This is a genomic window from Citrobacter sp. Cm046, assembly GCF_030333065.1.
Taxonomy (GTDB): domain Bacteria; phylum Pseudomonadota; class Gammaproteobacteria; order Enterobacterales; family Enterobacteriaceae; genus Citrobacter; species Citrobacter murliniae.
Window position 1 is genome coordinate 28,946 of the sequence record NZ_JAOWGP010000045.1, and the last position, 57,671, is coordinate 86,616.

At 52.1% G+C, this 57,671-nt stretch carries 53 protein-coding genes and 4 tRNA genes (1 of these 57 cut by a window edge); 14 read left to right on the plus strand and 43 right to left on the minus strand.

Annotated features, from left to right (window positions below; all coding sequences use genetic code 11):
• Positions 1–112 precede the first annotated feature (112 nt).
• From hemG to pepQ, 4 genes are read right to left on the minus strand one after another with little or no spacing between them, the layout of a single operon-like run.
• On the minus strand, positions 113–658 hold the full coding sequence (gene hemG, locus OGX98_RS20795) for a menaquinone-dependent protoporphyrinogen IX dehydrogenase (protein ID WP_045449176.1): 546 nt from the start codon (positions 656–658) through the stop codon (positions 113–115).
• 11 nt (positions 659–669) lie between these two features.
• Positions 670–2,121: a Trk system potassium transporter TrkH gene (trkH, locus tag OGX98_RS20800; protein ID WP_045449175.1), complete on the minus strand. Its 1,452-nt coding sequence runs from the start codon at positions 2,119–2,121 to the stop codon at positions 670–672.
• A 38-nt stretch (positions 2,122–2,159) separates the two neighbouring features.
• A complete protein-coding gene (locus tag OGX98_RS20805; protein WP_286595895.1) occupies positions 2,160–2,774 on the minus strand; it encodes an IMPACT family protein in 615 nt (204 codons plus the stop codon).
• Positions 2,774–4,105, minus strand: a complete 1,332-nt coding sequence (gene pepQ / locus OGX98_RS20810) for a Xaa-Pro dipeptidase (RefSeq protein WP_048223315.1) — start codon at positions 4,103–4,105, stop codon at positions 2,774–2,776. The genes OGX98_RS20805 and pepQ overlap by 1 nt, the downstream gene beginning before the upstream one ends.
• Positions 4,106–4,294: 189 nt before the next feature.
• Between pepQ and fadB the strand changes: the two genes are divergently transcribed.
• Together fadB and fadA are read left to right on the plus strand one after the other, a co-directional pair.
• The gene (gene fadB / locus OGX98_RS20815) at positions 4,295–6,484 is read left to right on the plus strand and encodes a fatty acid oxidation complex subunit alpha FadB (protein WP_284097282.1); all 2,190 of its coding nucleotides are present in this window, start codon (positions 4,295–4,297) and stop codon (positions 6,482–6,484) included.
• Positions 6,485–6,493: 9 nt separating this feature from the next.
• On the plus strand, positions 6,494–7,657 hold the full coding sequence (fadA, locus tag OGX98_RS20820) for an acetyl-CoA C-acyltransferase FadA (protein WP_286595897.1): 1,164 nt from the start codon (positions 6,494–6,496) through the stop codon (positions 7,655–7,657).
• 152 nt (positions 7,658–7,809) lie between these two features.
• Here fadA and OGX98_RS20825 read toward each other — a convergent pair whose 3' ends face one another.
• The 4 genes from OGX98_RS20825 to ubiD all read right to left on the minus strand — a co-directional run bounded on the left by OGX98_RS20825 (position 7,810) and on the right by ubiD (position 12,264).
• Positions 7,810–8,790 (minus strand): LacI family DNA-binding transcriptional regulator, encoded by a 981-nt coding sequence (locus OGX98_RS20825; protein WP_048223308.1) that lies wholly within the window; start codon positions 8,788–8,790, stop codon positions 7,810–7,812.
• Positions 8,791–8,797: 7 nt separating this feature from the next.
• Positions 8,798–9,736, minus strand: a complete 939-nt coding sequence (locus OGX98_RS20830; RefSeq protein ID WP_045449165.1) for an ROK family protein — start codon at positions 9,734–9,736, stop codon at positions 8,798–8,800.
• A gap of 292 nt (positions 9,737–10,028) precedes the next feature.
• Positions 10,029–10,730 (minus strand): NAD(P)H-flavin reductase, encoded by a 702-nt coding sequence (gene fre, locus OGX98_RS20835; RefSeq protein ID WP_045449163.1) that lies wholly within the window; start codon positions 10,728–10,730, stop codon positions 10,029–10,031.
• A gap of 40 nt (positions 10,731–10,770) precedes the next feature.
• Entirely contained in the window at positions 10,771–12,264 is a 1,494-nt protein-coding gene (gene ubiD / locus OGX98_RS20840) for a 4-hydroxy-3-polyprenylbenzoate decarboxylase (RefSeq protein ID WP_045449162.1), read from the minus strand.
• A 204-nt stretch (positions 12,265–12,468) separates the two neighbouring features.
• Between ubiD and rfaH the strand changes: the two genes are divergently transcribed.
• The gene (rfaH, locus tag OGX98_RS20845; RefSeq protein ID WP_200013160.1) at positions 12,469–12,957 is read left to right on the plus strand and encodes a transcription/translation regulatory transformer protein RfaH; all 489 of its coding nucleotides are present in this window, start codon (positions 12,469–12,471) and stop codon (positions 12,955–12,957) included.
• 6 nt (positions 12,958–12,963) lie between these two features.
• Here rfaH and tatD read toward each other — a convergent pair whose 3' ends face one another.
• From tatD to udp, 9 genes are all read right to left on the minus strand, one after another.
• Entirely contained in the window at positions 12,964–13,746 is a 783-nt protein-coding gene (gene tatD, locus OGX98_RS20850) for a 3'-5' ssDNA/RNA exonuclease TatD (RefSeq protein ID WP_048223305.1), read from the minus strand.
• Positions 13,747–13,787: 41 nt separating this feature from the next.
• A complete protein-coding gene (gene tatC / locus OGX98_RS20855; protein WP_045449155.1) occupies positions 13,788–14,579 on the minus strand; it encodes a Sec-independent protein translocase subunit TatC in 792 nt (263 codons plus the stop codon).
• A gap of 2 nt (positions 14,580–14,581) precedes the next feature.
• On the minus strand, positions 14,582–15,130 hold the full coding sequence (gene tatB, locus OGX98_RS20860; RefSeq protein WP_045449154.1) for a Sec-independent protein translocase protein TatB: 549 nt from the start codon (positions 15,128–15,130) through the stop codon (positions 14,582–14,584).
• Positions 15,131–15,133: 3 nt separating this feature from the next.
• Positions 15,134–15,388, minus strand: coding sequence for a Sec-independent protein translocase subunit TatA (gene tatA, locus OGX98_RS20865; RefSeq protein WP_045449152.1), 255 nt, complete (start codon positions 15,386–15,388; stop codon positions 15,134–15,136).
• A gap of 78 nt (positions 15,389–15,466) precedes the next feature.
• Complete coding sequence (ubiB, locus tag OGX98_RS20870) at positions 15,467–17,107, minus strand: ubiquinone biosynthesis regulatory protein kinase UbiB (protein WP_045449149.1); 1,641 nt, start codon at positions 17,105–17,107, stop codon at positions 15,467–15,469.
• Positions 17,104–17,709, minus strand: a complete 606-nt coding sequence (gene ubiJ / locus OGX98_RS20875; protein ID WP_200013159.1) for a ubiquinone biosynthesis protein UbiJ — start codon at positions 17,707–17,709, stop codon at positions 17,104–17,106. The genes ubiB and ubiJ overlap by 4 nt, the downstream gene beginning before the upstream one ends.
• 13 nt (positions 17,710–17,722) lie before the next feature.
• Positions 17,723–18,478, minus strand: a complete 756-nt coding sequence (ubiE, locus tag OGX98_RS20880; RefSeq protein ID WP_045449144.1) for a bifunctional demethylmenaquinone methyltransferase/2-methoxy-6-polyprenyl-1,4-benzoquinol methylase UbiE — start codon at positions 18,476–18,478, stop codon at positions 17,723–17,725.
• A gap of 94 nt (positions 18,479–18,572) precedes the next feature.
• Positions 18,573–20,003 (minus strand): DNA recombination protein RmuC, encoded by a 1,431-nt coding sequence (gene rmuC, locus OGX98_RS20885; protein ID WP_284097285.1) that lies wholly within the window; start codon positions 20,001–20,003, stop codon positions 18,573–18,575.
• A 140-nt stretch (positions 20,004–20,143) separates the two neighbouring features.
• The gene (gene udp / locus OGX98_RS20890; RefSeq protein ID WP_006686084.1) at positions 20,144–20,905 is read right to left on the minus strand and encodes a uridine phosphorylase; all 762 of its coding nucleotides are present in this window, start codon (positions 20,903–20,905) and stop codon (positions 20,144–20,146) included.
• Positions 20,906–21,171: 266 nt separating this feature from the next.
• Between udp and OGX98_RS20895 the strand changes: the two genes are divergently transcribed.
• On the plus strand, positions 21,172–21,981 hold the full coding sequence (locus OGX98_RS20895) for a dienelactone hydrolase family protein (RefSeq protein ID WP_200013157.1): 810 nt from the start codon (positions 21,172–21,174) through the stop codon (positions 21,979–21,981).
• 84 nt (positions 21,982–22,065) lie between these two features.
• Here OGX98_RS20895 and metE read toward each other — a convergent pair whose 3' ends face one another.
• On the minus strand, positions 22,066–24,327 hold the full coding sequence (metE, locus tag OGX98_RS20900; protein WP_284097286.1) for a 5-methyltetrahydropteroyltriglutamate--homocysteine S-methyltransferase: 2,262 nt from the start codon (positions 24,325–24,327) through the stop codon (positions 22,066–22,068).
• 235 nt (positions 24,328–24,562) lie between these two features.
• Here metE and metR point away from each other — a divergent pair, with 235 nt between their 5' ends.
• On the plus strand, positions 24,563–25,516 hold the full coding sequence (metR, locus tag OGX98_RS20905; protein WP_200042395.1) for an HTH-type transcriptional regulator MetR: 954 nt from the start codon (positions 24,563–24,565) through the stop codon (positions 25,514–25,516).
• Here the strand turns inward: metR and OGX98_RS20910 are convergent.
• The 3 genes from OGX98_RS20910 to pldB all read right to left on the minus strand — a co-directional run bounded on the left by OGX98_RS20910 (position 25,404) and on the right by pldB (position 28,211).
• A complete protein-coding gene (locus OGX98_RS20910; protein WP_045449135.1) occupies positions 25,404–26,303 on the minus strand; it encodes a carboxylate/amino acid/amine transporter in 900 nt (299 codons plus the stop codon). The two genes, metR and OGX98_RS20910, sit on opposite strands and share 113 nt — an antisense overlap.
• A gap of 75 nt (positions 26,304–26,378) precedes the next feature.
• Positions 26,379–27,179, minus strand: coding sequence for a sugar/pyridoxal phosphate phosphatase YigL (gene yigL, locus OGX98_RS20915; protein WP_048223292.1), 801 nt, complete (start codon positions 27,177–27,179; stop codon positions 26,379–26,381).
• 15 nt (positions 27,180–27,194) lie between these two features.
• A complete protein-coding gene (gene pldB, locus OGX98_RS20920; protein ID WP_045449131.1) occupies positions 27,195–28,211 on the minus strand; it encodes a lysophospholipase L2 in 1,017 nt (338 codons plus the stop codon).
• A gap of 110 nt (positions 28,212–28,321) precedes the next feature.
• Here pldB and rhtB point away from each other — a divergent pair, with 110 nt between their 5' ends.
• Both rhtB and OGX98_RS20930 read left to right on the plus strand, forming a co-directional pair.
• Positions 28,322–28,942: a homoserine/homoserine lactone efflux protein gene (gene rhtB / locus OGX98_RS20925; RefSeq protein ID WP_045449129.1), complete on the plus strand. Its 621-nt coding sequence runs from the start codon at positions 28,322–28,324 to the stop codon at positions 28,940–28,942.
• A 163-nt stretch (positions 28,943–29,105) separates the two neighbouring features.
• Positions 29,106–29,990, plus strand: coding sequence for an Rpn family recombination-promoting nuclease/putative transposase (locus OGX98_RS20930; RefSeq protein ID WP_045449128.1), 885 nt, complete (start codon positions 29,106–29,108; stop codon positions 29,988–29,990).
• A gap of 39 nt (positions 29,991–30,029) precedes the next feature.
• Here OGX98_RS20930 and rhtC read toward each other — a convergent pair whose 3' ends face one another.
• From rhtC to pldA, 3 genes are all read right to left on the minus strand, one after another.
• Positions 30,030–30,650, minus strand: a complete 621-nt coding sequence (rhtC, locus tag OGX98_RS20935; protein WP_045449125.1) for a threonine export protein RhtC — start codon at positions 30,648–30,650, stop codon at positions 30,030–30,032.
• A gap of 63 nt (positions 30,651–30,713) precedes the next feature.
• Positions 30,714–32,543, minus strand: a complete 1,830-nt coding sequence (gene recQ / locus OGX98_RS20940; protein ID WP_048223290.1) for an ATP-dependent DNA helicase RecQ — start codon at positions 32,541–32,543, stop codon at positions 30,714–30,716.
• 90 nt (positions 32,544–32,633) lie between these two features.
• Entirely contained in the window at positions 32,634–33,503 is an 870-nt protein-coding gene (pldA, locus tag OGX98_RS20945) for a phospholipase A (protein WP_045449120.1), read from the minus strand.
• A gap of 163 nt (positions 33,504–33,666) precedes the next feature.
• On the opposite strand from pldA, the gene yigI reads away from it, so the two are divergent.
• Both yigI and rarD read left to right on the plus strand, forming a co-directional pair.
• A complete protein-coding gene (gene yigI, locus OGX98_RS20950) occupies positions 33,667–34,134 on the plus strand; it encodes an acyl-CoA thioesterase YigI (RefSeq protein ID WP_005133301.1) in 468 nt (155 codons plus the stop codon).
• Between the two features lie 51 nt (positions 34,135–34,185).
• Positions 34,186–35,082, plus strand: a complete 897-nt coding sequence (gene rarD, locus OGX98_RS20955) for an EamA family transporter RarD (protein WP_045449117.1) — start codon at positions 34,186–34,188, stop codon at positions 35,080–35,082.
• An 83-nt stretch (positions 35,083–35,165) separates the two neighbouring features.
• Here the strand turns inward: rarD and corA are convergent, their stop codons facing one another.
• The 8 genes from corA to lptM form a co-directional block, all read right to left on the minus strand.
• A complete protein-coding gene (gene corA / locus OGX98_RS20960) occupies positions 35,166–36,116 on the minus strand; it encodes a magnesium/cobalt transporter CorA (protein ID WP_045449116.1) in 951 nt (316 codons plus the stop codon).
• A gap of 154 nt (positions 36,117–36,270) precedes the next feature.
• Positions 36,271–36,327 (minus strand): YsgD/CorL family protein, encoded by a 57-nt coding sequence (ysgD, locus tag OGX98_RS20965; protein WP_212723238.1) that lies wholly within the window; start codon positions 36,325–36,327, stop codon positions 36,271–36,273.
• A gap of 213 nt (positions 36,328–36,540) precedes the next feature.
• On the minus strand, positions 36,541–38,703 hold the full coding sequence (uvrD, locus tag OGX98_RS20970; RefSeq protein WP_045449113.1) for a DNA helicase II: 2,163 nt from the start codon (positions 38,701–38,703) through the stop codon (positions 36,541–36,543).
• Positions 38,704–38,791: 88 nt separating this feature from the next.
• Complete coding sequence (gene yigB, locus OGX98_RS20975) at positions 38,792–39,508, minus strand: 5-amino-6-(5-phospho-D-ribitylamino)uracil phosphatase YigB (protein WP_045449112.1); 717 nt, start codon at positions 39,506–39,508, stop codon at positions 38,792–38,794.
• Positions 39,508–40,410 (minus strand): tyrosine recombinase XerC, encoded by a 903-nt coding sequence (xerC, locus tag OGX98_RS20980; protein ID WP_048223287.1) that lies wholly within the window; start codon positions 40,408–40,410, stop codon positions 39,508–39,510. Before xerC ends, yigB begins: the two co-directional genes overlap by 1 nt.
• Positions 40,407–41,114: a DUF484 domain-containing protein gene (locus OGX98_RS20985; protein WP_045449108.1), complete on the minus strand. Its 708-nt coding sequence runs from the start codon at positions 41,112–41,114 to the stop codon at positions 40,407–40,409. Before OGX98_RS20985 ends, xerC begins: the two co-directional genes overlap by 4 nt.
• Positions 41,111–41,935 carry a diaminopimelate epimerase gene (gene dapF, locus OGX98_RS20990; protein ID WP_045449106.1) on the minus strand — a complete coding sequence of 275 codons (825 nt, stop codon included), beginning with the start codon at positions 41,933–41,935 and terminating at the stop codon, positions 41,111–41,113. Before dapF ends, OGX98_RS20985 begins: the two co-directional genes overlap by 4 nt.
• Positions 41,936–41,971: 36 nt before the next feature.
• Positions 41,972–42,175: an LPS translocon maturation chaperone LptM gene (gene lptM / locus OGX98_RS20995; protein WP_045449105.1), complete on the minus strand. Its 204-nt coding sequence runs from the start codon at positions 42,173–42,175 to the stop codon at positions 41,972–41,974.
• Positions 42,176–42,312: 137 nt separating this feature from the next.
• Here lptM and cyaY point away from each other — a divergent pair, with 137 nt between their 5' ends.
• Complete coding sequence (cyaY, locus tag OGX98_RS21000; RefSeq protein ID WP_286595899.1) at positions 42,313–42,633, plus strand: iron donor protein CyaY; 321 nt, start codon at positions 42,313–42,315, stop codon at positions 42,631–42,633.
• Between the two features lie 95 nt (positions 42,634–42,728).
• Here the strand turns inward: cyaY and cyaA are convergent, their stop codons facing one another.
• Positions 42,729–45,275, minus strand: a complete 2,547-nt coding sequence (cyaA, locus tag OGX98_RS21005) for a class I adenylate cyclase (RefSeq protein ID WP_048223285.1) — start codon at positions 45,273–45,275, stop codon at positions 42,729–42,731.
• A gap of 396 nt (positions 45,276–45,671) precedes the next feature.
• On the opposite strand from cyaA, the gene hemC reads away from it, so the two are divergent.
• The 4 genes from hemC to hemY are packed head-to-tail and all read left to right on the plus strand — an operon-like array spanning position 45,672 to position 49,752.
• Entirely contained in the window at positions 45,672–46,613 is a 942-nt protein-coding gene (hemC, locus tag OGX98_RS21010) for a hydroxymethylbilane synthase (RefSeq protein WP_045449853.1), read from the plus strand.
• A complete protein-coding gene (gene hemD / locus OGX98_RS21015) occupies positions 46,610–47,350 on the plus strand; it encodes a uroporphyrinogen-III synthase (RefSeq protein WP_045449101.1) in 741 nt (246 codons plus the stop codon). Before hemC ends, hemD begins: the two co-directional genes overlap by 4 nt.
• A 21-nt stretch (positions 47,351–47,371) precedes the next feature.
• Entirely contained in the window at positions 47,372–48,553 is a 1,182-nt protein-coding gene (gene hemX / locus OGX98_RS21020) for a uroporphyrinogen-III C-methyltransferase (RefSeq protein WP_045449100.1), read from the plus strand.
• A 2-nt stretch (positions 48,554–48,555) separates the two neighbouring features.
• Positions 48,556–49,752 carry a protoheme IX biogenesis protein HemY gene (gene hemY / locus OGX98_RS21025; RefSeq protein ID WP_048223280.1) on the plus strand — a complete coding sequence of 399 codons (1,197 nt, stop codon included), beginning with the start codon at positions 48,556–48,558 and terminating at the stop codon, positions 49,750–49,752.
• A gap of 541 nt (positions 49,753–50,293) precedes the next feature.
• Here the strand turns inward: hemY and OGX98_RS21030 are convergent.
• The 10 genes from OGX98_RS21030 to rffA form a co-directional block, all read right to left on the minus strand.
• A tRNA-Pro gene (locus OGX98_RS21030) sits at positions 50,294–50,370 on the minus strand.
• A 41-nt stretch (positions 50,371–50,411) separates the two neighbouring features.
• A tRNA-Leu gene (locus OGX98_RS21035) sits at positions 50,412–50,498 on the minus strand.
• 20 nt (positions 50,499–50,518) lie between these two features.
• A tRNA-His gene (locus OGX98_RS21040) sits at positions 50,519–50,594 on the minus strand.
• A gap of 56 nt (positions 50,595–50,650) precedes the next feature.
• Positions 50,651–50,727: transfer RNA gene (locus tag OGX98_RS21045), tRNA-Arg, on the minus strand.
• Positions 50,728–50,829: 102 nt separating this feature from the next.
• On the minus strand, positions 50,830–52,215 hold the full coding sequence (gene thrP, locus OGX98_RS21050) for a bifunctional threonine/serine APC transporter ThrP (RefSeq protein WP_045449093.1): 1,386 nt from the start codon (positions 52,213–52,215) through the stop codon (positions 50,830–50,832).
• 278 nt (positions 52,216–52,493) lie between these two features.
• On the minus strand, positions 52,494–53,234 hold the full coding sequence (wecG, locus tag OGX98_RS21055) for a lipopolysaccharide N-acetylmannosaminouronosyltransferase (RefSeq protein ID WP_284097288.1): 741 nt from the start codon (positions 53,232–53,234) through the stop codon (positions 52,494–52,496).
• Positions 53,234–54,589, minus strand: a complete 1,356-nt coding sequence (gene wzyE, locus OGX98_RS21060; protein WP_284097289.1) for an ECA oligosaccharide polymerase — start codon at positions 54,587–54,589, stop codon at positions 53,234–53,236. The genes wecG and wzyE overlap by 1 nt, the downstream gene beginning before the upstream one ends.
• Positions 54,586–55,665 carry a TDP-N-acetylfucosamine:lipid II N-acetylfucosaminyltransferase gene (locus tag OGX98_RS21065; RefSeq protein WP_045449088.1) on the minus strand — a complete coding sequence of 360 codons (1,080 nt, stop codon included), beginning with the start codon at positions 55,663–55,665 and terminating at the stop codon, positions 54,586–54,588. Before OGX98_RS21065 ends, wzyE begins: the two co-directional genes overlap by 4 nt.
• Positions 55,662–56,912: a lipid III flippase WzxE gene (wzxE, locus tag OGX98_RS21070; RefSeq protein ID WP_200013140.1), complete on the minus strand. Its 1,251-nt coding sequence runs from the start codon at positions 56,910–56,912 to the stop codon at positions 55,662–55,664. The genes OGX98_RS21065 and wzxE overlap by 4 nt, the downstream gene beginning before the upstream one ends.
• Before the next feature lies 1 nt (position 56,913).
• On the minus strand, positions 56,914–57,671 hold the 3' portion of the coding sequence (gene rffA / locus OGX98_RS21075; protein ID WP_200013136.1) for a dTDP-4-amino-4,6-dideoxygalactose transaminase. It continues 373 nt past the right edge of the window; only the last 758 of its 1,131 coding nucleotides appear in the window; its start codon lies beyond the right edge, outside the window — the gene reads right to left on this strand; it ends in the stop codon at positions 56,914–56,916.

Sequence of the window (57,671 nt, forward strand, 5' to 3'; positions counted from 1 at the left end):
GCCTGTAGTCCGTTGTTCCGTGTCAGTGGAGGCGCATTATAGGGAGTTATTTCAGGCTGACAAGGGGAAATTTAAAATAATCTTCCGACTGCGTATTTTTTATTCTTTGCGTTTATTTTAACAACGCTTTGTTGGTTAATTGGGCAATTTCCCGCGCAAAAATCGCGACCTGTTCCCAGTCGGTATATACGACTTCTTTACTTGTATCCGTTTCACCGCCCGACATCTTCATAATCAGTTTGATCATGACACGGTCATACCAACGATAACGAGGATAAAGTAAAGCTCCGGCAATCACCGCACTGCGGTCTGGTCGCCACGGCGAGCTCATCAGAAACTTGCGCGCATAGCTGTTGGTCTGCGGGGTACGCTTTTCCGGCTTACGAGCAACCAGGTTAACGGAGTAGAACGCACTCGGCATCGCATTCAGCCGCGTGGCATGCTTCTTCACGAACTCCTGAAAAGCAGTATGGTAATGACCGTAGCGAATTGATGCACCAATCACCACGCTGTCATAGTTTTTCCAGTCAGGCTCTTCGGTGCGATGCAGATTCACAACATCGGCCCAGACGCCCAGTTCTTTTAGTTCAGAAGCCAGATACTCGGCGATTTCGCGCGTTTGTCCATCCCGGGAAGAAAAAAGAATCAGTGTTTTCACGTGTTACTCCGTTATTCACGCCAGAAGGTAGGGGTAAAGAGTACCAGCAAAGTAAAGACCTCGAGACGACCAAATAGCATATTGGCAATCAGGATCCATTTCGCCACTGGGTTCATACTGGCAAAGTTGTCGGCAACAACGCCCAGCCCTGGTCCCAGGTTATTCAGGGTCGCAACAACAGAGGCAAATGCTGAGAAGTCATCCACACCGGTCGCTATAATTGCCAGCATACTGATAATAAACACCAGCGCATAGGCTGAGAAGAATCCCCATACCGCTTCAAGGATCCGTTCCGGCAACGCACGATTACCCAGTTTAATACTGTAAACCGCATTGGGGTGGACCAGCCTTTTGAGTTCCCGGTTACCCTGCTTAAACAGCAGCAGGATACGAATGACCTTCAAACCACCACCCGTTGAGCCAGCACAGCCACCAATAAATGCAGAACACAGCAACAGTACCGGCAGGAACAGCGGCCAGCGGGCAATACTGTCCGTAGTAAACCCTGCGGTGGTCGCCATTGATACTACCTGGAAAAAGGCCTGATTGATCGTCGTTAGCGCCGAACCATAGGTGTTGTGTACCCACAGCACCAGCGTACAGACAGCCACCAGCGTCAACTGCACACCGATGAACATGCGAAATTCCGGGTCGCGCCAGTAGACCTTTAAACTACGCCCACTTAATAAAGAGAAGTGCAGGCCATAGTTACAGCCGGAGATCAGTAAAAAGATAGCAATAATCGTGTTAATAGTGGGGCTGTCGAAATAGCCAACACTGGCATCGTGTGTAGAGAAGCCGCCAATAGCAATGGTGGCAAAACTGTGCCCAATGGCATCAAACGCCGGCATCCCGGCAAACCATAGCGCCAGCGCACATGCAATCGTCAGCAGTACATAGATAAGCCATAACGTTTTTGCCGTTTCAGCAATACGCGGACGCATTTTATTATCTTTGAGCGGCCCAGGCATTTCTGCCCGATAGAGCTGCATACCACCGACGCCAAGAATAGGCAGGATAGCGACCGCCAGCACGATGATCCCCATACCACCAAACCATTGCAACATTTGGCGATAAAAGAGAATGGCGTGCGGCAATGAATCCAGCCCCACCAGCGTCGTCGCACCTGTCGTTGTTAACCCCGAAAAGGATTCGAAAAACGCATCAGTAATCGTGAGGTTAGGACTTTCGGAAAAGATAAATGGTAGCGCACCCACGCTGCCCAGCACGGTCCAGAACAAGACGACGATCAGAAACCCTTCGCGGGATTTCAGTTCACCCTTTTCCTTACGGTTCGGCCACCACAGCATGGAACCAATTGCCAGCGCGACAAAGAAAGTTTGCGTAAATGCACGACCCGCACCATCACGGTAGATGAGAGCTACCAGTCCGGGGAGGATCATTGTCCCCGAAAATAAGATGACCAGTAGTCCAACGATTCGGGTAATGGCGCGAAAATGCATCTCTGCCGCTTCCTTAATTCTTCAAAATGAGGTGGGGATTATTCTTCAATCGCTAACAATTGCAATGAACCACGACTAAAATCCGCCAGCCTTGCCGAAAATTCATCCACTTTCGCATAAGGAAGCGCTACCCTGAGCCGAACAAATGCCTGGTAATCACTGGAAATTATTTTACCGTCAAACTGCCCCAACAATATTTCAATGCCAGCCAACTGGCCGTACTCACACTGCAAAGTATATTCGGTTAATGGCGTCTTGCGCTGCGTTATTAACTGACGTAAAGCCTGATTCACGCCGCCGCCGTAGGCTTTCACCAGCCCACCCGTACCGAGAAGAATACCGCCGTAGTAGCGTACCACCACGGCGGTAATTTCACCGACACCGCTCCCCATCAGTTGAGCAAGCATCGGTTTCCCTGCCGTCCCCGCTGGTTCACCATCATCCGAGAATCCCAGCTGTTGCGAATCATTCGGCGCACCCGCCACCCACGCCACACAATGGTGGCGCGCGTCCGGGTGTTCCGCTCTAACTGACTCAACAAAGGCTTTCGCCGCTTCCACACCATCCGTATGCGCGAGCAGAGTAATAAAGCGGCTTTTTTTGATCTCTTCAACAACGCTAACCGGCGCCGCAGGGATTAACCAACTGTCCATTACGCCAGTTTTAAATCCCGCGTCATGTTTTCGACATTGCTCTCGTGGATAACCACGTTATCTTCAATACGAATACCACCGAACGGCTTCAGCGCTTCAATTTTCTGCCAGTTAAAGTGCTTGCTGAATTGCCCTTCGCGCCATGGCGCCAGCAGCGATTCGATAAAGTAAATACCCGGCTCGATAGTCAGGACCATGCCCGGCTGCAGCACTCGCGTACAGCGCAGGTAGGGATACTTTGATGGTGCAGCAAGGTGTGTACCGCTGTCATCCTGCATAAAGCCAGCAACATCATGAACCTGCAGACCCAGCGGGTGGCCAATGCCGTGCGGCATAAACGGCCCGGTGAGATCGTTCTCTACCATCGCCTCTTCACTCATACCGGTGATGATTTGATGTTTACGCAACAGCTTTGCAATACGTTGATGGAACTGAATGTGATAATCCACATAGCTGACGCCCGCCTTCATGGTTGCAATCAGCGCCAGTTCTTCGTCGTTAACGTCCTTCACCAGTTGCGCATAGTCGTTGTCGCTTTTCGCCGACCAGGTTCGCGTCAGGTCTGCCGCATAACCATTGTATTCCGCGCCAGCATCCAGCAGGAAACTGCGGATTTCTGACGGCGCCTGGTGATCCAGTTTGGTGTAATGCAGTACGGAGGCATGTTCGTTGAGGGCCACGATATTGCTGTAAGGCACGTCGGTGTCACGATGACCCGTGGCAGTCAAATAGGCCAGGTTAATGTCGAACTCGCTCATCCCGGAACGGAAGGCTTCTTCTGCCGCACGATGCCCACTCACCGCCATTTTCTGCGCTTCACGCATACAGGCCAGCTCGTAATCCGTTTTATACGCACGATAATAATGAAGATAGTCGATCACCCCTTTCGGGTTGATATTGCTGGCAGCGATGTCCAGTTGCAACGCACGCTCAGGAACCGGGCCGATATAACCAATATTACCGCGTGCAGCTGGCAGTTGGCCGCCAATACCATCGGCTTTTGGCAGCGCAATAATGTCAATTTCTTCCGTCCAGAAAGAGGTCGGTAGCGGTTCAACGTTGTGCCAGTAGTCGACCGGCAAGTAGAACCACAATTTAGGCTTATTAACGCCATCTACCAGCAACCAACAGTTAGGAACCTGCGTGACAGGTACCCAGGCTTTAAACTGCGGATTAACCTTAAACGGATATGGATGATCGTCGAGAAAAACGTTTAACAGCTCGCCGGAGTGAATAAGTAACGCATCCAGCTTAAAACGAGCCAGCGCATCGCGGGTCCGTTCCTGTAAGGTAACAATATGATTTTTATAGAGTGCGGCCAGTGATTCCATTATTTACCCTTCTGTTTTTTTGACCTCAAGTCACCGCATCTTAGCACATCGTTCTGTAGCTGCGTGATTTCTGCCGAGCGTGATCGAATCGTCATTTCTTTAATCATTCATTTGCATTTTATTAACATAAAACACACACTTCGATTCATCTGGTATGACCAGATCACCTTGCGGATTCAGGAGACTGACATGCTTTACAAAGGCGACACCCTGTACCTCGACTGGCTGGAAGATGGCATCGCCGAACTGGTGTTCGATGCCCCTGGCTCGGTCAACAAACTCGATACGGCAACCGTAGCCAGCCTGGGCCATGCGCTTGATGTGCTGGAAAAGCAGACAGATTTAAAAGGTCTGCTGCTGCGCTCGAATAAAGCGGCCTTTATTGTTGGCGCCGATATCACCGAATTCCTTTCATTGTTTCTTGTTCCTGAAGAGCAGCTAAGCCAGTGGCTGCATTTTGCCAACAGCGTCTTTAACCGGCTGGAAGATTTACCGGTGCCAACCATTGCCGCCGTAAACGGTTATGCGCTGGGCGGCGGTTGCGAGTGCGTGCTGGCGACCGATTACCGTCTGGCAACGCCGGACCTGCGTATCGGTCTGCCGGAAACGAAGCTGGGCATTATGCCGGGCTTTGGCGGCTCTGTGCGTATGCCACGTATACTGGGCGCCGACAGCGCGCTGGAAATTATTGCGGCGGGTAAAGATATCAGCGCTGAGCAGGCACTGAAAGTTGGCCTGGTCGATGGCATTGTTAAGCAGGAAAAACTGCTTGATGGCGCGATGGCTGTATTACGTCAGGCAATCAACGGCGACCTCGACTGGAAGGCCAAACGCCAGCCGAAACTGGAACCACTGAAACTCAGCAAAATTGAAGCCGCAATGAGTTTTACCATCGCCAAAGGCATGGTCGCGCAGACTGCAGGTAAACATTACCCTGCCCCCATCACCGCGGTAAAAACGATTGAAGCCGCAGCACGCTTTGGTCGTGAAGAAGCACTGAATCTGGAAAATAAAAGCTTTGTGCCACTGGCGCACACCAGTGAAGCACGCGCGCTGGTCGGTATCTTCCTCAACGATCAGTACGTAAAAGCAAAAGCGAAGAAGCTGACTAAAGACATTGAGGCACCGAAGCAGGCCGCAGTATTGGGCGCAGGCATTATGGGCGGCGGTATCGCTTACCAGTCTGCCTGGAAAGGTGTGCCGGTTATCATGAAAGACATCAATGATAAATCATTGACGCTTGGTATGACTGAAGCCGCCAAACTGCTGAACAAACAGCTCGAGCGCGGCAAGATTGATGGTCTGAAAATGGCAGGCGTGATTTCAACCATTCATCCCACCCTCGACTATACCGGCTTTGAGCGCGTAGATGTGGTAGTGGAAGCGGTCGTTGAGAATCCGAAAGTGAAAAAAGCAGTACTGGCAGAGACCGAAGAGAAGGTTCGCCATGATACCGTGCTGGCCTCAAACACCTCCACTATTCCAATTAGTGAACTGGCCAGCGTTCTGAAGCGTCCGGAAAACTTCTGCGGCATGCACTTCTTTAACCCGGTGCACCGTATGCCTCTGGTAGAGATCATTCGCGGTGAAAAAAGCTCGGATGAAACCATCGCCAAAGTTGTCGCCTGGGCAAGCCGTATGGGTAAGACGCCGATTGTGGTCAACGACTGCCCCGGCTTCTTCGTTAACCGTGTGCTGTTCCCGTACTTTGCTGGTTTCAGCCAGCTACTGCGTGATGGAGCGGACTTCCGCAAAGTCGATAAAGTGATGGAGAAACAGTTTGGCTGGCCGATGGGTCCGGCATATCTGCTGGATGTCGTCGGCATTGATACCGCCCATCACGCGCAGGCAGTCATGTCAGCAGGCTTCCCACAACGCATGCAAAAAGATTATCGCGACGCGATTGACGCATTGTTTGACGCCAGTCGCTTTGGACAGAAAAACGGCCTCGGCTTCTGGCGCTATAAAGAAGACAACAAAGGTAAACCGAAGAAAGAAGAGGATGCCACTGTTGATAGTCTGCTGGCAGATGTCAGTCAGCCGAAGCGCGATTTTAGCGATGAAGAGATTATCGCCCGTATGATGATCCCGATGGTCAACGAAGTGGTGCGCTGCCTGGAAGAAGGCATTATTGCCAGTCCAGCAGAGGCAGATATGGCGCTGGTTTACGGCCTGGGCTTCCCTCCGTTCCATGGCGGTGCGTTCCGCTGGCTGGATACGCTCGGCAGCGCGAAATATCTCGATATGGCGCAACAGTATCAGCACCTCGGTCCGCTGTATGACGTCCCGGAAGGATTGCGCAATAAAGCACGTCATAACGAACCGTATTATCCCCAGGTTGAGCCTGCCCGCCCGGTTGGCGACCTGAAAACGGCTTAAGGAGTCACAATGGAACAGGTTGTAATTGTTGATGCGATCCGTACCCCGATGGGCCGTTCGAAAGGGGGGGCGTTTCGTAACGTGCGGGCAGAAGATCTCTCCGCACATTTAATGCGTAGCCTGCTGGCGCGTAATCCCGCGCTTGATCCTGCGGCTCTCGATGACATTTACTGGGGCTGCGTACAACAGACGCTGGAGCAAGGGTTCAACATCGCCCGTAACGCCGCGCTGCTGGCAGAAGTTCCGCACTCCGTCCCGGCAGTAACGGTCAATCGCCTGTGCGGTTCATCCATGCAGGCACTGCACGACGCGGCACGCATGATCATGACCGGCGATGCACAAGCGTGTCTGGTTGGCGGCGTGGAGCATATGGGCCACGTCCCCATGAGTCACGGCGTCGATTTCCATCCGGGTATGAGTCGCAACGTTGCTAAAGCGGCGGGAATGATGGGCCTGACGGCAGAAATGCTCTCCCGTATGCACGGTATCAGCCGTGAAATGCAGGATGCCTTCGCCGCACGCTCACACGCCCGGGCCTGGACAGCGACACAGTCTGGCGCATTCAGAAATGAAATAATCCCGACCAGTGGCCACGATGCTGACGGCGTGTTGAAACAGTTTAACTACGATGAAGTTATCCGCCCGGAAACCACCGTCGAAGCGCTGTCCACCCTGCGCCCGGCGTTCGACCCAGTCAGCGGTACAGTTACTGCCGGAACATCTTCAGCTCTCTCTGATGGCGCAGCTGCCATGCTGGTGATGAGTGAAAGCCGCGCTCGTGAACTGGGTCTGAAACCACGCGCCCGTATTCGTTCAATGGCGGTTGTCGGCTGCGACCCCTCAATCATGGGTTATGGCCCGGTCCCGGCCTCAAAGCTGGCGCTGAAAAAAGCAGGGCTCTCCACCCGCGATATCGGTCTGTTTGAAATGAACGAAGCCTTTGCCGCGCAGATCCTTCCATGCATTAAAGATCTGGGACTGATGGAGCAGATTGACGAGAAGATCAACCTCAACGGCGGCGCGATCGCACTGGGTCATCCACTGGGATGTTCCGGTGCACGTATCAGCACCACCTTGCTGAACCTGATGGAGCGCAAAGACGTGCAGTTTGGTCTGGCGACGATGTGTATCGGGTTGGGTCAGGGGATCGCGACAGTATTTGAGCGAGTTTAATCAGAGAGTGTCATCTATTGCAGGTCGGGTAAGCGAAATGCCCCGGCAACCATGCCGGATGGCGACGCAATATCGTCTTATCCGGCCTGCAACGACAGCGCCACTGTATAACAATTAGTTGCCGTTTTTCCCGCCTGTCAGGGGCGGGTTTTTTATTTCACAGAACTGGTACGGACCACTAACTGCACGGGTAGCAACAAATTCTGTTCCTGCTGTTCTTCCAACAACAAACGCAGTGCTTCACGCCCCAGTTGCTGTTTATCAACGGCAATGGTGGTCAGCGGTGGATGTGACCAGGCTGCGGCATCAATATCATCAAACCCTACCAGTGAAAGATCTTCCGGGATACGTATACTTTGCTGCGCACACACTCGCTGAACCACCAGCGCTGCCGCATCGTTATAAGCAAAAATGGCATCGGGCGGCTCGGGCAACCTGAACAATTCGTTGACCGCTTCGACCAGTGATTGTTCAGTATCCAGAAGCGGTGGCGCAATGGCTTCATACTCTGGCGGCATCAGTAGACGAGCGTCATACAGCGCCTGGCGATAGCCCTTCTCACGCTGGCGAATACTGTAATGAGAGAGTGTGCTGGCAAGAAAGGCAATGCGACTGCGCCCTTGTTCGATTAGATGTCGAGTGGCCAGATAGCCACCCTGGGTATTATCCGGATTGACGCATGGCAAACCAGGCACCCACAAATCCACCAGTACCATTGGCAGCTTCATTTGTTGCAGTAGCCCAAGCAGTTCAGGCTCAAAAAATCCGGCACAGATCAGCGCATCAGGCTGATGCAGCATCACCTGTTCACCCACTGCGTCACCAGGACCAATAGAGAGAAAGCTCAGCGCAATATTGTGATCACGACATACTTCTTCTATGCCCAACAACAGCGGTGAATAAAACGGTAATGCCCGACTAATGTTGTGCTGGCGATGCAACAAAAACAGGACGCGCCTGAGTTTATCGCTACGCAGACGGGAGAAATCGTAGCCCTGCTGTTCCGCCACGGAAATAATGCGCAATCGGGTATCCTCACGCAGTCCCGGTTGCCCTTTTAGTGCGCGGGAAACAGCGCCAACCGACACACCGCAGGCTTCGGCAATATCTCTGATTCGTACAGGTTTCGTCATTTCACTCTCATTGATCGTGCGTCATCATACGGGTAGTTGCGGTCGCAGGCTGTTGTGCACCCAGCCAGGCGGCACCACGTACGCCGCTGCTGTCGCCGTGACGAGCCTGGACAATCGGCGTGCGGCACTGTTTTCCAAATACGTACTGTGCCACCCGCGCCTGTAAGCCTGAATAGAGTATGCCAATATTGGATACTCCGCCGCCCAACACGATAACATCTGGATCAAGCGTATTGACCACGCCAGCTAACGCTCGGGCTAATTGATCGCAGTAGCGCTCCCATAGCAGGCAGGCGTCTACGTCACCAGACTCGACCCGTTTCATTATTTGAGGAACACCGGCATGTTGCGTGGTGTGATTCAGGTACTGACGCTCCAGGCCGCTGCCCGAAATAAAACTCTCAATACAGTTTAACTGCCCGCAATAGCACGTTACCGCCGCGCCGTCCCGCTCTTCATTGTAACGCGGTAGCGCATTATGTCCCCACTCTCCCGCACAGGCATTAGGGCCTGAGATCAAACGGTTATCGACACACAATCCACCACCGCATCCCGTACCAAGGATCACTCCAAACACTACTCCATACCCGCGTCCGCTTCCGTCCATGGCCTCCGACAACGTAAAACAGTTGGCGTCGTTGGTTACGGGCACAGGTATTCCCAGCGCCTGCTCAAGATCGCGTGCGAAGGGTTGTTGATTGAGCACCAGAATATTGGAGTTTTTTATTAACCCATCACTGTCGACTGCGCCGGGCACACCCACACCGACTGATAATGGTCGATTAACGGTCTTCATGGCTTTCACGATAGCGTCCGTGACGACCCGGAAAAAATCGCCGTAGCTCTGCTTTGGTGTACTGCATCGTTCGCGGTAAATAATCTCACCCGTGTTATCAATCACCACTGCTTCGATTTTAGTCCCACCAATATCCAGTCCGAGCCTCATGATTCCCCCATTCGCTTGACGCAGAATTATATCTGCACAGACTGACTTTTTTGTTTACTAAACACAAAGACAGACATCACAAAATAGAATTTTGACGATAGTTTTTATATAAAAACATGGCAAATAGAGCGTCAAGGCAGAACACCTGTGTTTACTAAAAAATAACGATGAGGGTAATTCGTCACGAACGGGGAGATTCACAGAGACCGAACCAGCAATCTCAGCAATTCAGGGAGTGAGTGATCGGGCATTAACGACCTGAATGCGCCGGAAAAGCTCCGGCGCACCCTGCTTAAATAAATGCGAAAGCGTCGCCAAACAGGCGGTCTTCACGCGCGCTGCGTTCATTGCAAAACAGGTCGCGTGCGATTTTTGCCATCTCAAAACGTCCGGCGATATAGATATCATGTTCCGCCAGGGTACCGTAATCCTGCAATACAGCGGTTAATACTGTGCCTGTGCGACCACGCCAACCCGCTTCAGGTTGTTCCACCACTGGCTCAACGCGCAGATTAGGGTGATTAACTGACAGGGCTTCCAGCTCGGAGAGATCATAAAGATGCTTCTCTTCTCGCCCGCCCCAGTAAATCGTGACATCACGGTCTGGATTACGCGCCAGTGCTGTTAGCAGAATTGAGCGCACATAAGAGAACCCTGTACCGCCAGCGATCAGGATCAGCGGACGATTTTCATCATCACGCAGCCAGGCTTCACCGTGTGGAATATCGACCTTAATTTCCCGGTCTTTCAGAATTCGATCCATAACGGCCATGGCATAAAGATTTAGCTCAGAGGCGCCAACGTGCAGCTCAATGAATCCGTGCTCATCCGGTGTAGATGCCATGGAAAACGGACGCTTATCCCGTTCATCCATCACGACCATTAAATACTGACCAGCACGAAAGGAAAACGCCGCGTCTGGCACTAAACGAACGCGATATACGGTGTCAGTGATAGCTTCTACCGAGGTCACTTTACAGCTTAAGGTTGTCATGCGCTCTCTCTGTCGGATCAATAGGCAAAATGATCGCGCCTCAGGCGCTTTTGCCGTCATTAAAGATGGCCAATTCATCCCAAATTGCGTCAATACGCGCAGTCACTTCAGGATCTTTTTTAATCGGGCGTCCCCACTCACGTTGGGTTTCACCCGGCCATTTATTTGTGGCATCCAGTCCCATTTTTGAACCAAGGCCGGAAACCGGCGAGGCAAAATCCAGGTAATCAATTGGCGTATTTTCTACCAGAACCGTATCCCTTGCCGGGTCCATACGGGTGGTAATTGCCCAAATCACATCGTTCCAGTCACGTGCGTTGACATCATCATCGCAGACAATAACAAATTTGGTGTACATAAACTGACGTAAAAACGACCAAACACCCATCATGACGCGTTTAGCATGGCCAGCGTACTGCTTTTTCATCGTCACTACGGCCAGTCGATAAGAGCAGCCTTCCGGCGGCAGGTAAAAATCGACGATTTCCGGGAATTGTTTTTGCAGAATAGGCACGAAAACTTCGTTCAGCGCCACGCCTAGTACCGCAGGCTCATCTGGCGGACGGCCGGTGTAAGTCGAGTGATAAATCGCATCTTCACGCTGAGTAATGTGTGTAACGGTGAAAACAGGGAAGCTATCCACCTCATTGTAGTAGCCTGTATGGTCGCCATACGGGCCTTCCGGCGCCATTTCTCCCGGCTCTATATACCCTTCCAACACAATCTCCGCGCTGGCAGGAACTTCGAGATCGTTGGAAATACATTTAACCACTTCGGTCTTGGTACCACGTAATAAGCCCGCAAAAGCGTATTCCGATAACGTATCAGGTACTGGCGTTACGGCCCCCAGAATCGTTGCCGGATCAGCGCCCAGCGCAACGGAAACCGGGAAACGTTCGCCTGGATGAGCCGCACACCACTCCTGATAATCAAGCGCGCCGCCACGATGAGAAAGCCAGCGCATGATGAGTTTATTTTTGCCAATCAGCTGCTGGCGATAAATACCCAGATTCTGTCGCTCTTTATGGGGGCCCCGCGTTACGGTGAGTCCCCAGGTGATCAGCGGAGCTGCATCTTCCGGCCAGCAGGTCATTATCGGAATACGGTTTAGATCGACATCATCGCCTGAATAGATTTTTTGCTGACAAGGCGCACCGCGTAACCGCTTAGTCGGCATGTTCAGTACCTGCTTGAACTGCGGCAGCTTATCAAACAGATCGCGAAATCCTTTTGGCGGCTCAGGCTCTTTCAAAAACGCCAACAACTTACCCACTTCCCGCAACGCAGAGACATCTTCTTGTCCCATTCCCATGGCAACACGCTTCGGCGTGCCAAACAGGTTACACAGCACTGGCATTGAATAGCCTTTGGGATTCTCAAACAGCAACGCAGGCCCACCAGCACGCAGGGTGCGATCGGCTATTTCAGTGATTTCCAGATGGGGATCCACCGGAAGCGTGATGCGTTTGAGCTCGCCTTGCTGCTCAAGTTGCGTCAGGAAGTCGCGTAAATCGTGATATTTCATGGCGTCCATTGTGGCCTCTTCGTAAGCGCTTCATTATACGGCGTTCATCATTGCGATGCTGTATTTTTGTTAAATTAGCGTGAACTCTGGCGGTACATCTAAGCCCCGGGAGTATATACCCAACGGATTTCGAGTTGCTTTAAGTCGGGTATAATTAACTTAGCGCATGGCTTTTGTTATGCTTGCGCTCAGAACAAGCGGATAAGAGTTATTATGCAATCCTGGTATTTACTGTACTGCAAACGCGGGCAACTTCAGCGTGCCCAGGAACACCTGGAAAGGCAGGCGGTGAACTGCCTGACGCCTATGATCACCCTGGAAAAAATGGTGCGCGGCAAACGTACCACAATCAGTGAGCCACTTTTCCCTAATTACATGTTTGTCGAATTCGACCCGGAAGTGATCCACACCACGACGATCAATGCCACGCGTGGCGTCAGCCATTTTGTACGCTTTGGAGCAACACCAGCGACGGTTCCCTCTGCAGTTATTCACCAGCTTTCCATCTACAAACCCGAGGGTGTTGTTGATCCGGAAACCCCTTATCCAGGGGACTATGTGATTATCACTGAAGGTGCATTTGAAGGATTGAAAGCGATCTTCACTGAACCTGATGGCGAAGCGCGCTCTATGCTTCTGCTTAACCTGTTGAATAAAGAGGTTAAGCAGAGCGTGAAAAATACCGGTTTTCGAAAAATTTAATCTACCTTAGAAGGTAACTTCAAACAGCGTTCTCACGTTGGAGTCGATTGTTGTTGATAGCCATTGAGGATCTTCCCCGCGCCAGTGTGCAATCCGTTCAAGAATGTGCGGCAGGTAGGCCGGCTCATTACGCCGTGTAGACGGTTTAGGTGTTAAATCGCGGGGCAGTAAATAAGGCGCATCAGTTTCGATCAGGAGCCTCTCTACCGGAATAAAAGGTAACAGCTCCCTAAGCTCCATCCCCCGACGCTCATCGCAGACCCATCCGGTAATACCAATATAAAGCCCTCTGTCCACGCAGTCCTGCATCTCCTGACGTGAACCGGTGAAGCAATGCAGTACCGCGCCTGGAATGCTGTCCAGCCAGGGCTCCAGCAATGCCAGAAAACGGTCATGCGCATCCCGGCAATGCATGAAAACTGGCATCTGCAGTTCAGCGGCAATACGCAGTTGTGCCTCAAAAGCCCGCTCCTGCTCTTGTGGCGTGGAGAAATTACGATTGAAATCCAGACCGCATTCACCAATGGCGACCACTTCAGACTGGTTTGCCAGAGCGACTATCGCTTCTTCGGTTGAGGATTGCCACTGGCTACTATCATGCGGATGGACGCCGGCTGTGGACCAACAATTCGGGTAATGCTGCGCCAGCTTTAGCGCCTGCTGGCTTTCATGCAGGTTCGTTCCGGTCAGAAGCATACCGTGAACACCGGCCGCAAAGGCGCGCGCTACAACCTCATCCCTGTCTTTCGCAAATTGTGAACTGGTTAAATTAACGCCAATATCAAACATGCTTCCTCCCATATGACAACCGCCCTGACGGGCGGTTGAATTTATTCTTCGGTTTTCTCGGTGGCTTCAGCTTCTTTTGCATTCTCAGCCTCGTTATCTTCGTCTCGCGTACGTCGCTTACCGACATAGAAACGGGAGAAGAAAACGCCCACTTCAAACAGGCAGTACATTGGTATTGCCAACAGCGTTTGCGAGAAGACATCTGGCGGGGTCAGTAACATCCCCACGACAAATGCACCGACAACAACGTATGGACGTTTCTTACGCAAGTCATCAGGCGTCGTAATACCCATCCAGCACAGCAGCACAATGGCAACAGGAACCTCAAAAGAGACCCCAAAAGCCATAAATAGCGCCATCACGAAGCTAAGGTAACTGGCAATATCTGTCGATACTTGTACGCCTTGCGGTGCCGTATTAGCAAGGAAACCAAAGGCTAACGGGAAGACGACAAAGTAGGCAAATGCCATACCGATATAGAACAGCAACGAACTGGAAACCAGTAACGGCACAACAAGGCGACGCTCATGCTTATACAAAGCAGGAGCAATAAACGCCCATACCTGATACAGGATCACTGGCGCTGAAAGGATCAGCGACACCATGAAAGTGAGTTTTATCGGGGTAAAAAACGGCGAGGCCACATCCGTGGCGATCATCGTCGCACCCTGCGGCATCTGTTTTATCAGCGGTGCCGCAACCATATGGTAAATGTCGTTGGCAAAATAAACCAACGCCAAAAAGATTACCATTACGGCAATAATGCAGTTCAGGAGTCGCTTACGCAGCTCAATAAGATGCGTGATGAGCGGTTGAGTATCTTCTACAGCCATGTTTACGGTTTATCACTCGACGATGGGGAGGATTCGACAACAGGCGCGGCGGTTTTCTTTTCAGCGTCCATCACTGTTTCGGACGCGGTTTCCGTCGATTCAGATGTCCTGGTACCCGTGGATTGCGGTTTTTGCTCCGGCGAGCTGGCCTGCGTTTCAGCGGAAGCAGGAGTAACCCCTTCATGCTGCGCTTCGCTATCTTTCACCACCGGATTATGGATAGTGTGCGCTTCATCGCTCGCTTTCTCAGGCTCGTTAACGCTGTAAGAACGCTTCATCGACTCTGCAGCTTCACGCAATTCATCCATCGATGCTTTCAGCTCCGGCGTCAGATTTGTCAGGCTCGCTTTCTCAACCTTCTTCAGGCTGTCCTGAAACTCCTGAAGCTTAAGCTCCTGGGTCAGTTCATTCTGAACAGTAGTTGCAAGGGAACGCAACGCACGAACCCAGCCCGCGACCGTTTTTACCGCAACCGGCAATCGTTGTGGCCCCAATACGATGAGGCCTATCACGAACACCAATAACAGTTCGCTAAAACCGATATCAAACACGGATTATACCTGCTCTTTATCGTGGCTTTTGGCGTCTTCTTTTTTCACTTCGCCCTGCTTATCGGTGATGGATTTAGCAGTAAAATCAGCGTCCTGACTGGATTTATCCTGCTTGGGTTCATCATCTCCCATCGCTTTCTTGAAGCCTTTAATAGACGCACCAAGATCGGAACCGATGGAGCCGAGTTTCTTGGTGCCGAATAGCAGCACAACGATGACGGCAATGATCAACAACTGCCAGATACTGATACCACCCATACATGTTCCTCTGTCATAGATGATGAATTAATAAGGCCGTAGTATACGTTACACGACCTGCCTTGAGCGATGAAAAATTCAGCGCATTTTGCGCCAGCCGATCAGCCAGGCAATGACGCCGCCCGCTATTAACCAACCAGGCATAAGCCCCCACTCAGGACGGCTTACCAGCAAGAATGTCCCACTTAACAACAACGTCGCGCCAATACCCAATAAATAACGAGATTGTCCCTGACGGACGTGATTCGCATGAAGCTCGCGCGCAATCTTATCAACACTGTGCTGTAAATATTTGCCCTGGCGCAAACTGTCATACACCAGTTCAGGTATTTCTGGCATTTTTTCGACCCAGAACGGTGCTTTTTCTTTAAATGCCCTGACAAGGGCGGGAATTCCGACCTGCTCTTTAATCCAGGATTCAAGAAATGGCTTGGCCGTCTTCCACAAATCCAACTGCGGATAAAGCTGTCTCCCAACGCCTTCAACATACAGCAGTGTTTTCTGCAACAGCACCAGTTGGGGCTGGACTTCCATGTTAAATCGACGTGCCGTATTAAACAGATTCAGCAGCACGTGACCAAATGAAATCTCCGCCAGCGGCTTTTCAAATATCGGCTCGCAGACGGTACGAATAGCAAATTCAAATTCTTCGACGTTGGTATCCGGTGGAACCCAGCCAGAATCTACATGCAGCTCTGCAACCTTACGGTAGTCACGATTAAAGAACGCAATGAAGTTTTCAGCCAGATAGCGTTTATCTTCTTTATTTAATGAGCCAACAATCCCGCAATCTATGCCGATGTACTTTGGATTTTCAGGGTGTTCATAGCTGACAAAAATGTTGCCAGGATGCATATCGGCATGGAAAAAACTGTCACGGAATACCTGAGTAAAGAAGACCTGCACACCGCGCTCGGCCAACAACTTCATGTTGGTGCCGTTCTTCTCAAGCGTTGCAACATCCGAAACGGGGATACCGTAAATACGCTCCATCACCATCATGTTCTGACTGCAATAGTCGGAATACACTTCCGGGATGTACAGCATCGGGCTGTCTTCAAAATTGCGGCGCAATTGAATAGCATTCGCCGATTCACGCAGCAAATTCAACTCATCAATTAATGTCTTCTCATATTCGCGAACCACTTCCGTCGGCCGCAAACGGCGACCGTCAGGCAGCAAGCGAGGAACCCAACGGGCAAGGCGATAGATCAGTTTTAAATCCGCTTTGATAACCGGCAGAATGTCCGGGCGAATAACCTTGATCACGACCTCTTTACCATTCGATTTCAGTCGGGCCGTGTGTACCTGTGCAATGGACGCAGATGCCAGTGGCTGGATCTCAAAATCATCAAACCATGCCTCAACGGGTAACCCACCCATTGCTTCTTCAATTTGCTGTTTTGCTCTTTGTCCATCAAAGGGGGCAACACGATCCTGCAACAGTGCCAGTTGATCGGCGATATGCGGAGGGAAAAGGTCACGACGGGTGGAGAGCATTTGACCAAACTTGATCCACACTGGCCCCAATTCTTGCAACGCCAGTCTCAGTCTCTCACCCAGTGGCTTTTCTTTATGCCGATTAGGCATCCAGAACAAGGTGTAACGCCACAACCGAAGCGGCAGCGTAATACGCATTTTGGGGATGAGTTCATCAAGACCGTAGCTTAAAAAAGTGCGAATGATGAAATAAAGGCGCCGTACTTCACCTGGCGTCATTTGACCTCCAGTTTTTCCAGCCGTTTGGCCAGAGATTCAACCGCACGCTCAACGGCTGCCGTTTCTTCCGCGAACCATGCAACCTCAAGCGGACCAGGAGCCATACGCCACTCTTCAGTGATCGCTTCGGCAACGTAACGCTGCTGACGTTGCATGGTGTGACACAGAAACTTCGCCCCACCACGCAGGGCTTTGCTGACCCCTTCCGCGACGATATCGCCGGTATAGGGCGCTAACAGTTCAGCAGGATCAAACTCTGCAAGGTCAGCCAGAGCGACAAAGTTCTGTACCACCTGAATATCGCCCTGAACTTCCAGCTCGCCGCTACGAATAAGGGTTGTGAGTTGCTGCCGGTCGCGTAATTTCGGTAAAACGCTGGCATGTGTGATCACGGTGCAATCGGCTTCGCCTTCCCAGGCCCCCAGCACATCGACCTGGCGCTCACTAAACACCAGGACTAACGGTGTCGAAAATCCTTTGAGATCCATACGCAGCACCTTGCTCTGCAGACGCGTTCGGGCTGATTTCAGCGCAGGCGAACGGTACAGAAAGGTGTTGAGTAGGTTTTCAACTCCTGCGGTCACTAAGGGTTTTAAAGGCATCCCCGATCTCCTGTCAGAACTTATAGCCACGGTGCAGCGCAACCACACCTGCTGTCAGGTTGTAGTAATCCACGCTTTCAAACCCGGCATCTTGCATCATCGCTTTTAAGGTGTCCTGATCGGGATGCATGCGGATGGACTCCGCCAAATAACGGTAGCTTTCTGCATCGTTGGCCACCATTGAACCAATACGTGGCAGAATATGGAAAGAGTAAGCATCATACGCTTTGCTCAGAGGTTCGATAATCGGTTTGGAAAACTCCAGCACCAGCAAGCGTCCACCGGGCTTCAATACCCGATACATGGATCGTAATGCTTTCTCTTTTTCCGTTACGTTACGCAGACCAAACGAAATCGTGATGCAGTCGAAGGTATTGTCAGGGAAAGGCAGTGCCTCAGCATTTGCCTGGACATACTCGACGTTACCAATCACACCGATATTGCGCAGCTTTTCGCGACCCATTTTGAGCATTGAGTCATTGATATCCGCCAGGACGACTTGACCGGTTTCACCAACCATGCGAGAAAATTTCGCCGTCAGATCTCCCGTACCACCCGCCAAATCCAGAACGGTTTGTCCGCGACGCACGCCACTACAGTCAATGGTGAAGCGCTTCCACAAACGATGAATGCCAAATGACATTAAATCATTCATAACGTCATATTTAGACGCCACAGAATGAAAAACGTGGGCCACCATGTCAGCTTTCTGCTCTTTAGCGACGGTCTGAAAGCCAAAGTGCGTCGTTTCTTGTGAATCTTCCACCATCTCAGTGCCTACTCATCAATAAAATGTTCGAGAAGTGTAACAGATTGGGCCAATTTGCCCTACCCTTCTGCCGGGTTCAACTACCCCAAACGGGCTAGTTCGATTGCTGATTTGCCGCCGCATTATCGGGATAAGCCTCATCCAGCTGCGCCTCCGGGACCGAGCGTAAGCGGTATTCTTCATCCTGAGTTGTGGCTTGTTCAGCCAGTTCAGGATTAATCTCGCGCTTAATTTCTACACCTAATCCACGAAACGCTTCTGCCTGCGACAGGACGTTTCCACGCCCTGAGGAGAGTTTTTTCATCGCCTGTCGGTAGTTGTCCTGCGCTTTGTCCAGACTCTGGCCGATCGCCGACATATCATCGATAAACAACCGCATTTTGTCATAAAGCTTGCTGGCCCGATCTGCAATCTGCTGCGCGTTACGGCTCTGGTGTTCATAACGCCACAGATTCGCGATAGTGCGCAATGCCACCAACAACGTAGTAGGGCTAACCAGCATAATGTTATTTTTGAGTGCTTCGGTTATCAGTTCGGGCTGTCTGTCCAGCGCAAGCAAAAAAGCAGGTTCAACGGGAATAAACATCAGTACATAATCAAGCGTGCGTAACCCTGGGAGCTGTTGGTAATCTTTGCGTCCCAACAGACGAATATGGTTACGCACAGAGGCAATATGCTCCTGCAACGCGCTCTCCCGGGTGTAGTCATCTTCTGCATTAAAATAGCGCTCGTAGGCGACCAGCGTCATTTTAGCGTCGATAACCACGTCTTTTCCCTGTGGCAGTCTGACAATAACATCCGGTTGCATCCGTGAACGCGCGTCATTTTCAATACTAACCTGGGTTTCATATTCATAGCCTTCACGCAGACCGGAAGCCTCCAGCACTCGCGTGAGCACCACTTCTCCCCAGTTCCCCTGGGTCTTGTTATCCCCTTTCAACGCCCGCGTCAGGTTAACGGCTTCCTGCGCCATCTGCGCGTTCAATTGCTGGAGATTACGAATTTCGTGCGCCAGAGTGTGCCTTTCCTGCGCCTCTTTACCAAAGCTATCCTGAACCTGACGGCGAAAACCGTCCAGCTGTTCACGCAATGGCGTAAGCAAACTATTCAGGCTTTGCCGGTTTTGCTCGTCAACGCGGCGGTTGCTGTGCTCAAAAATACGGTTCGCAAGGTTTTCGAACTGCTCGCTCAGACGCTGTTCACTGTTGATCATCTGGCGAATTTTATCTTCAGCGTGTTGCTGCGTCGCTTCCAGACGGGTGGTGACTTCCCGGAGATCGGCTTCCAGAGAGGTGTTGATGCTGTGTAAGCTGCGTAACTCGTTATTGAGTAGCTCACACTCTTCTCGCCAGTGGGCTTCCTGCGAAAGCTGTTGCCGGGCGGCGCTCAGCGCAATATCCAACTCACGCCGTTCTTCGATGAGATCTGCTCGGATCTGATCGGCACGCGCTTTGGTCGCCAGCCAACCCACAAGCAGCCCTGCAGCCAACGCCACCACAGCACTCATCATAATTGAAATATCCACAACGCCCCCTTACAGCAACGACTTACCTGCACAAAATAGAATTGTGCTGTATAAACGTCCAGTTTAAAAGGAATTTCCTGCGAGGCACTACGCAAAATAAAAAGGCCGAACACGTCGGCCTTTTTACAAAGAAGGGTGTATTACAGCAGGCGACGCGCTGCTTCTACCACGATTTTCACCGCGTGGCTTTCCGTTTGCTTCATGGTTTCTGCATTCGGGATCTCTTGCTGAGTACGGTTGACGATAACACCAGCAACCATACCTGCACGCAGACCCTGACTTGCGCACATAGTCAGCAGCGTAGCGGATTCCATTTCATAGTTCATAACGCCCATGGACTGCCACTCTTCCATAGAACCTTTGAAACGGCTCACCACACGACCAGAGAAGGTGTCGTAACGCTCCTGGCCTGGGTAGAAGGTATCAGAAGAGGCAGTAACGCCCACGTGAGTAGTTGCACCGATAGATTTCGCAGCTTCAACCAGCGCGGTGGTGCATTCGAAGTCCGCAACAGCCGGGAATTCCATTGGCGCAAAGTGCAGGCTTGCACCGTCCAGGCGAACTGATGCCGTGGTTACCAGCACATCACCAACATTGATATGCGGCTGAATAGCACCAGTAGTGCCGATACGCAGGAAGGTACGAATGCCCAGTTGAGCCAGTTCTTCTACAGCGATAGAAGTAGATGGGCCGCCGATACCGGTGGAGCAGACGATCACTGCTTTACCATCCAGTTCTGCACGCCAGGTAGTGAATTCGCGATGAGATGCCAGCTTGACCGGCTTATCCATCAGCGCGGCGATCTTTTCCACACGCTCCGGGTCGCCAGGGACGATAGCGAGCTGGGCCCCTTGTAAATCGTTCTTAGTGAGGCCGAGATGAAAAACATCAGACTTAGACATAAAAAACTCCTCTGTGAATCGGTTTTGTCAGAAGAAGCAAAAAGACACTTTACCGAAGGCATAAACATATTTTCGTGACAGTCATCACCATGATGTAAATCAATTGCATTAATTTACCGTTAAAAAGTGACACGCATCACATTAACTACTCATCATCGGGAAGCCTTGCACAAAAGATAGACCGTTTAAGGCAATGTGATTCGTTGCATGTGTCTATAGTTAACAATGCGCTTTTTTGCTGATTATTTAAGGGTACGGAGAATACCATGACAACAATACGACAATCTGGCTTTGCACCTGCTGCATCCCCACCCGCATCAACAACAGTTCACACACCGGATAACGCGATTATCGCAGGTGTAACGTCAATACCTTCTCAAGGCGATGATATGCCGGCGTATCACGCGCGGCCAAAACAGACTGATGGCCTGCTGCCCGTAGTCATCGTCGTGCAGGAAATATTTGGCATTCATGAACATATCCGTGATGTTTGCCGCCGACTTGCGCTGGAAGGGTATCTGGCTATCGCCCCGGAACTCTATTTTCGCGAGGGCGATCCAAATGATTTTGCAGATATCCCTACGCTACTGAGTGGCCTGGTAGCTAAAGTGCCTGACTCCCAGGTGCTGGCCGATCTGGACCACGTTGCCAGTTGGGCCTCCCGCAACGGCGGTGATGCACATCAACTGATGATCACCGGTTTTTGCTGGGGCGGTCGTATCGCCTGGCTGTATGCCGCTCACAATCCACAGCTCAAAGCGGCTGTGGCGTGGTACGGAAAACTGATTGGCGACAAAACCCTGAACTCACCTAAACACCCTGTCGATATCGCTACCGACCTGAATGCACCGGTATTGGGGCTTTACGGCGGTCAGGACTACAGCATTCCACAAGAGACTATCGAAACGATGCGTCAGGCACTGCGCGCCGCGAATGCCAAAGCGGAAATCGTGGTCTATCCCGATGCCGGACACGCGTTTAACGCCGATTATCGCCCGAGCTATCACGAAGAGTCTGCAAAAGACGGCTGGCAAAGAATGCTGGAGTGGTTCGCACTTTATGGCGGGAAGAAATAACGTATTTTGCCGGGTAGTGGCTACGCCTTACCCGGCTTACAAAACATCTCATCAGAACAGAGGCTTGCGCCTCCGTTTTTAATCTTACGCCTGACGCAGGTTCTGCGCGGCTTTGACCATGTTTGCCAGTGCGGCACGGGTTTCCGGCCAGCCGCGGGTTTTCAGACCACAGTCCGGGTTCACCCATAGACGCTCTGCGGGGATACGTTGCTCAGCTTTCTTCAGCAGGGCTTCAATCCACTCGACACTTGGAACGTTCGGTGAGTGGATGTCGTACACGCCCGGTCCGATTTCATTCGGATAGTCAAATTCTTCGAATGACTCCAGCAGCTCCATGTCAGAACGTGAGGTTTCAATAGTGATCACGTCTGCGTCCAGCGCCGCAATCGAATCCATGATGTCGTTAAACTCGCAATAACACATATGAGTGTGGATTTGGGTTTCGTCCTTCGCCACCGCAGCATTAATGCGGAAAGCTTCCACGCCCCACTCCAGGTATGCTGCCCAGTCGCTGCGACGCAGTGGCAGACCTTCGCGCAATGCCGGTTCGTCAATCTGGATGATGCCAATGCCAGCGGCTTCCAGATCCGCGACTTCATCACGCAGCGCCAGCGCAATCTGTTTAGCGATAGTTTCACGAGTCACATCTTCACGTGGGAATGACCAGCAGAGAATAGTCACAGGGCCAGTCAGCATGCCTTTAACCGGTTTATCAGTCAGTGACTGTGCGTACTTCGCCCACTCAACGGTAATCGCTTCCGGACGGCTGACATCACCAATTACCACTGGCGGCTTCACGCAGCGAGAGCCGTAACTCTGTACCCAACCGTTCTGGGTGAAGACAAAGCCATCCAGATGCTCACCGAAATACTCCACCATGTCGTTACGCTCGGCTTCACCGTGTACCAGCACGTCGAGGCCTAAACGCTCCTGTTCTACAATGGCCTGTTTAATGTGCTCCGCAATGCCGGTGCGGTAGTTGTTGGCGTCAAGATTGCCTTTCTTGAAGTCCAGACGCAGGCCGCGAATTTCCGTGGTTTGCGGGAAGGAACCAATGGTCGTGGTCGGCCATGCCGGCAGGTTAAAGCGCGCACGCTGCGCTTCGGCACGTACCGGATAAGCATTGGTACGCTGGCTGTCCTGTGCAGTGATCGCAGCCAGACGTTTTTCAACGGCTGCATTATGTACACGGGTTGAATGGCGACGAGCCTGAATCGGCGCGCTCCACTCCTCCAGCGCGACGGTATCACCGCTGTTCAGCGCATCACGCAGCAGCGCCAGCTCACCGCATTTTTGCAGAGCGAAAGAAAACCAGCTCTTCACTTCAGCATCAAGGCGAGTCTCGACACTCAGATCAATTGGGCTGTGCAGCAGGGAACACGAAGAGGCTACCCACAGCGCACGTTTGCCGACAATGTCTTTAATCTGCGCATATTTCTCGGTTAAATCGGCACGCCAGACGTTGCGGCCATTCACCAGACCTGCAGAGAACAACCAGTCAGCCGGCAAACGTTTGTGCAGTTCTGCCACGTCATCTTTACCATGGACCAGGTCAACATGCAGACCCTGTACCGGCAGTGCGGTGATGGTGTCGAGATTCGGGGTTACTCCTTCGAAATAGGTGGTCAACAGCAGCTTCACTTGTCCTGTGAGCGCGTCATACGCTGATTTGTAAGCATCCAGCCACTCCTGCGGCAGTTCCAGCACCAGTGCCGGTTCATCAATCTGCACCCACTCAATGCCACGTTGCGCCAGCTCAGTCAGCACCTGCTGGTAAACTGGCAGAATGTCTTTCAGCAGGCTCAGACGGTCAAACTGCTCGCCCTTCACTTTGCCCAGCCACAGGTAAGTCACAGGACCCAGCAGCACCGGTTTCACTTTGTGACCCAGCGCCTGCGCTTCGTCAACTTCGTCCAGCAGTTGGGTCCAGGTCAGTTTGAACTCCTGACCTTTAGTGAACTCCGGCACCATGTAGTGATAGTTGGTATTAAACCATTTGGTCATTTCTGCCGCCGCCGCCGGTTGACCGGTCGGTGCACGGCCACGGCCAATGCGGAATAAGGTGTCGATGTCGACAGAGCCGTCTTTGTTCTGATGGCGGGCCGGGACGTTACCCAACAGCAAACTGGTGGTCAGGACGTGATCGTACCAGGCAAAGTCCCCCACCGGCAGCAGGTCAATACCCGCTTGCTTTTGTTGATCCCAGTGGCGGGCACGCAGCTCACGGCCTACTACCAGCAACTCTTCACGAGAGGAATTTCCCGCCCAGTAGCTTTCTTGTGCTTTTTTCAGCTCGCGGCGCAGGCCAACACGAGGGAAACCGAGGGTGTGATTAAGTATTGTCATTTTTCTTCCTCTAATTATATGTAAATCCTATAGATTTTGAATTTAGGGAAGGAGGCAAGCTTATTCATCCCTGAGAGCTTACTGAAGTAAGTGACCGGGGTGGAAAAACGCAGCCAACACACCATAAATTTAAAAGACGAAGGATTTTAGCCGTCCAGATGTTTACACATCCATAATGTAAAGGTACTGTGTATTCCTCAAGCGCAATTTGTTCATGCCGAGGTGAAGGACTTTCATGATCGAGATTAAACATCTGAAAACGCTGCAAGCGTTGCGGAATAGTGGTTCGCTGGCAGCCGCAGCAGCGACGCTGCATCAGACCCAATCCGCCCTGTCTCACCAGTTCAGCGATCTGGAGCAGCGTCTTGGCTTTCGACTATTTGTCCGCAAAAGTCAGCCTTTGCGCTTTACGCCGCAGGGCGAAATTTTGCTGCAACTGGCAAACCAGGTGCTGCCACAAATTGGTCGTGCGCTGCAGGCATGTAATGAGCCGCAGCAAACCCGGCTGCGTATCGCCATTGAGTGTCATAGCTGTATTCAGTGGTTGACCCCCGCGCTGGAGAATTTCCGCGCAAATTGGCCGCAAGTAGAGATGGATTTTAAATCCGGCGTGACGTTCGATCCGCAGCCGGCCTTACAGCAGGATGAGCTGGATCTGGTAATGACGTCCGACATTCTGCCGCGTAGTGGCCTGCACTACTCACCGATGTTCGATTTTGAAGTGCGTCTGATCCTGGCACCCGATCACCCGCTGGCCAGCAAAACGCAGATCACGCCGGAAGATTTAGCCAGTGAGACTCTTCTCATTTATCCGGTACAGCGCAGTCGACTGGATGTCTGGCGTCATTTCCTGCAGCCTGCTGGCATTAGCCCGTCGTTGAAGAGCGTGGATAACACCCTGCTGTTGATTCAGATGGTTGCCGCCAGAATGGGTATCGCCGCCTTGCCGCACTGGGTAGTGGAGAGTTTTGAACGCCAGGGTCTGGTGGTGACCAAAACCCTGGGCGATGGATTGTGGAGTCGACTGTACGCCGCTGTACGCGACGGTGAGCAGCGCCAGCCAGTCACTGAAGCGTTTATTCGTTCAGCGCGGAATCACGCCTGCGATCACTTACCGTTTGTGCGGAGTGCGGAGCGACCCAATGCCGATGTACCCACAGTGAGGCCACTATCACAGCCGCACCAGTGATAAAGCTCGGCCAGTGAGGCTGTTGATGCCAGATTGCCAGGTTAACCAACAGTCCCGCAGGCACATGCATATTATTCATAATGCCCAGCGTACCCGCGTCCACCTGCGTCGCGCCATAGTTCCACATAAAGTAACCAATGCCAGATGCCGCCACCCCAAGAAACACCAGGATCCCCCACTGCAACGTGGTTTCAGGCATTTTTTGGGCATTCCCCAACATGAACCAGGCAACAATCGCCACCAGCAACGCCCCCATATAAAACCAGGCAAAGGCGTTGTGTTGCGGCATTGGACGAGTTTCCATCAGACGCTTGTAACCCACCATACCGATGGCAAAGCTAATGTTGGAAAGCTGCACCAGAAGCAGGCCGGTCCAGAAATGACTGGTCACCTGATCGTAACGAATAATCCCTGCACCAATCACCGCCAGTAACGCGCTGAACGCGTAACTCCAGCGTAAGCGGCGTCGGCTCATCAGGTCATAAATTAGCGTAATGTAGAGCGGCGTCAGGACAGTAAACAACAGTAACTCTGAAACCGTCAGATAGAGATAGGCACGGAAACTCAGCATATACATGATGCCAAGCTGCATGGCTCCCACCAACATGTACAGACCGATTGTTTTTACGCCGTGCCCACGGGTACGCAGAAACGGCAGGAATACCAGCGCCGCAAGCCCAACACGAACCAGTACCGCAAAATAGCTATCGACATGACCAGCAAGGTACTCGCCAAACAGGCTAAAAGAAAAGGCCCACAGAATCGTGGTAATGATGAGTAACGCCACAATGGATGTCTCTGAACAAAAGGTACACCCATTGTAGCGAAGAGTTTAGTTGACAACTGGTCAACTAAAGAACAATTACTGTAAAAAAAGCTCACGCAAATAATGTGGCACGGCATCGTCGGCATTGAGACCAATCACATCCAGTTCCGGATGCAGATCTTTCAGGCGCTGATGCGCATTCCCCATAATGCAGCCTTTTCCTGCCATGGAGAGCATCTCTGCATCATTCATACCGTCGCCGAAGGCAATGCAGTCCTGAAGGCTGTAACCCATCGCTTTCGCTACCGCTTCCAGTGCATGGCCTTTCGAGACGCCGCCAGCCATCACTTCCAGGCAAGTGAGAGTGGAGAAACTGACGTTCACGCGATCGCCCCAGCGGGCATTAATCGCCTGCTCCAGCGGTAGCAGCCTTTCGTGTGAGTCGGTGGTGAAAAACACTTTGCTGATGCCTTCCGGCTCCAGTAGCGCAGGTTCAAACAGCGAGTAGTTAAATACCGCTTCTTTGAAAAAACGCATTTCATCCGGGCGATGGCGGTTCATAAACCACTCATCATCGCGATAAACGTTAGTCACGATGTCCGGATTTGCATTCACCACACCAAACAGGTCACTGGCAATGTCACGATCCAAGTTATGCGAGAACACCAGCTTTCCATCAGGATCATGCACGCGCGCGCCGTTGGAGGTGATCATGTAGGATTTAATCCCCAGGTTATCGCGAATTTGCCCCACATCAACATGATGCCGACCGGTTGCGAACACAAAGTTGACACCACGAGCAGTCAGCAATTTCAGTGTCTCTTTGGCATAAGGGGACAGGGTATGGTCGGGGGAAAGCAATGTACCATCTAAATCAGACGCAACAACCTGATACATAAGAAAATTAAACCTCTAAGCAAAGCGATTTCCGCTGGATGAGTTATGCCTGTTGAAAAATTCAACAATGGCGTTGAGCGCGACTGAGCGCATTGCGTCCTTTTCAAAAAGGATCTCATGGTACGCGCCTTTTATGACAAGCGGCTGACCTCCTTCTACAGGATGGTCCGCTGCGGCGCGGAGTTCACAAAAACGATCGTGCATGCGGTTATCCACCACACGTTCTTCTTCAGCCTGAATTAGCAGCATTGGGGTAGCGTCATCTCCAGCTCCGGCCAGGACCTGCTCACCAGCCAGAATGCCTTCACGCACCCAGTGATAAGTGGGACCGCCGACACGCAGTTGCGGATCATCAGCATAGAAGCGCAAATTACGCCGATAGCGCTGTCGGCTATGGGTTAGCGAATTCATCCCAAACGGCAGTGCCCGCCAGCGACCGGTTCCCATAGCATAGCCTTCGCGAATGCGCGGGTGCCCCTCGGCCCAGTCAAGAATATGGCGCACCATCCAGTCAGGAAAACGCATCACAATACCAAACATTGGGGCGCAGAGCGCGATGGCATCACACTGATTAGGATGGCGCTGCAGGAACAGCGTTGCAATCGCACCGCCCATGGAATGCGCTAGTATGTAACGTTTTCTCCACGGACCTGGCTGTACTTCCTGCTGCCAGAAGGCGGCTAAATCGTCAACATAGTCATTAAAGTTATCCACATGACCACGATGCGGGTCCGATAACATCCGCCCGGAACGCCCTTGCCCGCGGTGATCGATAATGAGTATGTCAAAGCCAGAATAAAACAGGTCATACGCCAGTTCAGCGTACTTCACGTAGCTTTCAATGCGCCCAGGACAGATAACGATCACACGATCGTTTTTTTCTGCACGAAAGCGGACGAAACGAACAGGGACATCATCTACGCCTGTAAACTCCGCTTCCTCCCGCTGATGCCAGAAATCTGTCAGTGGCCCCATGGAAAAAGCGGCAAACGCGTTTTCTCTTGTTTCCCAGTCTTTTTGCTGCTGAAACATCAGGTATCCAGCCTCGCTGACCAAGTAAAATCATTTTTTTCGCCGTGTCTGACACAACGCAGCGACAGTAGCGTATTGTGGCATAAAAATAGACAATCCGGGAGTTTCTCATGACCTTTGAATGGTGGTTCGCCTACCTGCTGACCTCTATTATTTTGAGCTTGTCTCCGGGCTCAGGTGCAATCAATACCATGACTACCGCCATCAGCCACGGCTATCGGGGAGCAAGTGCATCGATTGCTGGTTTGCAAACCGGGCTGGGTATCCATATCGTGCTGGTTGGCGTTGGACTGGGAACGTTATTCTCACGTTCGGTTATCGCATTTGAGGTGTTGAAATGGGCGGGAGCGGCTTATCTGATTTGGCTGGGAATTCAACAATGGCGCGCTGCGGGCGCTATCGACCTGAACACCATGGCGAATTCACAATCACGCAGTCGCCTGTTCAAACGGGCCGTTTTTGTCAATCTGACTAACCCGAAGAGTATTGTGTTTCTCGCCGCACTGTTCCCCCAGTTCATTATGCCGCAGGAGCCTCAGTTAATGCAGTATGTCGTGCTTGGCATCACGACCATTGTGGTCGATGTGATAGTGATGATCGGTTACGCGACACTGGCCACGCGCATTGCAGGCTGGATTAAAGGGCCAAAGCAAATGAAGGCGCTAAACAAAGTGTTTGGGTCACTGTTTATGCTGATAGGCGCCCTGTTGGCATCAGCTCGGCATGCGTAGCAAATGGAACAGTGCTCGCACTGAAATACTGACAGTCAGAACATCTGTACATGGCTTTTCGGGCCTCGCCGCAAAGGGATAAAAGTCTTTTATTCTGCGCTATCAGGGGGTTAATTGCTCATGCCAGAATTCAGCCACATTCACCTTTCACGGATGATGGACGATGGCGGAAGCAACGACACCACACGATGCTGTATTTAAGACCTTCCTCTCCCGCGTGGAAACCGCGCGGGACTTCATCGAACTTCATCTTCCTCCCTCATTACTCAAAATTTGCAAACTGGAAACGCTGCAACTTGAATCAGGTAGCTTTGTGGAGGACGATCTGCGTCCCTATTTCAGTGACATCCTCTATTCACTGGAAACCACCAGCGGCCATGGCTACGTACATGTGCTTATTGAGCATCAAAGCTCACCGGATAAATATATGTCGTTTCGATTGATGCGCTATGCAATCGCAGCCATGCAACGTCATCTGGAGGCAGGAAACGATACTCTACCGCTGGTTATTCCTGTTCTCTTTTACCATGGGAAGCAAACTCCCTGGCAAGGTTCAATGAACTGGCTGGATCACTTTGAGGATCCGGGTACCGCCCGTCAGCTTTACAGCACGCCATTTCCACTGGTGGATGTGACGATAATCCCCGATGATGAAATCATGCAGCATCGCAGTATGGCAGCACTGACATTAGTGCAAAAACATATTCGCCAGCGTGACATGGCGCAGTTGCTGGATAAACTTACCCGCCTGTTTATGCTGGAGAAGATGAGCGGACAACAAATAATCGTGCTGATAAACTACATGGTGCAAGCAGGGAATACACAAGATGTTCAGACATTACTGTATAAGCTGGCACAGCGCGTGCCGCAGCATGGAGACAAACTGATGACAATGGCGGATCAGCTAAAGCAAATTGGTCGCGAAGAGGGCAAACGTATTGCCATACTGGACATTGCAAAAGCAATGCTTAAGCGAGGTCTGGATATTGATGCAATTATGGAAATGACCGGCCTTTCGAAGGATGAATTACAGAAACTTGCGCAATAAACAGCTCTCCGCCTGGGTCTACCCAGGCGGGTAACCGAATTAACGCGAAATAATCAAATGGATACCAAAACCAGCGAACAACGCGCCAGCAAATCCATCAATCCACTTCGCCAGACGCTGATAGCCACGACGCATTTTCGGTAGCGCAAACAGGCTGGCGACCACGGTAAACCAGGCCAGCGTTTCTACGATTATCAGGGCAAAAATACCCCAGCGCGCGCCGGTACCTACGCTATCACCTACAAACAGCGAGAATACAGAGCCAAAATAGATAATGGCTTTAGGATTCGCCAGGTTGGTCAGCAGGCCTTTGATAAAGCTGCGCCCACTCTGTGCCAGCTCAACCTGCGGTGCGGGAGCAGCGACATCCTGTTTTTTAAACGCGCCACGCAGCATCTGGTAGCCCATCCAGCACAGATACAGACCGCCACCCACCATAATAATAGTGTGCAGCCAGGCCATTTTTTCGATGATCAGATGCAGACCGAGCAGCGCCACACCTGCCCAGACCATGACACCACAGGTGATGCCCAGCACGCCCATCATCGCTTCTTTACGCGAACGGCTGACGGCCGTTTGAGAAACAAAGAAAAAATCGGGGCCAGGGCTCATCAGCGCAACGATGTGTACCAACGCAACGGTAAAAAATAGCGTTAACATAAAATTGACTCGCGGGGGAATAGTTCAGTGAGTCACCATCCTGGCACTTTTTTGCCTGGCTGACTACTCTTCGTCGTCACCATCAACGTGCGCACGAATAAGCGCCATAAACTCTTTGCCGAATCGCTCAAGTTTACGCATCCCTACGCCATTGACGCTCAGCATTTCGCTCGGTGAAACTGGCATCTGTTCCGCCATTTCAATCAGCGTGGCATCGTTGAAGACCACATACGGTGGAATATTCTCTTCATCTGCAATGGCTTTGCGCAGCTTACGCAATTTGGCAAACAGCTTGCGATCGTAGTTGCCGCCAAAGGATTTCTGCATCGCACGCGGTTTTAGCGCCACAATACGCGGCACGGCAAGCTGTAGCGGGACATCGCCGCGCAGTACCGGACGCGCCGCTTCGGTTAACTGTAACGCGGAGTGATGGGCAATATTCTGCGTGACCAGGCCAAGATGGATCAACTGGCGGATCACGCTCACCCAGTGCTCGTGGCTCTGCTCACGTCCAATACCGTAGACTGGCAGTTTGTCATGAGCCAGCTCACGAATACGCTGGTTATTTGCTCCGCGCAGCACTTCGACGACATAGCCCATCCCAAAACGTTGGTTAACGCGATATATCGTCGACAGCGCTTTACGCGCATCCATTAAACCATCGTACTGTTTCGGCGGATCGAGACAAATATCGCAGTTGCCGCACGGCTCCTGACGCCCTTCGCCAAAATAATTCAGCAGGACCAGACGACGGCAGGTTTGCGCCTCGGCAAACGCCCCCATCGCATTCAGCTTATGTCGCTCAATATCAAGCAATTGCCCGGCGGGTTTCTCTTCAAGGCAGCGGCGTAACCACGCCATATCGGCTGGATCATAAAACAGCATCGCTTCTGCAGGCAGGCCGTCACGCCCGGCGCGACCCGTTTCCTGGTAATACGACTCGATGTTACGTGGAATATCAAAGTGCACCACAAAGCGTACGTTAGGTTTATTAATTCCCATACCAAACGCCACGGTTGCCACGACGATTTGCAGGTCATCGCGCTGGAATTTCTCCTGCACCTCAGCACGAATGCTGTTTTCCAGCCCGGCATGATAGGCCCCTGCGCTGATCCCACGACTTTGCAGACGTGCGGCGGTATCTTCTACTTTCGCACGGCTATTACAGTAAATAATACCGGACTTGCCGCGCTGTTCTTGCACGTAACGCATCAGTTGATCGAGAGGCTTAAACTTCTCCATCAACATGTAGCGAATGTTCGGTCGGTCAAAGCTGCTGATCTGAATTAACGGATCATTCAGCCCCAGCAGACGAACAATATCCAGTCGGGTTGTTTCATCAGCGGTTGCCGTCAGTGCGACAAACGGCAGAGCAGGAAAACGTTGACGCAGCTGGCCCAGTGCGGCGTATTCCGGACGAAAATCATGCCCCCACTGAGAAATACAGTGCGCTTCATCAACAGCCAACAGCACCGGATTCCAGTGCGCCAGATGTTCAAGAAAGTTATCCAGCATCAGACGTTCGGGCGCAATGTATAGCAAGCGGATTTGCCCGCTGCGGCAACCGGCCATCACCTCAAGCTGCTGCTCGCGACTCTGGGTGGAGTTCAGACACGCAGCCGCTACGCCATTTGCCAGCAGTTGATCAACCTGGTCTTTCATCAGGGAAATCAGCGGTGAAACGACAACGGTTAGCCCGTTCAGCAATAATGCGGGAATTTGATAGCAGAGGGATTTACCGCCACCGGTCGGCATGACGACCAGGCAGTCGCGGCCAGAGAGCACGGTGTCGATGATTTCTTCCTGACCAGGGCGAAACTGTTGGTAGCCAAAGGTTTCCTGTAAAACCTGTTTAGCGCCCATTTCCAGATTCAACACTTCCGCCTGCGCCACATTAACCCCATTAGCTATAAATAAAAACAGGCGCTATTTTCAGCGCCTGAGAGAGAAACTGCAATGTTTAAAACACAATCATTGCGCAGATCAGAAAATGTCATTGAGCATCACGCCCACACCCACGCGCGTCTGATTAAAGTTGTAGTCGATCAACGATTCGCCATAGCCACTGTAGACCTGGGTATAAAGACGAACATGCTTCGTGATGGGGTAACTTAAACCCAGCTCCGCGCCGCCATAGCCCGTATTCCAGTTGTACTGACCTTTGGCGCTTAATACGGCATCCCCCAGGTGATAACCAATTTTGAGCTGATAGTAACCCATGTATTTGGTGATATCGGGGTTGTCATCTGTGCTACCGATGACGTACCACGGTTTCACTTCCACCAGCCAGTTACCCTGTTCTGCCATCAGGCGGGTATACAGGCGGTTCCAGCTACGCGAGGTCGGATCGGAACGACCGTTAGAGTCATGGTTGTACCCCATTTCGACATCACGCAGCGTCCAGCCGGCAAAGCGATAGTCGGTGGCAAAACCGAGGAAAAGTTGCGGCTCGTAGTTGGTTTCGCGAAACGGTGAGGACTCTTCACTATTGGAAAGCTGCCACCATGATTTCTGGGTATAGGAGCCACCGAGCACAGAGTTCGGGCCTAAAATCCCGCGCCAGAGCGGAAACGCCAGGCTCAGCTGGAACTTAACCTCATCTTTACGCGCATTATCAGACCAGCTATAGCTACTGATAGCCTCTTTATTCATGTCGCTGGTATTGGTGTAGATGAGATAGTTGGTGTCATAAGGGTAAAGCGTGAAGGGGTTATCATGCTCCTGCAGCATATTGGCGATAACACTGCCGCGCACCGCTGGTGCATCATGAATCTCTTTCACTGTCGCTTCCTGCGCATACGCGGTCAACGGCAGCATGACTGCTGGTAATAACCAACCCAGAATCGCCCGCATTTTTAGTGTTCTCCAGACCAAATATTGATGAATTGTATAATTATCTGGCAAGTATTCTACATACTTAGCTGGCTTCTCGTTAGTTATCCCGTCTTAAAGTAGAAAACAACAAATAATAAGCATAATATCAACATTTCATTAACCAATGGGGTGTCAGGATCGTATGTCTGCCGTACTTACTGCTGAGCAAGCGCTGAAATTAGTGGGTGAAATGTTTGTCTACCATATGCCGTTTAACCGGGCTCTGGGGCTGGAACTGGAACGCTATGAAAAAGAGTTTGCACAATTAGCGTTTAATAACCAACCCATGATGGTCGGCAACTGGGCGCAAAGTATCCTGCATGGAGGCGTAATCGCCTCAGCATTGGACGTTGCCGCCGGACTGGTATGCGTTGGCAGTACGCTGACCCGCCACGAAACCATCAGCGAGGACGAACTGCGCCAACGGATGTCTCGTATGGGGACTATCGATCTACGTGTTGATTACCTGCGCCCGGGCAGGGGCAATCGCTTCACGGCGACCAGTAGTCTGCTGAGAGCGGGCAACAAAGTTGCTGTTGCTCGTGTGGAACTGCATAACGAGGAACAACTTTATATCGCCAGCGCAACCGCCACTTATATGGTGGGGTAAGCGCGTAAAAACAGGTAAACTGCTGTTACATTTCTGAACCGAGTTTTCCCGATGGATGCTAAACAAACGCGGCAGGGCGTGTTACTCGCTCTTGCTGCCTATTTTATTTGGGGCATCGCACCCGCGTACTTCAAGCTGATTTACTATGTCCCCGCCGACGAAATCCTGACGCACCGCGTCATCTGGTCGTTTTTCTTTATGGTGGTGTTGATGAGCGTCAGCCGCCAATGGTCGGGCATCAAAACGCTGCTGCAAACGCCAAAGAAGATTTTCCTGCTGGCGCTATCAGCGGTGCTCATCGGCGGAAACTGGCTGCTTTTTATCTGGGCGGTCAATAACCACCATATGCTGGAAGCGAGCCTGGGCTATTTTATTAACCCGCTGGTAAATATTGTGCTGGGGATGATTTTCCTCGGCGAGCGCTTTCGCCGCATGCAGTGGCTGGCCGTACTGTTAGCCGCCTGCGGTGTACTGGTACAACTGTGGACATTCGGTTCACTGCCCATCATTGCGCTGGGGCTGGCTTTCAGCTTTGCTTTTTATGGTCTGGTACGTAAGAAGATTGCCGTCGAGGCGCAAACTGGCATGCTGATTGAAACCCTGTGGTTATTACCCGTTGCGGCAATTTATCTGTTTGGTATTGCAGATAGTCCAACCAGCCACATGGCTCAGAACCCTATGTCGCTGAATCTGCTGCTGATTGCTGCGGGGATCGTAACTACTATTCCCCTGCTCTGTTTTACCGGCGCAGCCACGCGTCTGCGTCTGTCCACGCTGGGCTTTTTCCAGTACATCGGCCCAACGCTGATGTTCCTGCTGGCAGTGACATTCTACGGCGAGGTTCCGGGGGCGGATAAAATGGTAACGTTCGCCTTTATCTGGGTAGCATTGGCGATTTTTGTTGCGGATGCGATTTACACCCAGCACAGGACGCGTAAAGGGCTTTAATATCGTTTACCTGATGGCGCGAGCTTATTTGGTCTACAGATTACGTAGGCCGGGAAAAGCTAAGTCGCCATCAGGCATAAAAATTACAACCAGTTCTTGCGCTTAAAGTACAGATATGGCGCCAGCCCTGCGAGCATCATAAAGACAATCGCCCCTGGGTAACCAAAACTCCAGTGCAGCTCAGGCATAAACTCAAAGTTCATCCCGTAGCTTGAAGCCACCAGTGTTGGCGGTAGGAATACCACAGATACCACCGAGAAGATCTTGATGATACGGTTCTGCTCGATATTGATAAAGCCCATCGCCGCCTGCATCAGGAAGTTAACTTTCTGAAACAGTGATTCGTTGTGCGGCAGCAGGGATTCGATATCTCGCAGGATCTCACGCGCCTGCTCCAACTGACCGCCTGGCAGACGCGCCTTGCGCACAAGGAAGTTCAATGCGCGCTGGGTATCCATCAGACACAGGCGAACTTTCCAGCCGATATCTTCCAGTTCCGCCAGCGTAGAGAGCGCCTCGTCATATTCATCGCCCTGACGCCCTTCCATAATCACGCGACTGAGCTTTTCCAGATCGCTGTAGATGTTTTCTATTTCATCTGCCAGTTGTTCGATTTTGGTTTCGAACAGGTCGAGCAACAGCTCGTAAGCGTTGCCATCTACCATCGCCTGGCTTCGCGCACGCATACGGTACAAACGGAATGCCGGCAGTTCGCGCTCACGCAGGGTAAACAGGCGCCCTTCGCGAATGGTAAATGCGACAGTTGAGTTGCCCGCGTGATCGTCGGCATCTTCATAGAAGAAGAAGGAGTGAATATGCAGACCGTCTTCGTCTTCGAAAAAACGTGCGGATGCTTCGATGTCTTCCAGTTCAGGGCGCGTAGCCAGATTCTGGCCCAAGTCCTTTTGCACACGGTTTCGTTCTTCGTCATCCGGCTCGACTAAATCGACCCAAACCGAACTGGCCAGGTGCTCGATCTCGTCTGCCTCAAGGCGAGTTAAACGATTGTTTTCCAGTTGAAATGCGCTCAGCATGACCGGGACTCCCAATGCAAAAAATTATCGGACAGTTCGGTGGGCACACAGAAACAAATTGGGTTTCAGACCATTAAACAGCCTGACTCAGCGCGACGGGAAAAAACAGAAGGTCGCTGACAACCGCGAAGGCTATCAGCAAAAAGGGATAGCCTTAGGAGTTGATCCTGGATGACAGGATAATGAGCCAGTATCTACTGGGTGTGTCCAAGGCGAATGTCCTCTTAGCGTAATCGTGCGCGCATGTTACGCCAGCAAAATTTTGACGTCAACACGCAACAGATGGCGAAAAAGTAATAATTTCCCCTCATGCACCAAGGTTAGCAGAATAAGGGTATTTATCTATGATTTCAGAAGATTAAGCGACAGATTGCCGGATAGCGGCTGCATCCTATCCGGCCTACAAATCAGAGCGTTAGCACCTTCACACCGTTTCCAGCCTTGCGTAGGCGGCTACCAGCCATTTTATCCCCTGGCCCTGGAATGCAACCTGCAAACGGCTATGTTCGCCACTCCCTTCCAGATTGACAATAGTACCTTCGCCGAACTTCGCATGCCGAACACGCTGTCCCAGCTTGTAGCCGGTGTCATTTTCCGCCATCGGAGTGCCCATCCGTTGATGGCTCACAGGGCGGCTGACCGTTGCACGTAAACGAACTTCTTCCACGCACGCTTCGGGTAATTCACCAATAAAGCGCGATGGTCGGTGGTAAACCTCTTTACCGTACAGACGGCGCGTTTCCGCATAGGTCAGCGTCAGTTTCTGCATAGCGCGGGTGACGCCAACGTAGGCCAGACGACGTTCCTCTTCAAGTCGTCCACCTTCGTCGAGTGACATCTGGCTGGGGAACATCCCCTCTTCCATACCGACGATAAACACCTGCGGGAACTCGAGGCCTTTTGCCGAGTGCAAAGTCATCAGTTGTACCGCGTCCTGCCAGGTATCCGCCTGCCCTTCACCAGCTTCCAGCGCCGCATGGGAGAGGAATGCCTGCAATGGCATTAAATCTTCATCTTCTTCGTTGTAGCTGAACTGGCGCGTTGCCGTCACCAGTTCGTCTAAGTTTTCGATACGCGTCTGGCCCTTCTCGCCTTTTTCCTGCTCGTACATCATGCGCAGACCGGAGTCTTTTACCACCCTGTCGGTCTGCACGTGCAGCGGCATATCGGCCGTTTCCTGGGCCAGCGCGTCAATCAGCTCCATAAAGCGCTGCAATGCGCTGGCGGCTCTACCGGCCAGGGCTTTCTCCTGCAACAGTTCACGACACGCTTGCCACAGCGTCAGCTGGCGGTCACGCGACGTCTGGCGCACCACATCTAAGGTACGATCACCAATACCACGCGTGGGCGTATTCACCACACGTTCAAAGGCCGCATCGTCGTTACGGTTAGCGATCAGGCGCAGGTAAGAGAGTGCATCTTTGATTTCCTGGCGCTCGAAGAAGCGCATACCACCGTAAATACGGTACGGCATACTGGCCTGTAATAAAGCCTCTTCAAGCACACGCGACTGGGCGTTACTACGGTACAGAATGGCGCACTGTTCCAGCGCACCGCCGTTGTCCTGCCAGGTCTTGATACGGTTAACCACAAAGCGCGCTTCATCGAGTTCGTTGAACGCACAGTAAAGCGAAATCGGTTCACCATCGACACCGTCAGTCCACAGTTTCTTGCCCAGACGCCCGTTGTTATTCTCAATCAGGGCGTTGGCAGCGCTGAGGATATTATTGGTCGAACGGTAGTTCTGCTCCAGGCGAATAGTCTCTGCACCAGGGAAGTCGGTGAGGAAGCGCTGGATATTTTCCACCTGTGCTCCGCGCCAGCCGTAAATCGACTGGTCGTCATCACCGACGATCATCACCTTACCGGTATCACCTGCCAGCAAGCGGATCCACGCGTACTGGATATTGTTGGTATCCTGGAATTCATCCACCAGGATGTTGGTAAAGCGTTCACGATAGTGCTGCAGGATGTGTGGTTTGTTGAGCCACAGTTCGTGGGCGCGCAGCAGCAGCTCAGCGAAATCCACCAACCCCGCACGGTCACACGCTTCCTGGTAAGCCTGATAGACTTTCTGCCAGGTTTGTTCAACCGGATTGCCGTAGCTCTGTAAATGGTGCGGACGCAGGCCTTCATCTTTCTGGCTGTTGATAAACCACATTGCCTGACGCGGTGGCCACTGCTTCTCATCAAGGTTCATCGCTTTAATAAGACGCTTAAGCAGACGCAGCTGGTCTTCGCTGTCGAGGATCTGAAAATCCTGCGGCAGATTAGCGTCCATATGGTGTGCGCGCAGCAAACGATGCGCCAGACCATGGAAAGTCCCCACCCACATACCGCCCTGACTGGTCCCCATAATCTGACCAATACGATGGCGCATTTCCGCCGCGGCCTTATTGGTAAAGGTCACAGCCATAATGGAGTACGGTGAGTTATTCTCTACGGTCAACAGCCAGGCGATGCGGTGCACCAGCACGCGGGTCTTACCACTCCCCGCCCCCGCCAATACCAGCATATTGCTGCGTGGCGCGGCCACCGCTTCGCGCTGTTTATCATTGAGGCTGTCGAGCAGGTAAGAAACGTCCATTGGCACCGCCGCGTAAAAGTATGTAGGGCGGATAAGCGCAACGCCATCCGCCAAAAAGCTGGGTATATATACAGAGTTCTGTTGGTGATTATATCAGCGAGGTCAGAGATGCCAACCGTGAAATTTCGATATGCGGCAGTAAACGACTGTCAGATGTTTGCATCAGGTCGGCATTTTCCGGTTTGATCCAACAAGCCTGCATACCACAGCGAATCGCGCCAGCGACGTCTGTTGTCAGGTCGTCGCCCACATGCAGGATTTCACCAATTGGCATATTCAGTTTTTCCGCCGCCAGTGAGTACATGTCGCTGAACGGTTTGGATCGTCCATCCGGTCCGGCACGCAGCACAAACTCAAAGTAATCGCCCAGACCAAACAGTTCCGGCTGCGCATTACCGTTGGTAATAGCAACCAGTGGCCACTTGCGGGCCAGAGCCTTCAATGTGTCATGTGTAGACTGCGGGACGTCGATGCGGCTGCGCCATTTCGCGAAATTCATCATCGCGGCGTTCGCCCCCATTTTTGCCTCTGCCGCCGACAGGCCAGCCTCCAGCATGGCACGCTCTACAGCACGATGGCGCCACTGGGTAACATCATGGTAGATCTCCGGTTCGGCGTCGCGTACAGCCTGACGCAGACGCTGTAGATCGCTATTTTTTAGCGTACTCAGCGCCGGGTGATAATTTTGTACAAAGGCAAGCGCTTCCTGCTCGGTGCGCAGGATCACGGGACGGTTATCGTAAAGGGTATCATCAAGGTCAAAGGTGAGCGCAGAAATGCGCCCCAACGGCCGGTAAAAACGCATTATTTCCCCCGTTTGGCGCGCGGATGCGCCGCATCGTACACTGAAGCCAGGTGTTGAAAATCAAGATGGGTGTAGATTTGGGTGGTAGAAAGGTTGGCATGTCCCAACAGCTCTTGTACACCGCGCAGGTCGCCACTCGACTCCAGCATATGTGTCGCAAATGAGTGGCGTAATTTATGTGGGTGCACGTGGCTGTTCAGCCCCTGCTTAATACCCCATTCAGCAAAACGTTTCTGCACGTTACGCGCCGAGATGCGTTTACCCAGTTTTGACAGGAAAAGAGCATCGTCATCACCACCAAACAATCCACGCAGATCCAGCCAGTGTTCAATCCACGCCACCGCGTTGCGACCAATGGGCAGACGGCGTTCTTTGCTACCTTTTCCCATCACCCAGACTTCGCCTGTGTCGAGATCGAGATGTTTAATATCCAGCCCAACCAGTTCTGATAGACGCAATCCTGCGCCGTACATAACCTCCAGCATCGCCCGGTCACGAACGGCGAGGGGATCGTTGAGATCGATATCCAGCAGACGGTTAACGTCATCCACATCAATATTTTTTGGCAGATGACGCGGTGCTTTCGGTGCGGATACACCTTTTGCCGGGTTGGCTTTCAGCTCGCCCTGATTGACCAGCCAGTCAAAGAAACTGCGCAACGCAGAGAGGCGCAATGCCAGGCTCGCAGGTCCCAAACCTTTGCGCCGGCTACGCACGGCAAAACTACGAACCATCGCAGCATCACATTGTTGCCAGCTTTGCAGGCCGGTTTCTCCGGCTAACGCGATGATGGCATCAAGCTGACGCTGATAATTGAGTAGCGTTATCGGGCTAAGTTGACGCTCAACGCCCAGATAGCGTAAGAAGCGTGCAACGTCCTGAGAAAGCGGTGAGTCGGTCATACGCGTTCAATCCAGCGCTCCAGCAGCTCCGGCAACATCAGCGAAATTTCCTGTAATAGCTGCGTTCCCTGCCCTTGCTGGTAATGATTGGCATCACGACTGCTAAACAGCATGACACCAAGAGAGCCATCCTGCCCCAGCAGCGACATGGCCACAGAACCGATAGCTTTCGCTTCCGGCATCATGACCAGCAGTTCCGGACCGTGAAGTGGGCCAAGGTAATGCTGCGACTGACCCAGACGCTGAATACGCAACGGTTCGAACGCCTGACGACTTAATGCCAGATGGGTGAATTTCGACGGTGCGCCGAGTCGCCAGCGATCCGGAAACAAGCGAACCGTAGCGCCTGCCAGCCCCAGGTCTCGCGCCCAGCGATGCAATCGCATCAGCATATCGTCGAGACTGTTGGCTGCCACCAGGCGCCCTTGCAGATTTAACAGACGATAGAACAGACTTTCGTTGGCGTTTGCTTGTTCCATCAATAACGCCATGTTCTCTTCAAGCACGTTGATGTGATTACGCGCCCTTGCCATATGCCATTCAACTAAAGAGATCGTGCCTCGCACCGGGTGCGGGACACGCATCGCTTCAACTGCCTGGGCATTACGGATAAAAAACTCAGGATTACGTTGCAGATAATCGACGACCGCCCGATCGTCCAGATCCATGAGCGTTTCCTGTAGTTCTTCCCCTGGTTGCTTCATAAGTGAATAAATCCGTCGTAGACATGTGCCGCCGGGCCAGTCATATACAACGGATGACCCGGACCTTTCCAGGCGATATCAAGTCGACCACCCGGTAATTCCACGCGCACTTCTTCTGCCAGCAGGCCCTGCTGAATACCAACAGCAACAGCTGCGCACGCGCCGCTGCCGCAGGCTTGTGTTTCACCCGCCCCGCGTTCATAGACGCGCAGTCGGATATGCTCGCGTTTCACTACTTGCATAAACCCGATATTTGCGCGTTCAGGAAAGCGTTCATGGCTTTCCAGAACTGGCCCCAGCGTTTCCACCGTGGCAGTTTCAACATCATCAACCTGAATCACGCAATGCGGATTCCCCATTGAGACTACGCCGCACAATACTGTCTGCTCAGCCACTCGCATAATATAGGTCTTCTCTGCTTTATTGGCGCGAAAAGGGACCTGCGAAGGTTCAAAGTTGGGTTCTCCCATATTCACCCGCACCAGCTCGTCGTCCGTTACGCTCAATACCATGCGACCATTGGCAGTGCTGACTCGAATATCACGTTTGTTCGTTAGCCCTTTCAGGCGAACAAACCGGGCAAAGCAACGAGCGCCATTACCACACTGTGACACTTCACTGCCGTCGGCATTGAAGATGCGGTAATGGAAATCCAGCTCCGGATCATACGGAGGCTCAACCACCAGCAGTTGATCAAACCCAACGCCAAGATGCCTGTCTGCCAGGCGGCGGATCAGCTCCGGTGAGAAAAAGACATTCTGCGTTACCGCGTCGACGACCATAAAATCGTTGCCAAGGCCATGCATTTTAGAGAATTGCATTGTTCACTCCGTTTACGCGGGTACAGAGACTTACCGTCAGTAATTCACCTGAGAAGGGCCATCTCCCGTTGCCCGATCGTTTTTCTCGGGCACCGTGGATTGCGTTTGTGGCTCAATGCTCTTTGTCGGAGGCGGCGCGGTTTTATCTGCTGGCGGAAAATAGAGTGGACCTTTCAGACCACAGCCCGTCAGGCTGAACAGAGTAAAAAGTACAGCGAGTGCCTGAAACACGTTTTTCATTATGGATTGCCTGTAAGTTCATACTTTCTGTTTTCTATCATCGCAGGAGAAGGCGTAAAAGCAAGAGTTTGCCTGCAAACTGCAACGTGATTTATTTCGCGTTATACTGCGACCATCACGAAAAACAGGATAAAAAAATGAACGACAGTGAATTTCATCGCCTTGCCGACACCCTGTGGATGGCTATTGAAGAGCGTCTGGATGACTGGGATGGCGACAGCGATATTGATTGTGAGATCAACGGCGGCGTATTGACCATCAGTTTTCAAAACGGCAGCAAAATTATCATTAACCGTCAGGAGCCGCTGCATCAGGTATGGCTGGCAACTAAACAAGGCGGCTACCATTTTGATCTGAAGGGTGATGAGTGGATTTGCGATCGTAGCGGCGAAACGTTCTGGGATCTGCTGGAACAGGCAGCAACGCTGCAGGCAGGTGAAGACGTTCGGTTCCGTTAATGTCTTTTTGCCGGATAGGAGCCTCGCCTTATCCGGCTTACAAGCAGCGCTGTGCATCCAGGCCCGGCAAGCATAGCGCCTCCGGGTAAGCGCAATTACGAGAAATACTGCTGCAACATCGGTGTGTCGTTATCCTGATTAGCCGGAGGAATAGGATTAATCGGCTGAGTACGGAACGGGATTACCTGCGCGCGCCCGTCGGTTTTCACGATCTGATAAAACTGCGGCAGGTTAAAGTTGATAAAGCTGGAGCCGTAGGTAAAGCGATCGTGCGACGATGAATAGAAGCGACTGACATCACGTACCAGCTCCTCTTTGCTGCCTTCGCAGTGGTGATACACTTCAACCCGGTTACTTTCATCCAGAATATAAATATTAAAGCCCTGTTCATCGCCCGTTTCTTCAAAAAAGAACTGAATGATCCCTTCACTGGCAAAACCATCCACCACAGACGGCAATTTCACATGGTTAGTCTCAACCTGTACGGAAAGACCGTGCAGTTTGTTGTGCGAAATCGCGCCATAAAACTCAATGGCGTTTTCCAGTTTCTGTACTGATACGTTCAGGCGTTCGAAGAACAGTCCCCACGTCTGACCTGAAACGCGCAGCGCTTTGAAGCGTCCGGTTTCATGGCGCGTACTGGAAAGGCGCAATTCAATGCATTCAGACACCAGTTGCTGGACGCGGGTACGGATCAGGCCACGCAGATGCTGACTGTAGCAGAAGACTTCAACACTATCTGGCGGCGCCGCGTCCTGGTGCATTTTGCCCAAAATCGTTTTTAACGCTTCAATCATCGCCTGCTCGCCGTTGAAGTGCAGCGTACGCACTTCGTTCCACGAGTTGCGGTACAGCAGATCTACACTACCCACCAGACAATTTTGTTCTTCGCCAAAGCTGAAGACATCCAGCTTACGAAAATCAAAATGCACGACCTGATTACGGAACGCTGCTGTCGGGTCGTATTCAAGGTTAACGATAATCGCCAGATGGCGAATTTCGCACGGGCTATAGAGCGCTTTTGGTGTGGGCGCAGGTAAACGCAGCGGGAAGTGGTGCGACACATCAGCCACCATCTCCTGCAGCTTCGGCAAATCGACAATGCCGTTACCCTTAATAAACAGATGCGTACGCGACGTCAGAAGACCGTTAAACCACGCCCACGCCACCAGCTTGTTCAGGTAGCGGTTATATTCAAGCGGCTGATGGCTGACGATGGAATCCATATTGGGCGCACGGTTGTAGAGATACCAACCTGAACGGTTGGCACGCCCAGGCGGCACATGGATAAAGGTCAGATTCGGTTCCGAGAGATCCGGTGAGATCTGTGGGTTCACCAGCGTCACTTTACCCGGCAGGGCTTCGAACGCAGCATACAACTTACGGGTCAGTACGCCGATATCCTGCGGGCTGGCGCTGACGCTAAGGTTATTGCGGCGCGCAAAGCGGATCAGATTACGATAGCTCTGCATCATCGCGTCGAGCAGTTCGTTATGTGCCTCGCGCACCTGGTCAATCTTCCAGTTGGCGCGGTTATCAAGCATCGTCAGACGGGCGTCATCCCACCCCCACTCTTGCACCAACTGACTTAACACTTCACGACGCCAGCCAACGCACGCGCGCTCGCGGCTCAGTTTCTCGCAGACTTTTAAGTAGAAACATCGACGCACTAAATCCAGACGAGTCGGATCTTCAATCGCCGTGAGGTATTCGGTGACGCGCTCCAGCATCATGCAATACGGATCAAGACCAAAAGAAACGATTTCGCCGTCGTGCAGGCGCTGTTTAATGTCTTTCGCCAACAGGCGTGGGTTCGGGTATTCCCAGGAATAAGCTTCCAGCAGCAGCGTTTTCAACACCGCTTTGTACGGGGAGTCGATACTCTTGTACAACTGCCAGAGGCTGGCACCAAAGTACTCTTCAGCAGAGAGCGAGCTGAGTCCGCCCAGATCCAGCCATTCGTTTGGTGTTAACACCCCCTGCGCGTAGAGCGTCATGACGTAATCGTCGTAATGCTCTTCTTCATCGCCCGGCACCATATTCCACAGAATACGTTTGCCCGCGAGGCGCACGGCGGTGCGATAGAATTCATCAAGCAACAGAATATGCTGCGTCGAGCCACAGTCTTCACCACCCAGGCTGCCGCTTTCATTGTGACGGAAACGGTTTTCATCAATCAGGAAGAAACTGACTTCCACGCCCAGCGAGGCAGCCCAGCTTTCTAACAGGCTACATTTACGCTGCAGCAACTGACGCTCTTCGCTATCCAGCCAGGATTGATGGCAGACCCAAATATCCAGGTCAGAGGAACAACTTTGCCCTACTGAAGAGGTACTGCCCATCGAGTAAACGCCGGTAATAGGCAGTTCGCCCTTGGGAGGGTCCTGCGGTGACATACCACGGTACAGTTCTAGTTCATTCAGGTAGTGGCGTTGGGTTTCATCAGGCGTGTAAAAGCATATGCCTTTGGGAACGTTACCATCGAGGTAACCCGGCATCAGCGGATGGTGGTAGTGCAATAATGTCGGCAGCAGACTGTATACCTGCTGGAAGGCAGGTCCCATGGCAGCAAGCGCGCGATCCACACGCAGTTGATTTATGGCATCCAGTCTCTGTTTCAGAGTCTCAATATAGAGGTACAAGACGTATCGCCTGATGTTGCTATCCGTCATGTTGTCGATCGTTGCGGCATATACGCCCGCAAATAATCTTCATCCATTCGGATAAACCGTATGTCAAAAATAACCGTTACCTTTTTTTCGCCCCTCTTTTTTTATGGAGTACAGCCGAAAAAATGGTCTAAAACGTGATCAATTTAACACCTTGCTCATTGACCGTAAAGAAAGATGCGCTACATACAAGTGTAGCACCGTTCGTTACGTGTAAATTCCTTCATACGGTCGGGAGGTTTCTCGTCATTAATCACTGCCAGTGATGATGCAGCGCCTTTTTCCTCTCACTAACGTTTGAGCGTAACGCTGACATCCCTTTGATAAGGATGTTAGGATGGTCAATGATTGATAATGACGGTAACAAGCATGTTAGACAATGTTTTGAGAATTGCCACACGCCAAAGCCCCCTTGCGCTCTGGCAGGCACATTATGTCAAAGACGCCTTAATGGCAAACCACCCCGGTCTGATCGTAGAACTGGTACCTATGGTGACCCGTGGCGATGTGATTCTGGATACTCCACTGGCAAAAGTGGGGGGTAAGGGTTTGTTTGTTAAAGAGTTGGAAGTCGCGCTGCTGGAAAAACGTGCCGATATCGCCGTGCATTCCATGAAGGATGTGCCGGTCGAATTCCCTGAGGGACTCGGACTGGTCACTATTTGCGAACGCGAAGATCCACGCGATGCTTTTGTCTCGAATAAGTACAACACGCTGGATGAACTTCCTGCAGGCAGCATCGTTGGAACATCCAGCTTACGTCGCCAGTGCCAGTTGGCTAAACGTCGCCCGGATCTCGTTATCCGTTCGCTACGCGGCAACGTGGGAACACGGCTGAGCAAACTGGATAACGGCGACTATGATGCGATTATTCTGGCCGTAGCCGGGTTAAAACGCTTAGGGCTGGAGTCGCGGATCCGCACAGCGCTGTCGCCGGAAGTCTCTCTTCCAGCTGTCGGACAGGGCGCAGTAGGCATAGAATGTCGACTCGATGATCTGCGTACTCAAGCACTGTTAGCACCGCTCAACCATGAAGAAACCGCTCTGCGTGTAAAAGCCGAACGCGCAATGAACACCCGCCTGGAAGGGGGTTGTCAGGTGCCCATCGGCAGCTATGCTGAGCTCATTAACGGTGAGATTTGGCTACGTGCGCTGGTCGGTGCTCCTGACGGTTCACAGATGGTTTGCGGGGAACGTCGCGGCACACCAAATAATGCCGAACAAATGGGCATTTCTCTGGCGGAAGAACTGTTGGAAAACGGTGCACGCGCCATTCTGGCTGATGTTTATAACGGAGAAGCACCCGCATGAGTATTCTGGTCACCCGCCCATCTCCCGCAGGGGAAGAGTTAGTGAGCCGTCTGCGCACACTGGGGCAGGTGGCCTGGAGCTTTCCGCTCATTGAGTTTTCGCCAGGCAGGGAACTGGCAACGCTAGCCTCCCGCCTGTCGACACTGACGGAAAACGATCTGGTTTTAGCTCTCTCGCAGCACGCGGTCACTTTTGCTGATGCTCAGCTTCAGCAGCAAGGAGAACGCTGGCCCTCCCTCCCGCGCTATTTTGCCATTGGCCGCACCACGGCATTGGCGCTCCATACCGTTAATGGATGCAATATTCACTATCCTCTGGATCGGGAAATTAGCGAAGTCTTGCTACAATTACCTGAATTACAAAATATTGCGGGAAAAAAAGCGCTTATTTTACGCGGCAACGGCGGTCGGGAGTTGATAGGCGAAACTCTGAAAGCACGTGGGGCCAATGTAGATTTTTGTGAATGTTATCAACGCAGTGCAAAGTATTACGATGGTGCAGAAGAAGCGATGCGATGGCAATCTCGCGGCGTGACGACGGTGGTTGTCACCAGCGGAGAGATGCTACAACAGCTCTGGTCGCTCATTCCGCAGTGGTATCGTGAGCACTGGTTACTACGCTGTCGGCTGCTGGTCGTCAGTGAGCGTCTGGCGCACCTCGCCCGGGAACTGGGCTGGCAAGATATTAAGGTCGCTGATAACGCCGACAACGATGCGCTGCTACGCGCATTACAATAACTCTCATAATGGGATGCCATAATGACGGAACAAGAAAAATCCTCCGCCGTGGTTGAAGAGACCAGGGAGGCCGTGGAAACCACGTCACAGTCAGTCAATGCTGAAAAAAAGAGCAAGGGCAGCACCGCACTGATACTAAGTGCAGTAGCGATTGCTATTGCGCTGGCGGCAGGCGTCGGACTGTATGGCTGGGGGAAACAACAGGCAACAACACAGACTGCAACCAGCGATGCGTTGGCTAATCAGCTCACGGCGCTGCAAAAAGCGCAGGAAAACCAGAAAACTGAGCTGGAAGGTATTATAAAACAGCAGGCAACACTGCTGGATGAAGCAAACCGTCAGCAAGCAGCACTGGCTAAACAGCTTGATGAAGTGCAGCAAAAGGTTGCCACAATCTCTGGCAGCGATGCTAAAACGTGGCTGCTGGCGCAGGCTGATTTTCTGGTGAAACTGGCCGGTCGTAAATTATGGAGCGATCAGGACGTTACCACCGCAGCGGCGCTATTGAAAAGCGCCGATGCCAGCCTGGCCGATATGAACGATCCAAGTTTAATCACCGCCCGTCGAGCGATTACTGATGATATCGCCAGCCTCTCTTCTGTCTCTCAGGTTGATTATGACGGCATCATTCTCAAGATAAATCAGTTGTCTAATCAGATTGATAACCTACGTCTGGCCGACAATGATACTGATGATTCGCCGATGGACTCCGACAGCAGCGAGCTTTCCAGCTCCATTAGCGAATGGCGCGTCAATCTGCAAAAAAGCTGGCAAAATTTTATGGACAGCTTTATTACCATTCGACGTCGCGATGAAACCGCCGTACCGCTGTTAGCACCAAATCAGGACGTGTACTTACGTGAGAACATCCGCTCCCGTCTGTTAGTGGCCGCTCAGGCCGTACCACGCCATCAAGAAGAGACATACCGGCAGGCGCTGGAAAATGTCTCCACCTGGGTGCGCGCGTACTACGATACCGACGATGCAGCGACGAAAGCCTTCCTTGAAGAAGTGGACCAACTGAGTCAACAAAGCATCAGTATGGATGTACCAGAAACGCTTCAAAGCCAGACCATTCTTGAGAAATTAATGCAGACCCGTGTGCGTAATTTACTGGCCCAGCCAGCAACATCTCCGGTTGAAGCAGCTCCTGCGCCAGCGCCTCAGGCAGAAACCCCGGCAACCGCGCCGCAAGGAGAGTAACGATGCTAAAAGTATTATTGCTCTTTGTGCTGTTGATCGCCGGGATCGTCATCGGTCCGATGATTGCCGGTCATCAAGGCTACGTACTGATCCAGACGGATAACTACAACATCGAGACCAGCGTAACTGGCCTGGTGATCATTCTGATCGTCACCATGGTGGTCCTGTTTGCGATTGAGTGGTTGCTGCGTCGTATTTTCCGTACCGGCGCACACACGCGTGGCTGGTTCGTCGGTCGCAAGCGCCGCCGCGCCCGCAAACAGACCGAACAGGCGCTGCTCAAGCTGGCAGAAGGCGATTATCAGCAAGTCGAAAAACTGATGTCGAAAAATGCCGATCACGCAGAACAGCCGGTGGTGAATTACCTTCTGGCGGCAGAAGCGGCTCAACAACGTGGTGACGAGGCTCGGGCCAATCAACACCTTGAGCGCGCAGCCGAGCTCGCCGGAAATGACACGATTCCGGTAGAGATCGCTCGCGTTCGCCTGCAACTGGCCCGGAATGAAAATCACGCCGCGCGCCATAGTGTAGATAAACTGCTGGAGGTGACTCCACGTCACCCGGAAGTATTGCGTCTGGCTGAGCAGGCTTACATTCGCACTGGCGCATGGAGTTCCCTGCTGGATATCATTCCATCCATGGCAAAAGCGCACGTTGGTGATGAAGAGCACCGCGCCATGCTGGAACAGCAGGCATGGGTTGGCCTGATGGATCAGGTTCGTGCCGATCAGGGCAGTGAGGGGCTACGTGCATGGTGGAAAAATCAAAACCGTAAGACCCGTCATCAGATCGCTCTGCAGGTAGCAATGGCGGAACATCTGATTGAGTGCGACGATCACGATACAGCACAACAGATCATCATCGACGGCCTGAAACGTCAGTATGATGACCGCCTGGTGCTGCCAATCCCGCGTCTGAAAACAAACAACCCAGAGCAGATTGAAAAAGTTCTGCGCCAGCAGATTAAAGCCGTGGGCGATCGTCCGCTGTTGTGGAGTACGCTTGGTCAGTCGTTGATGAAGCACGGCGAATGGCAGGAAGCCACTCTCGCCTTCCGTGCGGCGCTCAAACAACGCCCGGATGCATACGACTACGCGTGGCTTGCTGATGCGCTGGACAGACTGCATCAGCCGGAAGAGGCCGCTACCATGCGCCGTGATGGCTTAATGCTGACACTGCAGAACAATCCCCCGCAGTAATCCTTTAAGCCCGGTAGCGAAATGCTTACCGGGCTTACACCAATACACAGAATCATTCGAAACACATTGAGACAAACTCAGAGCACTTACATAAGTAAGTAGCAGGGTGAGAGGACGCCGCCAATAAAGAGGCGTCTGAAGAGTGAAGTGTATGCATAAAAAAACGCCCGCTCGGTTAAGAGCAGGCGTTAAACAGGTCTGTATGACAACATAAATGGGTGCTTCACTCAACGTTATGTCCATGGTGTTCGATGAGGCTAAGCGACATCTGTCAGTGGACGATAAGCACCGTAAACGGCTCTGCGTCATTCCTGAGTTTATGAGGCCTGATGGCGAACATAAGAGATGGAATGAGCATCTACCCAAATATTATCGCACAACACATGGCATGATTGCACTGCAAAAACCAGGTCTTCGGGATTTTTAGGACATCAGGTAATTCAGGTCAGATTGGTGGCGTAACGCCGGTATTGACTGGCACAAGAGCAGAGAGAAAGGGAAATCAGAAAACAAAAAACCCCGCCGAAGCGGGGTTCAAAATTGGTCGGCGAGAGAGGATTCGAACCTCCGACCCACTGGTCCCAAACCAGTTGCGCTACCAAGCTGCGCTACTCGCCGTTTTACTGCTTTTTGAATTTTTAGTTCAATTCTTTAAGTCGTGGTGCGAGGGGGGGGACTTGAACCCCCACGTCCGTAAGAACACTAACACCTGAAGCTAGCGCGTCTACCAATTCCGCCACCTTCGCATTTCACAACTTTAAATTAATGGGGTGGCTAATGGGATTCGAACCCACGACAACTGGAATCACAATCCAGGGCTCTACCAACTGAGCTATAGCCACCACTGCAAATCTTTTACGCGGTATTAAAACCACCGCAGCTCCGGCACCTTACTAAATGGTGCGCCCGACAGGATTCGAACCTGAGACCTCTGCCTCCGGAGGGCAGCGCTCTATCCAGCTGAGCTACGGGCGCTTAGCGCCGTTGCGGGGCTGGATATTACGGAGGTCTCGGTCTGCTGTCTAGTGCTTTTTTAAAATAAATTATCGTTTGGTCATGCTTTGTGCGTTTTGTCGCTTATTCCTCCAGTTTTTGGGCCACACCATGACGATTCAGGCCAAAAACCTTATAAATGAGCGTCACACCCAGCAGGAAGGCGATACCGACAAAAAGCGACATACGGGTATCTTCATTAAAGTACATACCGATTAATACGCAAACCAGGAACGCCATCGTCAAATAATTCGCCCACGGGAACAAAATGGAACGGAAGGGATGGCTGGCAATCGCGTCTTTGTGCGCTTTGCGAAAACGCAGCTGGCTTATCAGGATCACAAACCACGGCACCATGCCCGGCAACACGCTGGCGCTATAGACATAGACAAATACGCGCTGCGGATTCGGAATGATGTAGTTCAGGCATGAGCCAATCAGCAAGATGGCGATAGAAATCGCAACGCCGGCAACTGGCACGCCATGACGAGAGACTTTTCCGACAACCGCAGGCAACTGACGATTCTTCGCCAGGGCGTAGAGCATGCGGCCGCAGCTATACATCCCACTGTTGCAACCAGAAAGCGCTGCCGTCAGGACCACAAAGTTGATAATCCCGGCCGCAGCGGTAATACCAATTTTGGCAAACGTGAGAACAAACGGGCTACCGTTGCTACCGATCTCATTCCACGGGAAGATGGTGACGATAACGAAGATCGCGCCTACATAGAAAATCAGGATACGCCACAGCACCTTACCTACCGCGCTACGCAACGTGACCTGTGGGTTTTTGGCTTCGCCCGCCGTGATACCGATTAGCTCCACGCCCTGGTAGGAGGCTACCACAATACACAATGCAGTCAGAAAGCCTTTCCAGCCGCCGGCAAAGAAGCCGCCGTGTTCAGTCAGGTTGCTGAAGCCAATCGCCTGACCACCATTACCAAAGCCGAAGAAAATGACACCCACTCCTATAACAATCATCACAATGATGGTTGTCACTTTGATCATGGCAAACCAGAATTCAATTTCACCATACAGGCGAACCGCAGCCAGATTTGCCAGCGCCACCAGGCCTACGGCAATCAACGCGGGTATCCACTGCGCCATTTCCGGGAACCAGAACTGCACGTAGACCCCAATGGCGGTAATCTCCGAGATCCCCACAGCCATCCACATAAACCAGTATGACCAGGCGGTGAGATAACCAAAGAAAGGGCTCATATAGCGGTGAGCGTAAACGGCGAACGAACCGGCAACCGGCTCCAGGAACAACATCTCGCCCATGGAACGCATGATAAAGAAGACAAATAGTCCGGCAACGATATACGCCAACAGGACCGATGGCCCCGCCCATTTCAGGGTACTGGCGGCGCCCATAAACAATCCGACGCCAATGGTGCCCCCAAGGGCAATCAATTCGATATGACGAGCCTCCAGCCCACGCTGTAGCTCTGGTTTGTTCTCTGCCATAAATCCTCTTGTTGTGTTTGTATTGTTTCCGGTATTACCGGTTATCGTTATGGGTACATCTTCTTATGCCATAACAGGCCATCCAGCGCCGACCGCTTTACGGTTGGCGCCAAAAACACCACGACACTGAAATGATTGTTGCGAATGGTTTCTTAAAATCGTCTAAATGGCAATTAAAGCATTCAAAAAATAAATAGATTGTGCGAGAAAGCAGCGATTATGTTGTGAATAAGTAGCGCATTTAGCAGAACACACTACTTATCAGAGGAGAGAAAATGTTAGAGATTGCCGGTATAGTGCCAGCGGAGATAGCGCAATAAACGAAGTTGACGGGTAATACGGCTCGGCTGTGACAGTAAGCGGTACAGCCACTCCAGCCCCAAATTCTGCCAGAATTTAGGCGCTCGCTTTACGTGTCCGGTAAACACATCATAGGTGCCACCCACCCCCATATACAGCGCATTCGGATGTACCTGGCGGCAATCGCGCATAAAAATCTCTTGTTTAGGCGAACCCATTGCCACCGTAACAATCTGCGCACCGCTGGCATGAATACGTTCAAACAATGCCTGCCGCTGCTCTGGCGTGAAATATCCGTCCTGGCTACCAACAATATTGACGCGCCACTGTGCTCGCAGTTTTGCTTCTGTTTGCGCCAGTACCTCTGGCTTACCACCAACCAGGAATACGGGTGTGCTCTCCCGCCCAGCGCGCGCCATCAAGGCTTCCCAGAGATCGGCTCCGGCCACGCGTGAAACCTGTGCTTGTGGGTATTTTTTACGCACGGAGCGCACCACGCTAATTCCATCCGCATACTTGAACTCCGCGGCATCAATCAAAGCCCGAACCTCGGGGTTATCTTCCGCCGTTAGCATTTTCTCGGCGTTAATAGCCACCAGCGTCCCCTGTCTGAGATGCCCCTCAGCAAACAGGTAATTCAGCGCATGCTGCATATCACGCCAGCCAATAAGTTTTAATCCGCGCAGCGAATATAGCGGCGCAGTTGTATTATCTGTCATTACGATCCTTCAACCTGTGTCCGGGGCAGCGTCTTTATTCGTCTATGGACAAGTCCTGCACTATCAAACAGCCAGAACAATAATTTTGCTACCAGCAAACAGACACCAAAAATCACGAGGAAAAAGACCACTCGCGAGACAAACGAATCCAACCCTTCTCGTGCCAAAACGATCATATTGAAAATGGCACCAAAACAGAAGCTGTGCAAAATCGCCGCCTTATAACGGTTTTTTTCCTGATTGCCTAACTCATACAGCCAGTCGAACCATTTGATTATCAACCCGACCACGATCGCGCCTAACGGGATAAACAACGCTCCCCCCATAACCACCAGCGAACCAATCAACGTTGGAGAGATAGCCAGGCCCGAGTGGTTGTTCAGCACTTCCCAGGTAAAATAGTTCGCAGAGTTGAGTACGATACTCGGCCGTCCAGGCCACAGCCAGGAGGGAATAAAAACGTAGAAATCACGGACAATCGGTGCCAGTCCCTGGAACTCAATATTGTGGTAATTCTGCAGTAACAGCGCCAGATTCTCCCACGGTGAGAAGGTATCCCTCGTGAGATACAGGAAAGTATAGAATGCCTCATCGCCGCTCACGTTCATCCCGTAGCGCTTCAATGCCAGCCAGAACATGCCGACAATTCCCAGCACACCGGCCGCAGCCATCATCCACAGTGAAATCCAGCCGCGAATAATGCCGATAAACAAGAAGATGGCAAACGCGATAATGATATTGGCGCGCGTGCCGCCAACAATCATATAAGTCAGAAGACCAAACGCGACGGTGCTCACCAGGAAGAACAGCCACGCTTTACTATCCTGGCGCAGGAAATACACCACCAGCATTGCCGGAATGAAGAAGTAGAAGAAGCGTTTCAGGGCCACACCAGAAACTTCACTGGAGAAGATCTGGCTATAGGACTGCAATCTGAATAACAGGAAACCGTTGTGCATAAAGAAAATGCCTACACTCACCAGCGCAATCGCCATCAGGATAATCCATGTCAGATGGGCCTCAACGCGGTTGATGGTAAACAACGGTTTGCGTGACTTTTCTGGTATTCGCTTACGTAAACGCGTTTTATAGGTCACGTAGTAGACGGCATAGAAACAGGCGGCGGAAAGCAGTGCCTGTAACAGAATTTCCGGTGGGGCGACCGCGACGTCGAAACGGAACACCAGTACGCTGGTCAGGGGAAATCCGAAGAAAAACGTCAGCAAAAACAGCAATGAGAAGAACACATTGAAGTTAAAGCGCACACGCCGAAACTCAAACCAGGTCAGCGTAGCGATAAATAAGGTAGAGAGTAGCCATACTACCAGCAGACCGCTGAATTGCATCAGACTCATAGGGTTTCTCCGGAGGCAATGCTCAGCGCGTTATGCCACGGTTGCAGGTAATTCGGGCTAAAAAAGGTAATCGTGCTTTTATCAACCGAGGCCAACTGACGCTGCGCTTCACGCACAACATCGGCATTGAGTTCATCGGTGGTAAACAGTACCGGGAGGTGCTGCTCTGCCATATCCTGCCAGAAAGGGTTTTCGCGGTTTAGCACGCACGGAATACCGGCCTGGATCAGCAAACACAATGTACCAATCCCTTGCTGGCGTGCAAAAATAAAGTAACCGAGATCGCACTGACGCAGTAATGCCAGATAGGCATCAAATTCCAGTTTTTCACTTAGAATTTGCAGATTTCCTGCACTAAATAATTCCTGGCCAGCCTGGCGTACTTCATCAATATACGCCCCGTTATTAGCCGGATAGCCCATTGGCACAATAACGTTCACCGTATCACCGAACTGCTGATGTACGGCGCGTAACGCTGCGATATGTTCATTGCTGCGATCGCCAGAATTACCTACAAGAATCGTCATTTTCCCGCTGCGTTCGCACTCGCTGCCCATATTATTCAGCGACGGATCCATACGCGTAGGGAAATAGAGCAGTTCACCGCGCACACGGGGATGCTGCTGTGCGAAATAGCTCAAATCACCTCGAGTGGCAAACACGCAGCCCACACGGTTTTGCGCCATGCGGCGAATCGGATAAAACAGGCGGAATTTCAGCCCACTGGAGACTTCATACAAATCTGCGCCCCAGATATGCCAGTAAAACTGCTCTGGTTTAATTCCTCCGCTCAACAGCGCCAGCCACAGGCTGGTGTTGAACTGACCATGGAAGAAGAAACGCTGCTGGCGATCTGCTTTCGCTTTCGCGATTACCGCTTCCGCCAGTGCCTTTTTTCCGCCATAGAAGCTCAGCGATAACGCCGGGCAGCTTGCACTGAATCCCGCATCCTGACCTGCAACCATAAATACGCGCGCGTGCTCGCTCGTCGCGGCCAGCGAATCATTAAAAAACCGCAGTACGGTTTGATTATGGTGAGGGATATCCGATCCCAGAACGTGAACCAGTACTGTCATGCCCGCCTACACCAGAGTAAAAATACGCCACAGCAAAGAGAAAAATAGACCACATAGGTTGCCATATAAGCCTGCGCTGCCCCCAGAGCGCCATGCGCGGGAATCAGCCAGTGGGCAAATGCCGTCAACAAAATGAACTGGCTAATTTCAGCCAAAATATAAAACCGCAGCGACGCCTTCGCGATCACCAGATACCCGAAAACGTAAGCACCGACCTTCAGTACATCGCCCACCAGTTGCCAGGCAAACAGGTCTCGCATGGCAGTAAATTTAGCGGAAAAGAGCAGCCAGATAGCAAAATCACGCAGTAACCAAACGGTAAAACTCGCGGCGGCAACCGCCGGTAACACAAACTTCAGCGACTTCACCACTTCACGCGTAATGTCACGCTTTTCGCTCAGGCGCGACAACGTCGGCAGCAAATAAACGCTGAATGAGGCGGTGATAAATTGCAGATAGGCATCGGAGATACTGCTTACCCCTTGCCAGATCCCAACATCATCCCAGCTGTAATGCGCAGCCAGAAGGTTTCGCATCATTACATATGCCACTGGCAGCGTCACAGAGGTGATCAGCGCCATCAGCGTAAACTTGCTTAACTGCCCTGCCAGACTGTTATCCCATGAGGGTTTCAGGTAGTGCAGTGGAATGGTTCCACGCTTGATCAGCATAAAACTGGCTGGCACAACCACCAGCGCAGGCACCAGCGCCAGGCCCAGCAAAGCACCTTCATAGCCCCCCAGTCGATAGCAGCCATAATAAGCCACAACACCGACCAGACTGCCAACAATCAGCGACAGTGCATTGCCTGCGGCATCACGGAAGCCTTTCATTAACGCCAGTAAGAGATTCGCCCAGGCAATACCCATCTGTACCAGCGCAACCAGACGCACCAGCCCCTGGTAATGCGTATGACCAAACAAACCCTGGCTTATGGGCGCAGCCGCCAACAAAAAGATCACGGCCATCAGTGTGGAGAATCCCAACACCATGGCGGAAGATGTGCCAACCACGTTGCGTAGCCGCGCCGGATCATCATGATGCTGTGCCACATACTTTGTGACACCGTTGAAAATTCCGGCACCTGCCAGCACGCCCAGCACAGTGACCATCTGACGAAAGTTACCCGCCTGCCCGACTCCCGCAGGGCCAAACGACACCGCCAGCAGTTTTACCACCAACAAGCCTGCACCGATTTTTACCAGCGTACTGGCTGCCGTCCAAAGGGACGCTTTAGCAAGCGACATCTCAGGCGAAGTAGTTCAACAGGGTCGTAATTACTGTGCGCTGGTTCACCGGCGACAGATTGTAAAACAGCGGCAGGCGTAGCAGACGCTCGCTTTCTTTGGTGGTGTAACGATCGACACCCGCGAACTCACCAAATTTATCGCCAGCCGGGCAATCATGCAGCGGGATATAATGGAATACCGCCATAATTTCGGCTTCTTTGAGGAAGTTAATCAACGCCGTGCGATCATCAATATCACGCAGCTTGATGTAAAACATATGGGCGTTTTGCACGCAACCATCCGGTATGGAAGGCAGGTCAATCCGCCCGGCTTTCGCCAGCGGCTCAAGTGCATCGTAGTAGTTTTGCCACAATGCCAGACGCTGCTGATTGATACGATCGGCCACTTCCAGTTGCGCCCACAGATAGGCAGCCTGCAGATCGGACATCAGATAGCTGGAGCCGATATCACGCCAGGTATATTTATCCACCTGGCCGCGGAAAAACTGACTGCGGTTGGTGCCTTTTTCACGGATGATCTCTGCACGTTCGATTAATTTACGGTCGTTAATCAGCGTTGCGCCACCTTCACCACCCGCGGTGTAGTTCTTGGTTTCGTGGAAGCTGAAACACCCAATGTGACCAATCGTTCCCAGCGCACGTCCCTTGTAGGTAGACATTACGCCCTGTGCAGCATCCTCCACTACAAACAGATTGTACCGTGTCGCCAGCGCCATAATGGTATCCATTTCGCAGGCGACGCCCGCGTAATGCACCG

What these genes read in the sequence shown, in the direction of transcription:
- trkH (WP_045449175.1), bottom strand. Translation starts at nt 2,121, where the DNA reads ATGCATTTTCGCGCCATTACCCGAATCGTTGGACTACTGGTCATCTTA.
- OGX98_RS20805 (WP_286595895.1), bottom strand. Translation starts at nt 2,774, where the DNA reads ATGGACAGTTGGTTAATCCCTGCGGCGCCGGTTAGCGTTGTTGAAGAG.
- pepQ (WP_048223315.1), bottom strand. Translation starts at nt 4,105, where the DNA reads ATGGAATCACTGGCCGCACTCTATAAAAATCATATTGTTACCTTACAG.
- fadB (WP_284097282.1), top strand. Translation starts at nt 4,295, where the DNA reads ATGCTTTACAAAGGCGACACCCTGTACCTCGACTGGCTGGAAGATGGC.
- fadA (WP_286595897.1), top strand. Translation starts at nt 6,494, where the DNA reads ATGGAACAGGTTGTAATTGTTGATGCGATCCGTACCCCGATGGGCCGT.
- OGX98_RS20825 (WP_048223308.1), bottom strand. Translation starts at nt 8,790, where the DNA reads ATGACGAAACCTGTACGAATCAGAGATATTGCCGAAGCCTGCGGTGTG.
- OGX98_RS20830 (WP_045449165.1), bottom strand. Translation starts at nt 9,736, where the DNA reads ATGAGGCTCGGACTGGATATTGGTGGGACTAAAATCGAAGCAGTGGTG.
- fre (WP_045449163.1), bottom strand. Translation starts at nt 10,730, where the DNA reads ATGACAACCTTAAGCTGTAAAGTGACCTCGGTAGAAGCTATCACTGAC.
- ubiD (WP_045449162.1), bottom strand. Translation starts at nt 12,264, where the DNA reads ATGGACGCCATGAAATATCACGATTTACGCGACTTCCTGACGCAACTT.
- rfaH (WP_200013160.1), top strand. Translation starts at nt 12,469, where the DNA reads ATGCAATCCTGGTATTTACTGTACTGCAAACGCGGGCAACTTCAGCGT.
- tatD (WP_048223305.1), bottom strand. Translation starts at nt 13,746, where the DNA reads ATGTTTGATATTGGCGTTAATTTAACCAGTTCACAATTTGCGAAAGAC.
- tatC (WP_045449155.1), bottom strand. Translation starts at nt 14,579, where the DNA reads ATGGCTGTAGAAGATACTCAACCGCTCATCACGCATCTTATTGAGCTG.
- tatA (WP_045449152.1), bottom strand. Translation starts at nt 15,388, where the DNA reads ATGGGTGGTATCAGTATCTGGCAGTTGTTGATCATTGCCGTCATCGTT.
- ubiB (WP_045449149.1), bottom strand. Translation starts at nt 17,107, where the DNA reads ATGACGCCAGGTGAAGTACGGCGCCTTTATTTCATCATTCGCACTTTT.
- ubiJ (WP_200013159.1), bottom strand. Translation starts at nt 17,709, where the DNA reads ATGCCTTTAAAACCCTTAGTGACCGCAGGAGTTGAAAACCTACTCAAC.
- ubiE (WP_045449144.1), bottom strand. Translation starts at nt 18,478, where the DNA reads ATGGTGGAAGATTCACAAGAAACGACGCACTTTGGCTTTCAGACCGTC.
- udp (WP_006686084.1), bottom strand. Translation starts at nt 20,905, where the DNA reads ATGTCTAAGTCTGATGTTTTTCATCTCGGCCTCACTAAGAACGATTTA.
- OGX98_RS20895 (WP_200013157.1), top strand. Translation starts at nt 21,172, where the DNA reads ATGACAACAATACGACAATCTGGCTTTGCACCTGCTGCATCCCCACCC.
- metE (WP_284097286.1), bottom strand. Translation starts at nt 24,327, where the DNA reads ATGACAATACTTAATCACACCCTCGGTTTCCCTCGTGTTGGCCTGCGC.
- metR (WP_200042395.1), top strand. Translation starts at nt 24,563, where the DNA reads ATGATCGAGATTAAACATCTGAAAACGCTGCAAGCGTTGCGGAATAGT.
- yigL (WP_048223292.1), bottom strand. Translation starts at nt 27,179, where the DNA reads ATGTATCAGGTTGTTGCGTCTGATTTAGATGGTACATTGCTTTCCCCC.
- pldB (WP_045449131.1), bottom strand. Translation starts at nt 28,211, where the DNA reads ATGTTTCAGCAGCAAAAAGACTGGGAAACAAGAGAAAACGCGTTTGCC.
- rhtB (WP_045449129.1), top strand. Translation starts at nt 28,322, where the DNA reads ATGACCTTTGAATGGTGGTTCGCCTACCTGCTGACCTCTATTATTTTG.
- OGX98_RS20930 (WP_045449128.1), top strand. Translation starts at nt 29,106, where the DNA reads ATGGCGGAAGCAACGACACCACACGATGCTGTATTTAAGACCTTCCTC.
- rhtC (WP_045449125.1), bottom strand. Translation starts at nt 30,650, where the DNA reads ATGTTAACGCTATTTTTTACCGTTGCGTTGGTACACATCGTTGCGCTG.
- pldA (WP_045449120.1), bottom strand. Translation starts at nt 33,503, where the DNA reads ATGCGGGCGATTCTGGGTTGGTTATTACCAGCAGTCATGCTGCCGTTG.
- yigI (WP_005133301.1), top strand. Translation starts at nt 33,667, where the DNA reads ATGTCTGCCGTACTTACTGCTGAGCAAGCGCTGAAATTAGTGGGTGAA.
- rarD (WP_045449117.1), top strand. Translation starts at nt 34,186, where the DNA reads ATGGATGCTAAACAAACGCGGCAGGGCGTGTTACTCGCTCTTGCTGCC.
- corA (WP_045449116.1), bottom strand. Translation starts at nt 36,116, where the DNA reads ATGCTGAGCGCATTTCAACTGGAAAACAATCGTTTAACTCGCCTTGAG.
- uvrD (WP_045449113.1), bottom strand. Translation starts at nt 38,703, where the DNA reads ATGGACGTTTCTTACCTGCTCGACAGCCTCAATGATAAACAGCGCGAA.
- yigB (WP_045449112.1), bottom strand. Translation starts at nt 39,508, where the DNA reads ATGCGTTTTTACCGGCCGTTGGGGCGCATTTCTGCGCTCACCTTTGAC.
- xerC (WP_048223287.1), bottom strand. Translation starts at nt 40,410, where the DNA reads ATGACCGACTCACCGCTTTCTCAGGACGTTGCACGCTTCTTACGCTAT.
- OGX98_RS20985 (WP_045449108.1), bottom strand. Translation starts at nt 41,114, where the DNA reads ATGAAGCAACCAGGGGAAGAACTACAGGAAACGCTCATGGATCTGGAC.
- dapF (WP_045449106.1), bottom strand. Translation starts at nt 41,935, where the DNA reads ATGCAATTCTCTAAAATGCATGGCCTTGGCAACGATTTTATGGTCGTC.
- lptM (WP_045449105.1), bottom strand. Translation starts at nt 42,175, where the DNA reads ATGAAAAACGTGTTTCAGGCACTCGCTGTACTTTTTACTCTGTTCAGC.
- cyaY (WP_286595899.1), top strand. Translation starts at nt 42,313, where the DNA reads ATGAACGACAGTGAATTTCATCGCCTTGCCGACACCCTGTGGATGGCT.
- hemC (WP_045449853.1), top strand. Translation starts at nt 45,672, where the DNA reads ATGTTAGACAATGTTTTGAGAATTGCCACACGCCAAAGCCCCCTTGCG.
- hemD (WP_045449101.1), top strand. Translation starts at nt 46,610, where the DNA reads ATGAGTATTCTGGTCACCCGCCCATCTCCCGCAGGGGAAGAGTTAGTG.
- hemX (WP_045449100.1), top strand. Translation starts at nt 47,372, where the DNA reads ATGACGGAACAAGAAAAATCCTCCGCCGTGGTTGAAGAGACCAGGGAG.
- hemY (WP_048223280.1), top strand. Translation starts at nt 48,556, where the DNA reads ATGCTAAAAGTATTATTGCTCTTTGTGCTGTTGATCGCCGGGATCGTC.
- thrP (WP_045449093.1), bottom strand. Translation starts at nt 52,215, where the DNA reads ATGGCAGAGAACAAACCAGAGCTACAGCGTGGGCTGGAGGCTCGTCAT.
- wecG (WP_284097288.1), bottom strand. Translation starts at nt 53,234, where the DNA reads ATGACAGATAATACAACTGCGCCGCTATATTCGCTGCGCGGATTAAAA.
- wzyE (WP_284097289.1), bottom strand. Translation starts at nt 54,589, where the DNA reads ATGAGTCTGATGCAATTCAGCGGTCTGCTGGTAGTATGGCTACTCTCT.
- OGX98_RS21065 (WP_045449088.1), bottom strand. Translation starts at nt 55,665, where the DNA reads ATGACAGTACTGGTTCACGTTCTGGGATCGGATATCCCTCACCATAAT.
- wzxE (WP_200013140.1), bottom strand. Translation starts at nt 56,912, where the DNA reads ATGTCGCTTGCTAAAGCGTCCCTTTGGACGGCAGCCAGTACGCTGGTA.